The organism is Lysinibacillus sp. EB106-09-02-XG168 (genome assembly GCF_058791475.1).
Genome location: NZ_JBYTDN010000003.1, coordinates 346028 through 403698, shown reverse-complemented (window position 1 = coordinate 403698; position 57671 = coordinate 346028). Strand labels below are relative to the sequence as shown.

The 57671-nt window shown below is 38.9% G+C and carries 35 protein-coding genes, 3 rRNA genes and 1 riboswitch (2 of these 39 running past the window's edge); of the genes, 13 read left to right on the top strand and 25 right to left on the bottom strand.

Annotated elements, in window-relative coordinates; all coding sequences use genetic code 11:
• A protein-coding gene (gene helD / locus AC3WSO_RS03025) for an RNA polymerase recycling motor HelD (protein WP_492528612.1) crosses the window boundary here: on the top strand, positions 1-1603 show its 3' portion. 635 nt of this gene lie to the left of the window's left edge; only the last 1603 of its 2238 coding nucleotides appear in the window; the start codon falls outside the window, past its left edge; it ends in the stop codon at positions 1601-1603.
• A gap of 1258 nt (positions 1604-2861) precedes the next feature.
• Here helD and AC3WSO_RS03020 read toward each other — a convergent pair.
• From AC3WSO_RS03020 to AC3WSO_RS03010, 3 genes are all read right to left on the bottom strand, one after another.
• The gene (locus AC3WSO_RS03020) at positions 2862-3728 is read right to left on the bottom strand and encodes a GNAT family N-acetyltransferase (RefSeq protein WP_492528610.1); all 867 of its coding nucleotides are present in this window, start codon (positions 3726-3728) and stop codon (positions 2862-2864) included.
• Positions 3729-4194: 466 nt separating this feature from the next.
• Positions 4195-6027, bottom strand: a complete 1833-nt coding sequence (locus AC3WSO_RS03015; RefSeq protein WP_492528608.1) for an ABC transporter ATP-binding protein — start codon at positions 6025-6027, stop codon at positions 4195-4197.
• Positions 6027-7748, bottom strand: coding sequence for an ABC transporter ATP-binding protein (locus AC3WSO_RS03010; RefSeq protein ID WP_492528606.1), 1722 nt, complete (start codon positions 7746-7748; stop codon positions 6027-6029). The genes AC3WSO_RS03015 and AC3WSO_RS03010 overlap by 1 nt, the downstream gene beginning before the upstream one ends.
• An 837-nt stretch (positions 7749-8585) precedes the next feature.
• On the opposite strand from AC3WSO_RS03010, the gene AC3WSO_RS03005 reads away from it, so the two are divergent.
• Complete coding sequence (locus AC3WSO_RS03005; protein WP_492528604.1) at positions 8586-10607, top strand: EAL domain-containing protein; 2022 nt, start codon at positions 8586-8588, stop codon at positions 10605-10607.
• Between the two features lie 407 nt (positions 10608-11014).
• On the opposite strand, the gene AC3WSO_RS03000 is transcribed toward AC3WSO_RS03005, so the two are convergent.
• Together AC3WSO_RS03000 and AC3WSO_RS02995 are read right to left on the bottom strand one after the other, a co-directional pair.
• Complete coding sequence (locus AC3WSO_RS03000) at positions 11015-11482, bottom strand: threonine/serine exporter family protein (RefSeq protein WP_492528602.1); 468 nt, start codon at positions 11480-11482, stop codon at positions 11015-11017.
• A 12-nt stretch (positions 11483-11494) separates the two neighbouring features.
• The gene (locus AC3WSO_RS02995; protein ID WP_492528600.1) at positions 11495-12247 is read right to left on the bottom strand and encodes a threonine/serine exporter family protein; all 753 of its coding nucleotides are present in this window, start codon (positions 12245-12247) and stop codon (positions 11495-11497) included.
• Positions 12248-12700: 453 nt separating this feature from the next.
• Here AC3WSO_RS02995 and AC3WSO_RS02990 point away from each other — a divergent pair, with 453 nt between their 5' ends.
• Complete coding sequence (locus tag AC3WSO_RS02990) at positions 12701-14107, top strand: polysaccharide deacetylase family protein (RefSeq protein WP_492528598.1); 1407 nt, start codon at positions 12701-12703, stop codon at positions 14105-14107.
• A 1117-nt stretch (positions 14108-15224) separates the two neighbouring features.
• Here AC3WSO_RS02990 and AC3WSO_RS02985 read toward each other — a convergent pair.
• From AC3WSO_RS02985 to AC3WSO_RS02965, 5 genes are all read right to left on the bottom strand, one after another.
• Positions 15225-17318, bottom strand: a complete 2094-nt coding sequence (locus AC3WSO_RS02985; RefSeq protein ID WP_492528596.1) for a beta-propeller domain-containing protein — start codon at positions 17316-17318, stop codon at positions 15225-15227.
• 132 nt (positions 17319-17450) lie between these two features.
• Positions 17451-20681 carry a collagenase gene (locus AC3WSO_RS02980; RefSeq protein ID WP_492528594.1) on the bottom strand — a complete coding sequence of 1077 codons (3231 nt, stop codon included), beginning with the start codon at positions 20679-20681 and terminating at the stop codon, positions 17451-17453.
• Positions 20682-20950: 269 nt separating this feature from the next.
• Positions 20951-22144 carry an acyl-CoA dehydrogenase family protein gene (locus AC3WSO_RS02975; protein ID WP_492528592.1) on the bottom strand — a complete coding sequence of 398 codons (1194 nt, stop codon included), beginning with the start codon at positions 22142-22144 and terminating at the stop codon, positions 20951-20953.
• 10 nt (positions 22145-22154) lie between these two features.
• Positions 22155-23327, bottom strand: a complete 1173-nt coding sequence (locus AC3WSO_RS02970) for a saccharopine dehydrogenase family protein (RefSeq protein ID WP_492528590.1) — start codon at positions 23325-23327, stop codon at positions 22155-22157.
• A 26-nt stretch (positions 23328-23353) separates the two neighbouring features.
• Entirely contained in the window at positions 23354-24832 is a 1479-nt protein-coding gene (locus tag AC3WSO_RS02965) for an aldehyde dehydrogenase family protein (RefSeq protein ID WP_492528588.1), read from the bottom strand.
• 410 nt (positions 24833-25242) lie between these two features.
• Here AC3WSO_RS02965 and AC3WSO_RS02960 point away from each other — a divergent pair, with 410 nt between their 5' ends.
• Positions 25243-26043, top strand: coding sequence for a TIGR00266 family protein (locus tag AC3WSO_RS02960; protein WP_492528586.1), 801 nt, complete (start codon positions 25243-25245; stop codon positions 26041-26043).
• Between the two features lie 284 nt (positions 26044-26327).
• On the opposite strand, the gene AC3WSO_RS02955 is transcribed toward AC3WSO_RS02960, so the two are convergent.
• The 4 genes from AC3WSO_RS02955 to AC3WSO_RS02940 all read right to left on the bottom strand — a co-directional run bounded on the left by AC3WSO_RS02955 (position 26328) and on the right by AC3WSO_RS02940 (position 31470).
• Entirely contained in the window at positions 26328-27290 is a 963-nt protein-coding gene (locus AC3WSO_RS02955; RefSeq protein ID WP_492528584.1) for a 2-hydroxyacid dehydrogenase, read from the bottom strand.
• A gap of 633 nt (positions 27291-27923) precedes the next feature.
• Positions 27924-29216: a protoglobin domain-containing protein gene (locus tag AC3WSO_RS02950; RefSeq protein WP_492528582.1), complete on the bottom strand. Its 1293-nt coding sequence runs from the start codon at positions 29214-29216 to the stop codon at positions 27924-27926.
• A 236-nt stretch (positions 29217-29452) separates the two neighbouring features.
• On the bottom strand, positions 29453-30286 hold the full coding sequence (locus tag AC3WSO_RS02945) for an undecaprenyl-diphosphate phosphatase (RefSeq protein WP_492528580.1): 834 nt from the start codon (positions 30284-30286) through the stop codon (positions 29453-29455).
• A gap of 104 nt (positions 30287-30390) precedes the next feature.
• Positions 30391-31470 (bottom strand): metallophosphoesterase, encoded by a 1080-nt coding sequence (locus AC3WSO_RS02940; RefSeq protein ID WP_492528578.1) that lies wholly within the window; start codon positions 31468-31470, stop codon positions 30391-30393.
• A gap of 284 nt (positions 31471-31754) precedes the next feature.
• Between AC3WSO_RS02940 and AC3WSO_RS02935 the strand changes: the two genes are divergently transcribed.
• Positions 31755-32903, top strand: a complete 1149-nt coding sequence (locus tag AC3WSO_RS02935; protein WP_492528576.1) for an acyl-CoA dehydrogenase family protein — start codon at positions 31755-31757, stop codon at positions 32901-32903.
• A 547-nt stretch (positions 32904-33450) separates the two neighbouring features.
• Here AC3WSO_RS02935 and AC3WSO_RS02930 read toward each other — a convergent pair.
• From AC3WSO_RS02930 to AC3WSO_RS02920, 3 genes are read right to left on the bottom strand one after another with little or no spacing between them, the layout of a single operon-like run.
• Complete coding sequence (locus tag AC3WSO_RS02930) at positions 33451-35643, bottom strand: sensor histidine kinase (protein ID WP_492528574.1); 2193 nt, start codon at positions 35641-35643, stop codon at positions 33451-33453.
• 15 nt (positions 35644-35658) lie between these two features.
• Positions 35659-35814, bottom strand: coding sequence for a hypothetical protein (locus AC3WSO_RS02925; RefSeq protein WP_166672129.1), 156 nt, complete (start codon positions 35812-35814; stop codon positions 35659-35661).
• Positions 35792-36484 (bottom strand): response regulator transcription factor, encoded by a 693-nt coding sequence (locus AC3WSO_RS02920; protein WP_386831020.1) that lies wholly within the window; start codon positions 36482-36484, stop codon positions 35792-35794. Before AC3WSO_RS02920 ends, AC3WSO_RS02925 begins: the two co-directional genes overlap by 23 nt.
• A gap of 381 nt (positions 36485-36865) precedes the next feature.
• On the opposite strand from AC3WSO_RS02920, the gene AC3WSO_RS02915 reads away from it, so the two are divergent.
• Positions 36866-37096, top strand: a complete 231-nt coding sequence (locus AC3WSO_RS02915) for a MerR family transcriptional regulator (RefSeq protein ID WP_197142845.1) — start codon at positions 36866-36868, stop codon at positions 37094-37096.
• A 51-nt stretch (positions 37097-37147) separates the two neighbouring features.
• Here the strand turns inward: AC3WSO_RS02915 and AC3WSO_RS02910 are convergent, their stop codons facing one another.
• From AC3WSO_RS02910 to AC3WSO_RS02900, 3 genes are all read right to left on the bottom strand, one after another.
• Entirely contained in the window at positions 37148-38134 is a 987-nt protein-coding gene (locus tag AC3WSO_RS02910; protein ID WP_492528571.1) for a homoserine dehydrogenase, read from the bottom strand.
• Between the two features lie 574 nt (positions 38135-38708).
• The gene (locus AC3WSO_RS02905) at positions 38709-39095 is read right to left on the bottom strand and encodes a hypothetical protein (RefSeq protein ID WP_492528569.1); all 387 of its coding nucleotides are present in this window, start codon (positions 39093-39095) and stop codon (positions 38709-38711) included.
• A gap of 327 nt (positions 39096-39422) precedes the next feature.
• On the bottom strand, positions 39423-40724 hold the full coding sequence (locus AC3WSO_RS02900; protein ID WP_492528567.1) for an O-acetylhomoserine aminocarboxypropyltransferase/cysteine synthase family protein: 1302 nt from the start codon (positions 40722-40724) through the stop codon (positions 39423-39425).
• A gap of 116 nt (positions 40725-40840) precedes the next feature.
• A riboswitch (SAM riboswitch) is annotated at positions 40841-40954 on the bottom strand.
• A 427-nt stretch (positions 40955-41381) separates the two neighbouring features.
• On the opposite strand from AC3WSO_RS02900, the gene AC3WSO_RS02895 reads away from it, so the two are divergent.
• Together AC3WSO_RS02895 and AC3WSO_RS02890 are read left to right on the top strand one after the other, a co-directional pair.
• Positions 41382-42014 carry a glycerol-3-phosphate acyltransferase gene (locus AC3WSO_RS02895; protein WP_492528565.1) on the top strand — a complete coding sequence of 211 codons (633 nt, stop codon included), beginning with the start codon at positions 41382-41384 and terminating at the stop codon, positions 42012-42014.
• A gap of 183 nt (positions 42015-42197) precedes the next feature.
• On the top strand, positions 42198-43679 hold the full coding sequence (locus AC3WSO_RS02890; RefSeq protein WP_492528563.1) for a DASS family sodium-coupled anion symporter: 1482 nt from the start codon (positions 42198-42200) through the stop codon (positions 43677-43679).
• A 149-nt stretch (positions 43680-43828) separates the two neighbouring features.
• Here the strand turns inward: AC3WSO_RS02890 and scpC are convergent, their stop codons facing one another.
• The gene (gene scpC, locus AC3WSO_RS02885; protein WP_492528561.1) at positions 43829-45349 is read right to left on the bottom strand and encodes a succinyl-CoA:acetate CoA-transferase ScpC; all 1521 of its coding nucleotides are present in this window, start codon (positions 45347-45349) and stop codon (positions 43829-43831) included.
• Positions 45350-45632: 283 nt separating this feature from the next.
• Between scpC and chrR the strand changes: the two genes are divergently transcribed.
• From chrR to AC3WSO_RS02870, 3 genes are all read left to right on the top strand, one after another.
• A complete protein-coding gene (gene chrR, locus AC3WSO_RS02880) occupies positions 45633-46364 on the top strand; it encodes a class II chromate reductase ChrR (RefSeq protein WP_492528559.1) in 732 nt (243 codons plus the stop codon).
• Between the two features lie 680 nt (positions 46365-47044).
• Positions 47045-47515, top strand: a complete 471-nt coding sequence (locus AC3WSO_RS02875; protein ID WP_492528557.1) for a peptide-methionine (S)-S-oxide reductase — start codon at positions 47045-47047, stop codon at positions 47513-47515.
• Between the two features lie 312 nt (positions 47516-47827).
• Positions 47828-48328, top strand: a complete 501-nt coding sequence (locus AC3WSO_RS02870) for an SMI1/KNR4 family protein (RefSeq protein ID WP_492528555.1) — start codon at positions 47828-47830, stop codon at positions 48326-48328.
• Positions 48329-49231: 903 nt separating this feature from the next.
• Here the strand turns inward: AC3WSO_RS02870 and rrf are convergent.
• The 3 genes from rrf to AC3WSO_RS02855 form a co-directional block, all read right to left on the bottom strand.
• Positions 49232-49347 (bottom strand): 5S ribosomal RNA (gene rrf / locus AC3WSO_RS02865).
• Between the two features lie 184 nt (positions 49348-49531).
• Positions 49532-52459: ribosomal RNA gene (locus AC3WSO_RS02860) — 23S ribosomal RNA — on the bottom strand.
• 181 nt (positions 52460-52640) lie between these two features.
• A 16S ribosomal RNA gene (locus AC3WSO_RS02855) occupies positions 52641-54192 on the bottom strand.
• The 16S, 23S and 5S rRNA genes sit together here, the layout of an rRNA operon.
• 565 nt (positions 54193-54757) lie before the next feature.
• Here AC3WSO_RS02855 and AC3WSO_RS02850 point away from each other — a divergent pair.
• A complete protein-coding gene (locus AC3WSO_RS02850; RefSeq protein WP_492528553.1) occupies positions 54758-55183 on the top strand; it encodes a hypothetical protein in 426 nt (141 codons plus the stop codon).
• Positions 55184-55518: 335 nt separating this feature from the next.
• Here AC3WSO_RS02850 and AC3WSO_RS02845 read toward each other — a convergent pair whose 3' ends face one another.
• Entirely contained in the window at positions 55519-57207 is a 1689-nt protein-coding gene (locus AC3WSO_RS02845; protein WP_492528551.1) for a hypothetical protein, read from the bottom strand.
• A gap of 164 nt (positions 57208-57371) precedes the next feature.
• Between AC3WSO_RS02845 and AC3WSO_RS02840 the strand changes: the two genes are divergently transcribed.
• Positions 57372-57671: the start of a lysoplasmalogenase gene (locus tag AC3WSO_RS02840; RefSeq protein ID WP_492528549.1), read on the top strand. Its footprint extends 351 nt past the window's final position; 300 of the gene's 651 nt are visible here — the first part of the coding sequence; the start codon lies at positions 57372-57374; its stop codon lies off the right edge, out of view.

Here is a 57671-nt window from a genome sequence, read left to right as displayed (position 1 = left end):
TATCGTACAAGGTGCTGCTGGAAGTGGAAAAACAACCATTGCCCTACACCGAATATCTTACTTCCTCTATACAATGGGCGAGCATTTTAACCCTGAGCAGCTCATGATTTTAGCACCGAATAAGTTATTTATCGATTATATTGGAGATGTTTTGCCAGAACTTGGTGTCGATAAAATTTGTCAAACCACCTTTACCGATTACGTTCTAGCTGCGACTAAACTTAAACTGAAACTCCAAAACCCTAATGAGCATTTAGAATCTCTTGTTGCAGGTAACCCCCAACAGGTAGCTTCTTGGATATCCGAAATGAAAGGCTCTCTTTATTACCGTGATGTCATCGAACGCTACGTTCAAAAAATCGAGCAGGAAATTGCTAACCAATTTGAAGATGTTTTCATAGAAAAATATTGCATTATGCGTGCCTCCCATTTAAAGAAGCTATTTTTATATGAATTTTCTTATATGCCGATTGAAAAACGACTGGCACATATTAAAAAAGTGCTAGCAAGCCATGCGCGTCAAAAAAAACAAGCTATTTTAAATACGCTCCATAAAAAATATGATGAAGCACTTGGCAGAGCACTCGATGGATTCCGTGATGATGAAAAACGTCGTCGGGTTGTCACGAAGTTTATTGATGAGCGTGATGAGCGTATTCCTGCCATTGAAAAAGAGGCAAAGTCAACAGCCACTGTTTATATGCGACGCTTTTCAAAATATAACATCAAAACTCTCTATCGTTCCCTTCTAACAAATGATGAGCTATTATCAGAGCTTGCACCTGAATGGCATTATCTTGAGCAACAGCAATTTTTACAGGCACATGCTAAAGAACAATGGGTGCTTGAAGATTTAGCTGCCCTTTATTATTTACAAGCTCGCTTCAAGGGCATTCCTGATGAATGGAAAATGAGAGTCGTCTTTATCGATGAAGTACAGGACTATAGTTTATTTCAGCTTGCTGCTTTAAAAACAGGACTGGAAACGGATATGTTTACGATGGTCGGTGATTTAGCGCAAGGAATTCACAGTTATCGTTCCCTTACTGCCTGGGAACCTGTCCAAGATCTATTTCCTAGAGCAAGCTTTAGAACACTTCAAAAAAGCTATCGAACGACCATTGAAATTATGGAAGTAGCGAACAAGGTTTTAGCACAAATGGATGAACAGCTTCCATTAGTAGAGCCGGTAGTTCGTCATGGCAATGTCCCTACCTATATAGAGGCTCCATCATTTGATGCCCTGCAAATACAAGAAATTTTTGAGGACATTCGAGGCAATGGACATCATTCCGTTGCTTTAATTTGTAAAACGACTGCAGAGGCAAAAACAATGCAGCAAGCATTAAAAGATAAAAAAATTGCTTCTCAGCTTTTAACTGAAAACGAGTCTATTAATCAGGATTTACTACTCGTTGTTCCGAGTCATTTAGCAAAGGGTCTTGAATTTGATGCTGTGATCGTAGCCGCCTTCGATACACCTTTCTACGATACAAAGGTTGATCGAAAGCTACTGTATGTGGCACTCACTCGAGCAATGCATGAGCTGTATTTAATTGGTCCAACCAAAAATACTTTTCTATTAGAAAATGAACAGATGTAAATCAATTTCGCCTTGGCGTAATTGCGTCAAGGATTTTGAATTGTGTTTGCAAAATTCATTCCTTTGAAAATCCGTGACATCCGCCGGAGGCTTTAGGCAAAGTGATGTTGGTCACTCAGTCGTTGCCACAGGACGTGGCGTTCTTAGACTAAGTTCCTCTATTTAAGTAGGTGTTTGGACACCCACTAAAAAAGAAACACATCTACATTCATCTCGACACCGTCAGAGGTGGAAGTCTTCTACTGAATAAAGATAAAAAAGTCGCCTTCATAGCGACTTTTTTTTGCATCGAACATTCAATACCCATTTATCAATTCCGAGGTGGTAAACGGTAAAACCTCCCTCTGGATAAGTACGCTTTTACAACTTTCCACCATGACCTTGGTGCTTCCCTTGGAGGAGACTTCTTTTTAGGTAGTGCCGGCATGCGCATGATAACGACTCCTTTCATAGGCTTCCTAATACTATATGAAGATAGTTACAAATTTATGAATACCTTCCCCAATATGGATGGACACTTTCATGACCTAACGCTTACCAGCGACCTAAGAACCAAAATAAAAAGAGCAGACACGCATTTTGTCTACTCTTTTTATAGGATACCCTTGAACTTAAAAACAGATAAAAAACTAGTTTTCTAAAGTGGATTTTCTCATCCTCTTAAATAAGTCGCTTAACTTTCGTTTGATATATCGCAACAATTAATAAGCCAGCAGGTATAGGGGTTAAGGAACTAAAACTGAAATAAAAAAGCCATCATCATTGTATTATTCTAAGAAATGAAGTTGTGCTAAATAGGAACAACACTAGACATTTATAAATTCATATCTTTTCATTACAATTCACCTCATATTAACGATAGTCATTTGTTTTGCTTATGCTACACGGTCTTCGATTGTTGGCTTAGAATTTTTAAGCTAACTGCTATATTTGATATCCATTTTTACTTTTCATCTCCTACAGTCACACACTATATCGCGATTTACAAAAGGATGAAAATCAACTTTTGTTCACTTTTGAACAAACTTTGATAAACTTCTTATTTGGATCAGGTATGAGATCATTTTCAACCTTATATTATGGGGATGAATGATGTTTTCTTGAAATTTACTTTGAAAGAAAGACTTCCTCACCCTTTTAAGCAGTTCGTCTATCTCCATCTGAAAAATCCCCACTTCCGTATCTCTGGTGTCAAGACTTCATTGCTGAACACAAAAAAGTGAGGAGTGATGCATAAAGCACACTCCTCACTCTTCACTTATTGTTTTACAAAATAGTCTATTTGCTGAGCCTTCATAAAACCGGCCTTTTCATAAACAGAAAGCGCCTTTCTATTGTCAATCTCTACATCCAGCATGACGCATTTCGCACCAATTTTGCTCGCATAATCTTTAGAAAATGAAAGCATAGCAGTACCTATCCCTTGCCCCTCACAAGTTGGATGCACTGCCAATGCTGTTACCCATTGAATTTCATTTTCTTGGGCAGTTGTCACTGTTCCAACAACTTTTCCTTCTTTACGCGCTACCCACAGTTTTCTTCCAGTCGTTGACGTATTAAAAGCGATTAGATCTTCAGACTCTTCAGGTAGATCTCCAAACGCTGCACTATAAATAGCAATCAGCTCTGCCTGTTCATCTGTATAAGGAATAATTTCGATATCATCCTTTAATTCTACTGCCTCTGCTTTTGTTTCTAAAGTGGCTTCTGAAAAGCTATACGTAAAGCCCTTCGTTTCAATAAACGTATGTCCAAAAGGTGAGCCATCTATCACTACCGCTAATTGACCATCTGCCCCACGCTCTTTGAGGCCTACTTGTAAAACATCTACTAAAGCAGTTCCAATTCCCTTTTGACGGTACGTAGGCGCTACAACTAAAGACCATTCATATGTATGAAGCCCCATTAAATCTATGGCACTAGCTGCACCCACTAAAACATCTTTGTCATCTTCATATGCAAGTACCATAAAGCCCTTCGTTTCAAAGGAACTCGCCATAGGCAATCCCATAGCCGTTTCATAGACGCGATAGTCATTTGTAGTCGCTTCTTCACACAATAATTTTAATTCATTTAATGTTTCCCCATCTAACGGAAAAGACACTGTCATCACTGAAATATTCATCATTTACTCCGTTCTTGTATCAAACTATCGCCCTATTGTAGCAAGAAAGAAAATAATCTTGCAACAAAATAAATTTGACACTTCTAATTATTAACAATTTTACTCCAAGTATAGTGAAATTAAAAGTTTTATATGATTATTGACGGTTATAATGACTGAAAGTTACTAGAATTAGGTATGTATTTTTATACACGCCCAGTTATCTGAAAATCCGATTTCTACTGCGAATGAACGTCAAGTCGCTCCTCACCTAAGCAAAATATCATCCATAAATCTTCTATCGGTGAATAATTAACCTCAATTTTTCATTTTATTATTATCCATAATTATACTATTCTTCTAAATAAATTACATTTAAAATTTGAACTGAAATACAATATTCAAAAAAGAGCAATCCCAAAAATTCCGGAATTACTCTTACTTATGTTTGAGGAATGAAATTTATACCTACATCGTTTCGTTCACCCTACTCATCAAGATGATGGGACGAAGATTGTAGCATCTGCGCATAAATGCCACCGGATTCCATTAATTCCTGTTGAGAGCCCACTTCGACTAACTCACCTTTGTGTAGAACAAGCACAATATCGGCATTGTGCACAGTATTCAAACGGTGGGCTATCACAAAGCTTGTGCGTCCCTGCATCAACAGATCAAGAGCTTCTTGAATCGCCAGCTCCGTAACGGTATCAATACTACTTGTCGCCTCATCCAATAATAAAACTTTCGGGTCTGCAATTAAGGCTCGTGCAATGGACAATAACTGCTTTTGGCCTTGCGAAATGCCACTGCCATCCGCGGCAAGCATTGTGTCATAACCATCCTTTAGCGACATGATAAAGTCATGTGCATTTGCACGCTTTGCAGCTTCCTCTATCTCCTCATCGCTAGCATCCAATCGACCATAACGAATATTTTCACGTACAGTTGCCTCAAACAAAAACGGATCCTGTAACACAAAGGCCATTTGTGAGCGCAATGCTTGTCGTTCGATTTGCTGAACGTTGACACCATCAAATAAAACCTCACCCTTTGATACTTCATAAAATCTTGCAATCAGCTGCAAAATAGTTGTTTTGCCTGCTCCGGTAGCCCCGACTAGAGCGACCGTTTGTCCAGGCTCCACATTAAAATGGATGTCCTTCAACGTGTAAGCTTCCTCTTTTTGCTCATATTTAAAGTACACATGCTGAAAGCTTACCTGTCCTAATAGCTTACGCTTTTGCGCTGAAGCTGCCTCCTCTTCAGGCATTTCATCTAGTAGCGCAAATACACGCTCTGCACCAGCAATCGCTGACAGTACGGTATTAAATTGATTGGCTAAATCATTTAACGGTCGTGTAAATTGCCTTGCGTATTCTGTAAAAATAACAATGACGCCAATGGACACATGCCCGTAAAGAGCAAGTACACCGCCAATACCAGCCACAATTGTAAAACTCATATTGTTTAAAAAGTTCATGACCTTCGGAATATAGCCAGAGTATGTCTGCGCCCAAAAGCCTGTTCTTTTTAATCGTACACTTTTTTCACGAAACTCCTCTTTCATTCGTTCTTCTTGTGAGAAAGCTTTCACAATTCTCTGGCCCGAAATCGTTTCTTCAATCATACCATTCAAAGCTCCAATAGCTGTCTGCTGTTCCTTAAATAATGGAGCGGTTCTCCGTGTGATCCAACGCATCGCCAAAAACATAACTGGTATAATCGTCATCGTTAATACCGTTAGTAATGGGCTTAAACTTAGCATGATGATGACTGTTCCCGTCAGTGTTAATACACTCGAAAACACTTGGATAAAGGAGCTATTTAATGTGGAGCTAACAGCTTCAATATCATTCGTCATCCGACTCATTAATTCTCCATGCTGACGACGATCGAAAAAGGCAATCGGCAGTTTTTGAAAATGCTCAAATACACTCGTTCGTAACCTATAAATGGTTTGTTGGGCAATACCAATCATCCAATAGTTTTGCAAAAATAACGATACGGCTAATAAAGCATAAATGCCGATTAACAGCATAATACCCTTCTCTAGTCCTGCAGGCTCTCCATGCGTTACGTACATATCAATCATTTTACCGATTACATACGGCCCAAGAAGAGCCAACATGGAACTCACAAAAACAAGTAACAGTACGATCATTAGTAGTACACGTTGTTCATCAACTATTTTCCATAAACGTAGCAGTGTACTTTTCCAATTTGTCGCACGAGGTCCCTTCTTTTTCTTAACCGTTTGCTTCACATCATCCTTCGTCAAAATCGGCTCATAGCCAAAAGGTTTTTGGAAAAATCCCATTATTCCTCTACCTCCTGTTGAGAGATTGCGATTTTTTTATAGAGCGCTGACGTCTGCAGAAGCTCTTTATGCGTCCCGTATGCGACTACTTTTCCTGCATCGATGAGTAAAATACGATGTGCACCTTTCGCTGTGCGAATTTTTTGAGTGACGACTAACATTGTTGCTTGTTCTTCACTTAACGCCTCCCATAATGCCTGCTCCGTTTTCACATCAAGCGCACTTGTACTATCATCAAGCATCAATATATGCCCTTTTCTTAATAACGCTCTTGCAATCGATAATCTTTGTTTTTGTCCACCCGAAAGATTGACACCCTTCTGACCGACCCTTGTCTCGTAGCCATTCGGGAAATCTTCCACAGAAGCATGGATTTGTGCTTGCATGGTCGCGTGTAGCACTGCATCCATGTCAGCCTCTGCATCGCCCCAACGAACATTATCAGCTATGCTTCCTGTAAATAATAAAGACTGTTGCGGCACATAGCCGATGATTTCACGTAGCTCTTGTAAATCCCATTGCTGTACATCTTTCCCCTCTACTACGATTTTGCCTTCTGTCGCATCATAGAAACGTGGGATAAGCTGTAATAGCGTTGATTTCCCTGCACCGGTTGCCCCCATAATGGCCAGCTTTTCTCCCGATTTCACTCGGAAGCTTACATCGGAAAGGACAGGTGCGTCTCCTCCAGGATACGTAAAGCTCACATGCTCAAACGCTAATTCTCCAACATTCAAATCATTCGATGCTTTCTCTGAAGTTGATGGTAATTCAATCTCATTTTCAGTCGAAAGGACTTCTGCCATACGCTCTGCTGAAGCTTTTGCACGCGCATAAAAAATAATAATAAAGGCAAACATCGAAAACGAGCCTGTCATACGCATTGCATAATTGACAACGGCCACTACATCTCCAAGTGGTGTTGTACCGGAAGCGATTTGTTTTGTCCCAAACCATAGCACCGCGAGTAAGCTCATATTCATAATGAATAACAATACAGGCATAATATATTCCATTGTGCGTAGAGCTTTTACAGTATCTATTTTTAAGCGTGAGGCAACTTCATCAAAACGTGAGGCTTCATAGGCACCACGTAAATAAGCTTTCACCAATCGAATAGCCTGTAAATTTTCCTGTAGTACTCGATTCAAACGATCTACTCTCTTTTGCACACGTCCAAAATAAGAAACACCTTTTGCCACCATAACAATAAGAAAAATGAAGATAATCGGTGCGCCAATAACTAGAAACAACGCTAGTTTAACGTTTACAACAAAAGCCATAATAATGCTGCCAATAACGGCAAGTGGGGCACGTAGCATAATACGTAAACTCATAAATAGCACTGTTTGAACTTGCGTAACGTCATTCGTTAACCTTGTTATAAGGGACGCCGTTGAGAATTTTTGATAAGTAGCTAATGTAAAGGATTGTATTTTTTCAAACAATGCATTTCGTAAATCATAGGAAAAACTCTGTGCTGTATGCGATGAAAAATATGAATTTACGACACCGGCTATAAGGGCTATGAAAGATAAGGCCAGTAACACCAGTCCCCATTGCCAAATCATCCCTTGATTTTGAGCCCGCACGCCATCATCTATAATTTTCGCCATGATCAGTGGCTGCGCGAGCTCCACAAACAATTCCAGCAGCATTAAACTAAATGCGATGAATGCTGTCCATTTATAAGGCTTTACATAGGAAAAAACTTCTTTCATATTCTTCCCCCTTTTTCTTTAATAAGTAAGTTCCATAAATCAGCAAGGAACTACCATACTGTATTTTTTGCTTTCCATTCACCTATTTGAAAGTATGCTTGCCCCAACTAAAGCATATTAAAGCGATCATTAAGCATGTAACCTTAAAATCTGCGAAACCAAGCCACAGATTTGATTTGCCTGCCAAATTCGGCTAATAAAGCCTTATGCCAGTCCTCCTAAAAGCATTCCCCTGCTGACAACAAGTAGAAACGCCTAGGAACAATATGTAGAAGGAAAACATGAGAACAACCACTACTCCAATAAGACTTTGCTACTAACTATTAAAGCATCAATTGAAGCGTTCATTAGTAGGATGAACATACCTACCCCTATATCCATAATCCCTATTACTTGATATTTTGGTGGCCATTTCTTTAAACTAAGAGAGACATAAGCAATATAAGTACCAAAAATTGTAACACTGTAGCGAATACAGCAATACTTCCGTTGATTGCTAGCAAATTCCGGAATATCTTTTTTAGTAAACAATCAATATGTAAATAATATAATACTTGCATCTGATACACGAATTGTTCACATAAAAAAGGGCGTTACTCCCTATATCATCGCACCTGGGACAATAAATACTATTCCTTTAAAACGTCATACACGCTTCTTGCTCCCTATATATATACTAAAAAATGTTATTTTCCTTCAAATCTTTTCATGTTTTTCGTTAAAAAAGTCCTTACTTTTTTTATTATCAAATATTTACAATCATATTCATAATGACTAATTCCTGATAATTAACTATAATAATAGTATATATAGATTACTCAAGGAGATCGAATAATCATGAGTCATATGCATAAATCATTTACCATTGATGAACATTATTTAAATTCACTTCCTTTTCCTACAATTGTCATGAATCAAGATGGACAAATTATACATTTGGGAAAGCTTGCTGAACAGCTATTTGGTTTTTCAGCTACTACTATTAAAGAACATACCGCATCATTCATTCACGAAAATTTATTACGTCAGCTTTCATTAGATAAATTTAAAACCATTTTACAAAATGATGACAGTACGTATATCAATCAAATCCAACTGAAAACGTATACAAACGAAGAATTTAACTCAGCGCTGTTAGCTAAACCATTTACTGAACAAGGAGAGCGTTTTATCCTTATGATGTTTATGCTTCCAGAATTAATGATCAATTCTGTCTCAAACTGCGGAACTCTCGCTAAATTAAAACAAGGTTTGGACTCGACATTTATGACCGTAACACTGGATCATGATGGTTTCATTTTAGAATGTAATGCTGAATTTCTAAAAACGAGTCAATGGACACCAAAACGTGTGATTGGTAAAACGTTTTGGCAGCTATTCCCTGATAATAAAGAAAGCGAAAAGATTACAAACACCATTTGGCGTAATTTAAACAATGGCCAAACGTGGCAAGGCGAAATCGAAAAAGTTACAAAAACAGGTCAATCTTATTGGGTACTACTAACGGCTATCCCAACATTTGATATCGAAACAAATGAGCAACAATTTTTATTGATCGAAAAGGATATTACGAAGTCTAAGTCCATACAACATCAGCTTGAAAAAATCGCTTATATCGATACAGAAACAGGTCTTATGAATGCACATCGTCTCGAAAAAGTGATTTCTAACATGATTGATGATGAAAGAAACTTCTCTTTCGTCTATTTAAGTATTGATAAATTTTATACATTAAAAGAGTTACATGATCAGCAAATTGATCAAAGTCTTATTGTAGAGTTTACAAATCGTATAAAAATGTACTTCCAAGATAGCACAATGGCACGTATTAACGAAAATGATTTTGTCGTGATTACACCATTAAGTGAATGGTTCATTCAAGGCTTCCTGTCTTACTTACAACAACATCCAATTTATAACAGTAATATAGCTGTCCCTATTTCTATTAGTGGCGGAATTACACGTTATCCAGAGGATCAAACTACATTCTCCCAACTAATGAAGGCATCTATTGCTACTATTACAACTGTCCGTGAAGCCGGTGGAGATAAAATCGTCTCCCTATCCAAAGCAACACATAAGGCATTAAATCGTAAAGCTTTAATTGAAAAACGTTTACTTCAGGCTCTTGACCAAAAAAATCTAAAAGTCCTTTATCAGCCGCAAATTGATGTTACTTCAGGTAAAATCACAGCTGCAGAAGCACTAGTTCGTTGGGAAGATGAAGTAATAGGTGTTGTCTCACCAGATGAGCTCATTCCAATTGCGGAGGAAACAGGTCTTATTAATAATATCGGTTCCTTTATGCTAGAAAAAGCTTGTGAACAGGCACTAATCTGGAAAAAAGCTGGCCTTGATTTAAAAGTATCTATTAACTCTTCTGTACGTGAATTCCGTGATAAAAACATGGCACAGTCCATTCTTGAAACGTTAGCGAAAACTGGCTGTCCTGCAAATCTTATTCAAATCGAAATTACCGAAAAATTTGCCCTAGAAGCAGAGGCCGCTACCTTTATTACGAAGCAAATGCGAAAGCTTGAAAATGAAGGGATCGCCTTTATACTAGATGATTTCGGTACCGGATATGGCTCATTTAGGTATATGCAAATTTTACCAATAGATACATTGAAAATCGATAAAACATTTACAAGTTCTCTATTAAAATCTGAGAAAACCCAAAAACTTATGAACGGTATGGTGCAACTCGGAAAATCTATGGAACTTAAAGTTGTCGCTGAAGGTGTCGAAACAGCTGAACAAGCAGATCTTTTGATTTCTTATGGCTGTGATGCGATTCAAGGCTACTATATTAGTAAGCCAATTCATGCTGAGGAAATTGAAGCACTGTTAGTTAAATAGTTAATGTGAGGAAGGAGGTTACGTTCTTAAACGTAACCTCCTTCTTATTGTTAATGAAAGTCTAAATAAAGTATGGCCATACACAAAGCGAGGAGGCTAATTTCCGTTCCGGCTGGGCGCTTTGTTGCTGACGCTTTGCTTTCGCACAGTTAAAACATTTGTTGTTGCTGACGCTTTGCTTTCGCACAGTTAAAACATTTGTTGTTGCTGACGCTTCGCTTTCGCACAGTTAAAACATTTGTTGTTGCTGACACTTCGCTTTCGCACAGAGCAAAGCTTCCTGGGGGCGTTCGATGAGTCGCTTCGCTGCAGGGTCTCTTCATAGTACTCTGAAAGAAAGTGCCATCTCTTTTTATGTTCAATCTGTTGCTTTAGCTTTTCCATCCGCCTATATTTGATGTAAAACCTTATTTCTTATAAACCTTTTTGAATGTCGCCTTACTGTTACGTATAGAACGGAAAATAAGCTGTATTAGTACCTCTGCAAATACAAGTCCTATAACGATGGCACCTGTAATTAAAAATGCCTTTAACCCGTATTGTAGCCCTTGTATATAATCATCCTCTACAACATTTCTCATTGCATTGTAAGCCATGCCTCCCGGAACTAACGGGATAATCCCACCGACAATAAAAATAATCATCGGCATTTTGAAGCGTCGAGCATACAAATGGGAAACGATCGCAATGACGAAAGCGCTAAAGAATGAGGCATTTACTACATCCATTCCATGCTCTGTTAGGATGAAATAAATCATCCAGCCTACTACCCCAACAAAACCACAATAAATGAGGTTTTTCCTAGGTACATTAAAAATAACTCCGATACCCGCCGTCGCAAAAAAGCTAAGAATCAACTGTATGATATAGTCCATGTCGTCCGCCTCCTAAAATGATAGAGTGACGGCAATAGCTGCACCGATTGCAAAAGCTGTTAAAAAGGCCTCTACGCCCTTCGCCATCCCTGACATAAAATGACCTGCTATTAAATCCCGAACTGCATTCGTAATCAAAATACCTGGTACTAGTGGCATAACGGAACTAATAACAATTTTATCTATTTCCGTACCGTGGCCATATTTCACTGAAAAGACAGCAATTGTTCCTACTACTAATGATGCTGTAAATTCTGCGAAAAATTTTACTTTTGTTAAGTCATTTATCAATAAAAGCACTAGGAAGCCTAACCCTCCTGCCAAACAGGCAAAAAGGAAATCAGACCATCCCCCCTTAAACATTATAAGGAAACAACCACTCGCAAGAGCCGCTGATATGACTTGAATATATGTGGGTAAAAAATAATTTGTTTTTTGTATCGACTTTAGCTCGTCATAAGCTTCTTCTAATGTTATCATGTGAGAAGTGAGTCTCCGAGATACTGAATTTACCAAGGCTATTTTTTGTAAATCTGTTACCCTGTTGGAAATCGATGTAATTCTCGTTGGCTGTGTCTTGCCTAACGAAAAAATGATCCCTGTGGGTGTGGTATAACATTGCGCATCCAGCATATTTTGAGAATGTGCCATACGTAGCATTGTATCCTCTACACGATATGTTTCTGCACCACTTTCAATCATAATTCGCCCCGCAAGCAATAAGCAGTCAATCGTAATTTCATTATCCACTTCATGTAAAACCATTACAGTTAACTACCTCCCTCAATTATGCCTCGGCATAATTGCGTCCGGAATCGGTTTTGTGCTTAGGCCTGCACGATGCAGGTCCGTTAGCTATTATCGCATGGATGCGATGATTTTAGGCTAACATCCCCTAAGAACTTCTTTCCGATTACGTGACATCCGCCGGAGGCTTTAACTTCTTTCAATGGGTGTTTGGCACCCGCTGAAAGAAGTTAAGGTTCCTTGCCAATAGTATCGAACTGCAAATAAAAACTCAACTAAAAATTTCAACTTTTAACACAAAAGTATTTTAGCTTTCATATGATGAAAACGATAAGCAAATGAGTCATTTATTCATGAGGATTGTTTACCAAAAATTTATAGCAAAACTTCGTAGATTCGTATAACTTTTTCAATGACTAACACGTCTGATTGTATAGAAAAATAAATACGGAAAGGAGCGTCTCCCTCAAAATGCCGGAACGCAGAAAAAAACGCGGGCCAATGATTGATTTCCTATTAATCGGCCTCATCATTTCATTAACAACTATTATTTTAGTCATTATCCTATCAAAGGATGACTTTAAGTTTCAAAAAATCAGTGCCTCAAAAGAGACAGATTCAAATTCAATAACTAGTAACCTATCCACTGAAAGCTCTGCGTTTCCAGGTATACGTATTGTAACCGATGTTTCTAATGATAAGCGAACACCTTTTGCTATTCACTATCCAGAAACAGATAATAAAGCTTTTAACGATGCTGTACTACAGTACATAACGGATTCAAAAGAAAACTATCTGTCATCTATGAAAAAAAATAAAGATAAAGAGGCAATGGGTGAGCTGAATATTAGCTTGGAAACTTTCCCATACCAGAAGCACTACTATTCCTTTGTGCTAACAAAAACGTTGTATACAGGTGGAGCCAATCCCGAGATCTCAACTAAAACATTCTTTATCAATCATGAAACTGGTAAATTAATTCCCATTGAAACATTGTTAAATAACGACGAAAACAACTTATCGGCATTAGCTACTTATGTACGTAAGGACTTACAACAAAATCCTAAGTTAAAGGAAGAGCTTTTCAAGGATGATGTAATCAAGTCAACTGAACCGAAATGGTCTAACTTCCATCGCTTTGCTATCGTTAATAATTCGTTACAATTCTATTTTGATGAGTATGAGATTGCTAGCGGAGCAGCTGGTCCACAAACTGTGAAGCTTCCCCTTTCGCTTATCAATCCGTTGTTAGCCTCTGAATTCCAGATTGCTATGCAAAAACCGACGAAGCCAGTTAACGTAGGTGATCCAAACAAAAAACGTATTGCCTTAACTTTTGATGATGGTCCACATCCAAAGGTTACCGAACAGATTTTAAATACGCTCGATAAATATAACGCAAAAGCTACTTTCTTTATGCTTGGTAGTCGCGTACAATATTACCCTGATATCGCAAAAGATGTACTTGCAAGAGGACATGAAATCGGTAATCATTCATGGGACCATCCTGTATTAACAAAACTGTCACTAGAGCAGGCAGTGAATCAATACACTTCTACATTTGCAGAGATTGAAAAGGCCATTAATCACAAGCCGACTGTATTTAGACCACCGTATGGCGCAACAAATGATACGATTAACGCTCAAATTCCAATTCCTGTTGTTTTATGGTCAATCGATACATTAGACTGGAAGCATCGCAATGCGCAACAGCTCCTACCACATGTTAAAAATAATTTACACAATAACGCCATTGTCTTAATGCATGATATTCATCAATCGACTGCCGACGGTCTTGATGCTGTACTTGCTTATTTACAAGGGCAAGGCTATGAATTCGTGACAGTATCGGAAATTCTCCCATATCGTCAAAAATAATTAAAGAAAAAGTCCAATGAACTCAAGGTTTATTGGACTTTCTTGTATTGAAAAACTTTATTTCAAAAAAAGTAAGGCTCTTCTGCAAAATGAAGGGTTGATTCCGTTCCAGGCTACTCGCTTTGCCGCTGACGCTTCGCTTTCGCGCAGAGCAGAGCTTCCTGTGGGCGAGCGGCGAGCCGCTTGCGCTCCGTGCAGGATCTCGCCTGTCTCGCTTTCCCACGGGAGTCGAGTAGCCTTCCACTCCAATCAATGCTAACGTAAAACATTTATAAGTTTTATGCATTTCAAATTGAACGTTTTGACAGCTCACCATAATAGAATAGAATAAATTTACATAATGACGCGATTGTGTTTGTTTTAATGCCACCATGTTTTCGCTATAAAAACATCTGTTGCTGACGCTGCGTTAGCACTGCGCTTTCGCACAAAAAATATCTGTTGCTGACGCTGCGTTAGCACTGCGCTTTCGCACAAAAAATATCTGTTGCTGACGCTGCGTTAGCACTGCGCTTTCGCACAAAAAATATCTGTTGCTGACGCTGCGTTAGCACTGCGCTTTCGCACAAAAAATATCTGTTGCTGACGCTGCGTTAGCACTGCGCTTTCGCACAAAAAATATCTGTTGCTGACGCTGCGTTAGCACTGCGCTTTCGCACAAAAAATATCTGTTGCTGACGCTGCGTTAGCACTGCGCTTTCGCACAAAAAATATCTGTTGCTGACGCTGCGTTAGCACTGCGCTTTCGCACAAAAAATATCTGTTGCTGACGCTGCGTTAGCACTGCGCTTTCGCACAAAAAATATCTGTTGCTGAAAGTTTCATTTTATCACTATAAATTAGAGCTATATGCCAGTAGATACACACTATGTGAAGTGGTTGATTGGAGTGGAGACTGGGCGACTCCTCTGGGATCAGCGTCACAGATGAGACCCTACAGCGCAGCGAAGCGGCTCATCGGACGCCCCCAGGAAAGCGCCCAGTCGGAACGGAAATCAATCCCTCGCTTTGCAGAAGAGCCTTATTTAATAAGACACCTGAATTTCATTGACATAATAGTTTTTCAACAATATAAAAAGTCCAATAACCTCAAGATTGAGTTTATTGGACTTCCATTTTATTTTATAGTTAATGTATCCAGTGGTTTAAAGTCTTTTAGTTGATAACTCTTTACTTCATTGCGAGCTACTGTGTAAAGAGCGTCATCTATATAGACTACTCGCTGTACAAGCTGCTCCCAGTTTTCATACTGATCGCCCTTACTTTTATTAATGATATTTCCTTTTAGTACGATGCCTTTATCTGCAGTGATTTCATAGATTTGTGCGCCTTGACCTTTGTAGACAATTTCATCGCCTTTTCCTGCATCATATAGGACAACCGGGAAACCAAAGTAATGGTATTCCTTGTTGCGGAATAACGCTTTAGGGTTGTATTGAACATCGGAGTATGAGCCTTTGCCACCGATTTTCACGGTTGATTGTTCCTTTGGATGTTTGAAATCTGACACATCAAATAATGACATTTTCATATTTGTTGTCACCGTAAAATTACGTTTCGTATAGGCATCATAGCGTTGCTCTGTATCATAGCCAATGCCGATTAAATGGTTATCGTCTAATGGATGTAAATAGTTACTAAAGCCTGGAATCTTTAGCTCTCCTAGTACCGTTGGCTTTTTCGGGTTTGCTACATCAATTACAAACAGTGGATCCACTTGCTTGAATGTTACTACATACGCTTTTTCGCCCATGAAGCGTGCAGAATACACTTTCTCACCAGGAGCTAAATCTTTTACAGCACCGAGCTGCTGTAATTTATTATCTAAAATAAATAGGTGATTTTTTGATATTTGTTGTTCATCCCATGCATTTCCTTCCGTTGTAACGATACGGAAATTACCTTTATATTCATCCATCGAGTATTGATTTAACACGGATCCTTTTACTTCCGTAGTACCTACAAAATTCATGTCAGTTCTATCAACATTCCATTTAAAAACTTGTGTATTCGTTGTTCTTGGCATCCAGATTCTATCCATAATGATGCCAGCAGAAGGCTCTAGATTTCCGTCATAAATAGGTGTTGTTAAATAAAGTGCATTCTCCGACATATAAAGTCCACTACTACCACCTAAGTATCCTTTCGTATTCGCCGTTTTCTGAGCACCATTTTTTAAGTCCACCGCTGTCATTAAGCTATATGTTCCATCCATTGTATTTGGTAAAATAGAAATTTTCTCTAGAGGTAAACTTTTATATTCTCTTCCTTCTACACTATCATATGTTTTCGGTTTTAAATCTGGCGCTTTTTTCTCTCTAAGCATCCAATAATTCGGATGCATATTACCAATTAAATACAATGTGTCATTTGTAATTCGAATATCTTGTAAATACCCCTCTTGCCCCACTTCACGTATTAGCTTTGGATTTTTTGGATTTGAAATATCATATAAAGAAGCTTTCGTCATGCTTGTTCCTATTTTTTCTAAATATTCATCACTAATCGCTATTAATATATGGTCGTATACTGCTAGCTTCGAAATATATTGGGTTCCCTTCATCTTAATCGTTGTTGCTAGCTTTAAATTTTTCGGATCTTTAGCATCCACTACAGTAATGTTCTGATCTTTTACAGCGTAAATATAGCCATCTTTGACAACGACTATATCACCCTCCTCCACGCCTTCTACTTGATTATTCGTTGTCGAGGAGTCGTTCGCATTAGATTTTTCATCTTTGGCCGCAACTTCAGTAGTCACTTCATATTCCCGCTCTTTTTTTGAATTTGCTAAAAGTGTTTCAAAATATTGTTGTAGCTCTTTTTCTGATTTGACGGCTTCCAGCTTTTCAATGATGCTGAACGCTATTTCTTGCGATGTTGTTTTAGGACCACCTAGTACAAACGCTTCTTCCTTCACATGTAATTTATAGCTACCAGGTGTTAAATTGCTAATGAGAATTGTCTTGTTTTCCTCTGCTAATGCGACAGTTGCTGTTACCTTTTGATTTTTACTATTTGTTACGTAAACATTGTCTTCCGTTATTTTGCTGGCCTTTAGCGCCTTCGTAAAGGATACTTGCCAGCTATGAGTCGTTTTACTCTCATTTTTAGTCTGTGCCTCCACTTTTGGGGTCGACAAGAGCGTAAAAATTCCTGGCAATATAGCTAGTACGATGATGATTAGAAAAGCTAGCCACTTATTTTTCATTATTTTTCCTACCTTTCATAAAGTTGTTTATTATTTAGACTACTTAAGAGTTAAAAAGTTACATTATTCTGAAATTTTTCTCGATAAAAAACGAGAGGACGTGAATCCCTCTCGTTTTCAAATCAGCTTCTACTATTGTACGTTTACTGTATATGCCCCATTTTCGTTATCATATTTATAAATGTATAAATAATACTTTCCTGGTTTCGCATCATATTTACCTTTTATACTATTTCCATCTTCCTGTCCATATGCTACGTAATTTCGCATATCAGACTCATGACAAAGCACCCATGTCATGCCAATTTGGTTTTCATTTAAAACAGAAATATCGATTTCTTTTGGCGACGTAACATCGAAAGTGTATATATCTGTATGATCATCATCCATCAAGCTACCTTTTAGTGCCTTATTAAATGGAATTATGTTCGCTTCTTCTTGAATATTATTTGGTTCTAGCTCTGTTTGTGCTCCATTTTGTACATTTACTGTATATGTCCCGTTTTCATTATCAAATTTATAAATATATAGATAATACTTACCTGGTTCTGCTGTTAGTTTATCTTTTATACTATTTCCATCTTCCTGTCCATATGCTACATAATTTTGCTTATCAGACTCATGATAAAGCACCCACGTCATGCCAATTTGATTTTCATTTAAGACAGAAATATCGATTTCTTCTGGAGACGTAATATCGAATGTGTATACATCCGTATCATCATCACCAACCAAATCACCTTTTAAAGGCGTATTAAATGGAATGAGCTTCGCTTCTTCTGGATGAGGATTCTCTGTTTGTGCGCCCTTCCGTACAGTTACAATTGAATGATCTTTACTTTCTATTCCCTTATCATTTTTCACTGTTAATGTCACATTATATGTGCCTTCTTTTTCGTATATATGAGTAGGGTTTGCCTCGTCACTTGTTTTGCCATCACCAAAATCCCAAAGGTAAGAAACGATTTCTCCATCCTTATCTTTTGAACCATCGCTCTTGAACTGGATTTCTTCATTTTCGATTCCAGCATAAGGACCATTGATATTTACAATAGGCGCTTGGTAATCTCCTTCATCCGTTGCAACGCCGTGGAAAACAATATCATATTCAAACTGGTTTGCTGCATTCACACGGTAGTTTACAAAATACGCCGTCACTGTTTTATAGCCGCTCCACTCTTTTTGCGACAGTTCCTCTAGTACTTGGTTCACTTGCTTACTCATCGTTTTCCAATCCTCAGATTCACCTTTTGTTTCACTACCTACATACGTACCTTCGAGTGTAAATGTATTAAAGAATTGAGACTTATGTTTTGTCATTTTTACATCTTTAACGTTAGCAACATCGACAATTTCTTGCTCCACTTCGTTTAGCGCTTTTGGTTTATGTTGCACTAAATAATCTTCTGATACTTGTGGCACCTCGTATTTTTCTTGATTATCAATCAATTGCTGCATATACGCTTGGTAGTCCGCATTCAGTTGTGGATCATTACTTAAAGAGTCACGATACGCATCATAATTTTTTACATCGTTCTCACGGATTAAATCTTGAATTTTATCAAATGTATCAAATTGATGAGTATACATATAAGACTGTAGTGCAAATGAATAGTTATAAAAATCCCATGATCCATATTTAGCAAACAATGTCTGTTTAGCTGTAAAGCGTTGTGATGGGTCATTTGATAATCCACTAATTATACTCTTACGTGGAACAACATCATTTGTTCGCGTTGATCCTGCAAAGAATTCTGCATTTCCTTCCTGGAACCATGTTAGTCGCTCATTTTGGTACATATCTCCTCTTCCAAATAAACCAGGAACCTCGAATCTTGCTTGTAAATAATGAGTAAATTCATGGCGGAACAACTCTTCTAAACTATAAATACTTTGCTCTGGCGTACGTTCATATGTAAAGAACGTTCCAGTCTCTTCAATATAAATACCACCATTATTTGTTTCATATCCGTACAATTGACGGTTTAATGAATATTGATCTGGAGAGTTATAAATGACAACTGTTAATACATCGTCAGGGTTGCCTGGTTCTAATGCCTTATCATTTCCAATTACACGGTGATATTGTGCTTTTACTTCTTTTGCAGCCCAGTATAATCTTTGAATTTTATCTTCTGTTACTTGATCTCCCGTCTTAAATACAATTGATCCATTATCAAATGTATATGTTTTCGGTAAATACTCCTTCTTCCCTTCTTCACGTACCTTTTGTAAATCTACTGTATTTCCATTATTGTCTTTTCCACCATAATTTGTATCAATTTGTTCCACTGCTACAAAATAAGCATCACTTAAATATGGATACATATGCATCGCTTGTGTAACAACTTCTAAACCTTTATTCGGATTACTATGGAATTTTCCTAAACGCCCTGCATAATAAATGCCATTATTGATTAACCAACCATTGTCATCTGTCACATTATGTAAAAGTGCAATTTTATTCACTTCATTTATGAAACTATCAATCTTTCCATACCATATCGACGTATTAGCTTCTTTACGTTCATCATGCAAATACGACTGCAAGTCAAAATCTATCCCATGCATTAAATCATAGATAGCTTGTCCTTTTGAATACTCGCGTTCATATGTAGAAAGATTTTCATTATACTGTTTTAAAATCTTCGTAGCATTTTGAACTGTTTCCGCATCACTAGAAGCATTACCTATTAATTTACCATAGGCGGATACTACTTTATCTTGCTCATCGGTACCAAGTTTAAAGTTCGGATTATTAGCTATTTCTTTTAATGCTGGAAGACACTTATCGTGGAAACTTCTTTCGTTTAAATACGCTAGTTCGTTATTATAAAATCCTACATAAAATGCAGAACGCAATAGCTCCACAAAAGTGTCAATACCCTTTGAATCATCTTTCGTAAAAGAACTTCCCCTTTTCCCTAATTCATCAATAATAACTTGCATACGTTCTTTATTTTGATAAAAAGCTTTTGAATCCTCATTGAATTGGAATAAGTCGGTAATTTGATCCCAGCGAATATTTCCTAGCGTATCAATTAACTCACTATCACTCATTTTATTAAGCTCTGCCATCGAGTACTGTTCCTGCAATTGCTTCGTTTCAGCAAGCTTTATAGTTGGAGCTGGTTGTTCCGAAAAATCGCCCATTTCCAAACGTTTTTCAAATGACAATGTTTCATCAGCCGTTGTAGAATGTGTAACTTCATCATTCGAAGTCACTATGCCGGCAGGTTTCATTTGTAATACATTATAAGGCGTTTTTTCTGCTGCTGATGCTTCTGCTTGTAACGCTCCGAACGACAGTGCCATTGTACTTACTCCAAGCAACAATTGATTTAGTTTTAATTTTTTCTTCATAATAAGTCCTCCTATTATACTATATTTATAAATCGATAATACGTTGATTATTTAGAACTATATCACCCTTTTTAAAATACCATATTATGAGAGTAAAGCAATATAAAATGTTATTTTATAACAGAATTTTCTTGTATAATTTGAACGTTAGGACACAATTAGAACATAAAAATCGGTTTAATTGTAACAAAACGGTATATTTCACTGAAACATAAAAAAAGAACCCGGAATTCGGATTCTTTTTTTATGTTTCAATTTTGATAAAACGCTTATTCTTCAAATGGCCATTTTGGTAGCATTTTTGCCAATGACTTATCTTGACGTGTTCCTAATACATAGTCAGCCTGCATAATTGTATGAATTTCACGTGTACCCTCATAGATAACCGGTGCTTTCGAGTTACGTAAATAACGAGCGACTGGATATTCATCTGAATAACCATATGCTCCATAAATTTGCACAGTATCATCCGCAGCTTTATTAGCAAAATCACAAGCCTGCCATTTTGCTAATGATGTCTCACGCGTATTACGTACACCTTTGTTTTTTAATTCTCCAACACGATAGACAAGCAAGCGGCTCATTTGATAGCCCGCCTCCATTTTGGCAACCATTTGCCCTACTAGCTGGTGCTCACCAATAGGCTTTCCAAATGTTTCGCGTTCATGACAGTATTTCACACTCGCCTCGAGACAAGCTTGAATGAGACCAACAGCGCCAGCAGCTACGGTAAAACGACCATTATCTAACGCGGACATTGCAATTTTAAAGCCTTCTCCTTCTTCTCCTAGACGATTCTCTACAGGTATACGTAGATTTTCAAAAAAGAGCTCACCAGTGTTACCAGCACGAATACCGTATTTACCTTTAATCGCCTTCGACGTAAAGCCCGCCATAGAACGCTCTACGATAAATGCACTAATGCCATGATGCTTCTTCGATTTATCCGTGTAGGCAAAAACGATAAAATGGTCAGCTATATCACATAAGGAAATCCATGTTTTCTGCCCATTTAATACGTAAAAGTCTCCATCCCTTATAGCGGTCGTAGACATAGCAGATACATCTGACCCCGCTCCAGGCTCTGTTAAACCGAACGCTCCAATCCGAACACCTTTCGCCTGCGGAATAAGATATCGCTGTTTTTGAACCTCTGTTCCCCATTGCATTAAGGTCATACTATTCAAGCCTGTATGAACGGAAACAGCTGTACGAAATGCTGTATCTCCACGTTCAAGTTCTTCACAAACGATGGCGAGTGCATTGTAATCCATACCACTACCACCGTATTGTTCTGGGACACAAACGCCCATTAAGCCAAGCTCAGCTAGTCTTGACCAAATCTTCGGATCGAAGCCACCTTCAGCATCCCACTTCGCAATATGTGGAAGTATTTCATCATCCACAAACTTCCGTACTGTTTTACGTAACATTTCCTGCTCAGTCGTAAATTCGAAATTCATGACCGAGCACCTACCATTTCACGATCATTGCAGATGTATGAGACGTTTCCTTAATAACTACACCACGTTTAGCCATTTCTTCAATATAAATGTCGCCCGGTACAATTGATTCAGGTGCAAATACACCGTGCTCTGTAATTTTATTTTCTCCAATCATTTGAGCAACGACAGAAATTGTATTGGCTGTTGAGCGAGCCATAGCTGTTTCATTAATTGTCATATCTTTAGTTACAACCATTTCGTACTCATACGTCACTTGTTGCTGTGCCTTTTCACCCGCTACAATAACACGCAATAGCACGGCATCTGGTTTTGTACCAAGCTCAAGTTTCTTTTTAAGTGCCTCACGAACAACTGGACGTACAGAAACCTCCTGATTTTCTACCTCTACTTTATTGCTAGCATCAAGGAATCCTAAATCTGCTAATAGTTTAAATTTCTCTGCATGGCCTTTATAACGAATTGTTTTATATTCTAATGTTTGGACATTTGGGAATGTCTTATCCAACGTCGATATACCGCCAGATGTATAAAATGCCTCAAGCACACCAAAATCTTTGAAATAAATAGGTTCAACGCCTGATAACGACGGAACTTCTTGAAGTTTACCTTTTAAAATCACTTTTGATGGTTCTGTATAATGATCAAAGACACCATCTAAAGAAAATACGCGTGTATAGTGAAGAGGTGGCTTCGGCTCTGTAGGAATACCACCTACAAATAGTTTAATAGATTCTACCTCATCTAATTTTGAAGCACCATAACCCGCTAAAATGTTGACCATACCCGGAGCAACACCCAAATCCGGAATAATAGTTACACCTTTTGCTTTTGCCTCTTCGTCAAGATTTAATATTTTTTCTGTTACACCGCCAATATGACCACCTAAATCCACAGAATGAACACCCGCCGCGATAGCTGCTCTTGCTACACGCTCATTAAAGGCATAAAATAATGCATTAACAACTACATCACCTTTTGAAATAACCTCCATTAACGAGTCATCGCGCTCAGCATGAAGCTCTACAACCTGAATTTTATCTGTGTTTAACGAGTCTACAAAGTCCTGCGCTATTTTTACGTCAATATCTCCTAAAAATACACACTCCACTTTGCTATTTTTTATTAAATCGCGAGCTACCTCTTTACCCATTAAACCTGCACCTAATACAACAACTTTCATCAAGAACATCCCCTTTCATTGATCTGTTATTCTGTATCGATTTGTGCTCTTTGTAATTTCCCGCTATAGTCTACATAAATACTTTTCCACTCTGTATAGACATCCAAGGCAGCTACACCCGAGTCACGGTGACCATTCCCCGTACCCTTTGTCCCACCAAATGGTAAATGGATTTCAGCACCTGTTGTGCCAGCATTCACATAAACAATACCTGTATCTAAATCTCGTTGTGCGCGGAAAATCGTATTCACATCTTGTGAAAAAATTGAACTGGATAAGCCAAATTTCACGCCATTGTTTACTTCGATTGCTTCATCCAAACTTGCTACTTCAATAAGAGAAACGACCGGGCCAAAGATTTCTTCCTGTGCAATAATCATGTCAGGCTTCACATTGGTAAATAGTGTAGGCTCATAATAAAACCCTTTGTCATAAGGAGGCTCAGATAAAATTCTACCTCCAGCTAACAACGTTGCCCCTTCCTGTTTACCTATTTGCACATAGTGATTAATCTTTTCCAATGCAGCTTTGTTAATGACAGGTCCGATTTTCACACTTTCATCTAGACCGTCACCAATTGTTAGCTTATGCATTTCGTCTAATAGGCGTTTTTCTAATTCCTCTCTTACATCTTTATGCACGATCACGCGACTACATGCTGTACATCTTTGACCAGCAGTTCCAAATGCACTCCATAGGATTCCTTCAGTCGCTAGCTGTAGATCGGCATCATCCATCACGATGACCGCATTTTTCCCGCCCATCTCTAATGAAATCTTCTTCAGGTGTTTACCACCTAGCTCCGCTACTTTACTTCCTGTTGTTGTAGAGCCAGTAAACGAAATGACCTTAACGTCTGGATGTTCAATTAATGCTGTTCCAACTGTTGGCCCTGTACCAAAGACAATATTTGCTACTCCATCTGGTAGGCCGACCTCTTCAAAGATTTTACCCATTTCATACGCCATCAACGGTGTTTCATTCGACGGCTTCCAAATGAACGTATTGCCAGCAACAATCGCTGGGAACGACTTCCATGTAGCAATCGCTACAGGGAAATTCCACGGAGTTATTAAAGCTACAACACCAATAGGTGCCCGTACACTCATGGCAAATTTATTAGCTAGCTCGGACGGTGTTGTCTCCCCAAATAACCGTCGCCCTTCACCAGCCATATAATAAGCCATATCAATCCCTTCCTGTACTTCACCCCTAGCTTCTTCAATAACCTTTCCCATCTCTTTTGTTAAAACGGTCGCCAAATGCTCCTTCTTCTCCTTCATTTTTTGACCGATGGCATATAAATAGTCAGCACGTTTAGGCGCAGGTACTAATGCCCAGCTTTTTTGTGCCTGTTTTGCAACCGCTACCGCTTCATCTACCTCACTTGCCGTAGAACGCGGAATCGTAGCAAGCTGCTCCCCATTTGCAGGGTTGGTCACTACTATACTTTGTAAATGGGAATATGTTGCCCATTTACCACCGATATAGTTTTTGATTTCCACTACAAACACCCCCTGAAGTATCTATGTTGCCTCTATATCATCGTTACAAGTCGCATTGCTTTTAGACAGCTGTCATCTATTAATCTCTATGCAGAATAAAATATGTCAAAATTCAGAATCTTTAATATATAACAATCTGTAAAGCATGCTTTTGGTACAATGATATTGGTGACAATCACCAGAGATTTTATTTCCTTTTAGCTAATTTACAGATGAAAATCTTTTGTGATCATTGAAAAAATAATCACAAATTTTTAGCTAAACGAAAATAAAAAATACTCATACTAGTTTTTTATATTCGACATTTTCTATCTTATTCCTTTTTTTTCTTAAATAATTAATTATTCATTGAAACTTACATAACATATAATCGTATATAATACTAAATTGAATTTTGGAGGAATCCCATTATGAATAATCACGAAATTGACTACAAATTACATGGTGACGATATGCAATACGTGCAAGTCGAGCTTGATCCGCAAGAAACAGTAGTAGCTGAAGCTGGTGCTTTAATGATGATGGATGATGCTATCCATATGGAAACGATCTTTGGCGATGGTTCAAAAGGAAGCCAAGATAGTGGTCTTATGGGTAAATTATTTGGAGCTGGAAAACGGCTAATTACTGGTGAAAGTTTATTTATGACGACATTTACAAACGTTGGTTCAGGTAAACGTCACGTCTATTTTGCTTCTCCATACCCAGGTAAGATTATTCCAATGGATTTAAGTCAATTAAATGGGAAAATTATTTGTCAAAAAGACGCTTTTTTAGCTGCTGCAAAAGGAGTTTCAGTTGGCGTTGAATTCCAAAAGAAAATCGGCGTTGGCTTCTTCGGCGGTGAAGGCTTCATTATGCAAAAACTCGAAGGAGACGGCATGGCTTTTGTACACGCTGGTGGCGCTATTCACGAAAAGGTGTTACAGCCTGGCGAAGTATTACGAGTAGATACAGGCTGTTTAGTAGCCATGACAGCTGATGTACAATACGATATCGAGATGGTTGGGGGCGTAAAAACAGCTTTGTTTGGTGGTGAAGGTATCTTCTTCGCTACTTTAAAGGGGCCGGGTAAAGTATGGATTCAATCCTTACCATTTAGCCGATTAGCAAGTCGCGTCTTCGCTGCAGCGCCAATTTCACAAGGTGGTGGCGGTCAATCTAGAGGCGAAGGTGGCATCGGCGGTTTATTTGATATGTTTAATAAATAATGGACGCTATTTTAAAAAGGAGCACATCTACTTGCGATGTGCTCCTTTCATGTTGTTAAGTATAGTTCTTTGCAAAGCGAGGGGTTGATTTCCGTTCCGGCTGGGCGCTTTGTTGGTGGTGGTCACGAAGGCGTTATCACAGGACGTGATGGTTTTAGCCTTCGTTCCTCTATATCGCTGATCTCCAAGGAGTCACCCAGCCTTCTCTACATAAAATCCACAAAACTTCTACGCGAACGCTGATTGGGTCCTTCAATGTTACTTCTTCTATTATCTTCATTGCATTAATCTATTCGATTGGATGGAGTTTGGCCCTGCCCATAAGCAGTAAGTGCTTTGACGTTCAGCATCAGCATAGCCGTTCTAGTTTGAAGCGAGGCACTACCGATATGCGGGAGTGCTACAACATTAGGAAGCGTCAACAATGGATGATCCAACGCAATAGGCTCTTGCTCAAAAACATCTAGCCCTGCAGCCCACAGCTTACCACTTTTTAACGTGCCATAAAGTGCGTTCTCATCGATAATGCCACCACGTGACGCATTAATTAATACTGCGTCATCCTTCATTAAAGCAAGTTCCTCTGCCCCGATAAGTCCTACTGTATCATCGTTAAAAGGTGTCATAATCACGACAAAATCCGATTGTTTTAAAAGATCCTCTAACGATACATATTGAAAGCCGTACATTTCCTCTGCCTCATGGCGACGTCTACGATTGTTGTATAAAATTTTCATATCAAAACCTTTTGCGCGTCTTGCGACAGCTTGACCGATACGTCCCATCCCAATAATTCCTATAGTGGACCCTGAAACATCTTTACCTACTAATTGCATTGGATACCAGCTTTTCCATTTACCCTCACGCAAATATCGATCGCTCTCTGGAATTCTACGAGCCGTTGCAAGCAATAATCCCATTACAAAATCAGCCGTCGTATTTGTTAAAACTCCCGGCGTATTTGTCGCCATTATTCCGTGCTTACGCAAAGCTTTAATATCAATGTTATTAAATCCAACTGCTAAATTTGTCACAAGTTTTAAATGGGGTGCATGTTCTAATAGCTCTTCATCGACTAGATCAGCAAGCGTTACCCACAGTGCTTCACAATCTGCGACAGCCGCCAATAGTTTTTCACGCGGTATAACAATTTCTTCCTCCTCCCATTGTTTAATATCATAAAACTCTTTCAACGGTTCAACTATATGTGGCGGAAACTTACGAGTAATAAATAATTTCTTTTTCATATTTCGAACACCTCTCTACTCAATTCGCCTATAGCGTAACACTTAGAACGCTCATTTTCTAGGGATTTCTTATTTTTGCATTTATGACACTATTCCTTTTTTATCACTTCCCAAACTTCATCGGCCTATTTGGTGTTTTGTCCTTCAGAAAAGTGATTTTGTCCTAAGTTTTATGAAAAATAAAACTAGGCCAATCAGTTGAGGATGCATAGCGCCCAGTGAACGGAAATTCGCTATGATAATAGGCCATACAAGTGATTTCTAACGAATTGGTTAGAGATACCATTTTGTTAAACGTATGCCATGCAAATAAATTGATTGGTGTGGAGACCGGGCGACTCCTCGGGGATCAGAGATATAGAGGAACGAAGGCTAAAAGCATCACGTACTGTGATAACGCCTTCGTGACCAACATCGTGTTGGCCCGAACCCCTGCAGAGAAGCGGATGTTTTCTGTGCGAAAGTGTAGCGACAGCAACAAATTGTTTTAACTGTGCGAAAGCGAAGCGTCAGCAACAAATTGTTTTAACTGTGCGAAAGCGAAGCGTCAGCACAAAGCGCCCAGTCGGAACGGAAATCACCCCCCACTATGGTAATAATCAAAAAAACTATGCACAGCTTTATGCATAGTCATTAAAATTCTCTAATTGTTGTATCTAAACGATTGGCCACTTGTTTTAATTCCTCGGATGATTCTCCAATGGTTTCTATAATTTCTGCTAATTCTGTTATTTTCAGTCCGACGTTTTGGAAGTTTGAGATAGAACCGTTTACCGAACCAGATATGGCATCAAACGCTTTTAAAGAATCCGAGTTTTGCTCAATACTATCGTTCACCAGCTCTTGGATCTCATGAATAGCTTGAACAACATGTTTTGTAATGCCATTCGACATCGTGATAAGGTCACCAATTTCTTCAACCGAACTTTTCGTCTGGTCTGCAAGCTTACGAACTTCACTTGCCACGACAGCAAAGCCTTTTCCGTGCTCCCCTGCACGTGCAGCCTCAATAGATGAATTTAACGCAAGTAAATTTGTTTGATCAGAAATCCTTTTCACTATTTCAATAACAGCATTAATTTTAGAGGAAGAGCGATTTAATCGCTCGACCATAGCCGACATTTCAACTGTTTTATGATGAATCTCCCCTGTTTGCTCATTGATTCGGACTATTTTTGAATAACCTTCAGAAGATACCTTTTGCATTGTTTTTGCCTCGTCGATACTGTCCTTCAAGTATTCATTCAATCCCTTAGCGTTATCAACAAGTTCGGTCACTGTTTCATTCGTGCTATGAGATTGAGTATCTAGCTGCGTAGATATCCCACCTATAACTTCCTTCACATGTACTCGAACGCTATCCTGTTGCTGTTCCATTAATGTATTAGCATAATGATCATATTCCTCTAGGACAATCTGTTGTTCAAAGTTACATACTTTACTAATCGCCTCACAAAACTTTTCTTCTTCATCCCTTGTTAATTGAAGCGTATATACAATCTTTCTTAACAATTTTTCAAGGTTTTGAAAGGCTGCTAAATACCACTTCGGATACAAGTTAATCTTTACATGCATTTTTGCGACTCGTCTTCTCTTCTCCAAAAAAGCATCGTCTATACACCCTTCGAACATTTCTATAATATGAAGGCGTAATGTTTGGCGTAAACGCTCACTAGAACTGTACTTTTCAATAACTTCACGTAAGTCTGGCACACTTTCAATTGCCTGATAAAATGCAGCTACCACCTCTCCGACATTTCGTTCAACATATGGCTTTAAACTTCTAATTAATTGCAAATCTTCTTTCGTCAAATTTACTAGATTTAACTGTTGTAAACGTTCCTGATCTTGAATAATAACTCCTATACTTGATTCGTCATTAATCTCAATTGTATTTTTCTTAGGCTTACTTCCAATATGAAACAACTTCTACACCCCATCGCACCTATGTCTATTCTACTAAAAACAAATAATTCTAAAATTAATTATACTGTCTAGACAACTGAAATGACAATGAATAGGTAGAAAATATCTATTTTTGTAAAAAGAATTAATCTACCCACCTTACAAACAATACTTAATAACCATACCATTTTTCTTAGAACAGAATTAAATCGCTAAAAAAAGCCACTCCTTCTTTAATAGAAGAGTGACTTTATTCATTACATAAAGATAATAACAGCTAGTACAGCAGCTAATACTAAACGATAAATAGCAAATGGCATTAATTTCACTTTTGAAATAAGCGCTAAGAAGAATTTAATAGATAGTAACGCAAAGATAAATGAGCTAATGAAGCCCACTACATAGAACCCGATATAGTCCATAGATAGCGTATCCCAGTTTTTGAGTACAGATACTAGACTAGCACCAGCCATAATCGGTACTGCCATAATGAAAGTAAAGTCTGCAGCCACGCGGTGACTCATTCCAAATAGAACACCACCCGATATTGTTGCACCCGAACGAGAGAACCCTGGCCAAAGTGATAAACATTGTACTAACCCTACTTTAAATGCTAAACCATAAGAAATTTTATCTAGAGAATCAACGCTTGGTTTTTTCGTTGCAAATTTATCTGCAATAATCATTAAAATTGCCCCAGCTACTAAAGCATAAATAACATGCTCTACTTTAAATAAATGATCATCGATAAAATCTTTCGCCGCAAAGCCAATTATAGTTGCTGGCAACATACCCACAATAACATGTGCTAAATTGAAGTGACCTTTCACTGATTTCGATTGGCCTTCAATTTTGTAAAGTCCCACTAAATTTAACATTCGTTTCCACATAACAACAATAACGGCTAAAATAGAGCCTAGCTGTACAACGATTTTAAATGTATTGGCGGGATACATCCCTAAAAACTCCTCTGTCTTTAACCACATATCGTCCACAATAATCATATGACCTGTCGACGACACTGGTGCAAACTCTGTCATTCCCTCGACAAAGCCTAAAATAAGCGCCTTTAATAATTCAATGATATCCACATTGTCACCTTACCTTTTGTTAATTAAATACAAACATATTATAAAATACACTATAAGCTCATTACCCTAATGTGGGGTTGATTTCTGAGTGTCCAGTTCACCTTTTAACGAAAGTTTATATCCACAACCCATAGTTCAGATCGGCTGCCTAGTCGCATTGGAGGACCCCAAAAGCCAAAACCTGATGAAACAAGTGTATGCATTTTCTCCCTCAACTTATAACCATAATCAAGCTCAAATACACGAGCGGTAATATACTGATTGGGCCATAGTTGACCCTTATGTGTATGACCTGACATATGGAAATCTACGCCTAGTTTTGCAGGCGTACTTAAATCATTCGGGGTATGGTTCATGACAAACCAAGGTAAATCATCAGTTGTCTTCAATGCATCTAGTTGCTTTCTATCCTTGTTTGTAATATCTTCTTGACCCGTTAATACTAACACATTATCGATTCTAATAGTTTCATCACACAAAATTTTTACATTTGAGTTTTCCATCTCTTCAATAAACTCAGGTATTTTCTTGCCATAATACTCGTGATTGCCAAGTACACCAAACACCCCATATGTAGATGATAATTGCTTCATCACATCAGCCATTCCCTCTTTAACAAACCATTTAGGATCATCATCCACAATATCTCCTGCTAAAAAGACGATATCCGGCTTTACTTCATTCGATAAAGTAACGAAGCGCTGTAAATGACTTTTATTTGATAGAACTCCTAAATGAAAGTCTGATGCAACTACAACTCTCATCGATTTTAGTTCACTACTCTTTTTATCCATCGTTATGTCTAAATGACGGACAACAGGTGAATACGCTAAATAGGTGCCTACAACACCTAGTACAAACAACATAGCAATCGCTATACTACCAACTATCTTTACACTGTTAAAGGGACTTAACCAAATAATCAAGTGTGCTACTAAGCAAAGCAATAATCCGTATTCAAAAATAAACATCCAGTAATTACTGATGATTGAAAACATTCGTAAAGACTCATGCAATCTACTAATAATAATACTAAACGCAATGATATACAGCACTAACCAATATAAAATTGGATAGCGGAACCACCCCATTGCCACAAGCCACTGTTTTAATCCCCACCCTAAGTAAAAAGTTAAACCACTATATATACTTATTAAAAGAATTCCACCAATTACTTTAGGCATATTTTAGTTCCCTACTTTCATACAGTCTTAGTTGATTATAGCATTCTCTTCTAGAAAGTCAGGGTAAAAGGGCAACCAATCGGTTCACTATATCAAGTGTACATCTTCTATATAGTTTAATCGTTTGATTTACATGACAATCTAATTAGGAAAGTGACAATATTGTCATCTAGATAACCTAAAAACTATAAATATTACACTTTGATTTTTCTGAATATTCCAGTAACATCATAGTTGCAAGAGGAGTTTTTTTCATGTACGAGCAAAAAAGGGGTGTTGTTCATATGACAAAGTATAAATTCGAATCAACTGAGCATGAGTTATTCCGTAAAACTTTACGTAAGTTTTTAGCAGAGGAAGCCGAGCCACACTATCCACAATGGGAGAAAGAACATCTTATTCCACTTGAGTTTTGGCGTAAACTTGGGGAAATGGGCTATCTATGCCCTCAAGTAGAAGAGGAATATGGCGGTCTCGGGCTCGATTTTAGTTTTGGCGTTATTATTCAAGAAGAGTTAGAGCGTGTAGGTTCAAGCCTTATCGGCGTTAGTCTGCATAACGATATCGTCGTTCCCTATATCGAAGCATACGGCTCAAATGAGCAAAAATCACGATGGCTACCAAAATGCGTTACAGGTGAAAATATTACAGCCATTGCTATGACAGAGCCGGGTACAGGTTCAGATTTGGCAAACATCCAAACAACTGCCATCCGTGATGGCGATCACTATATCGTTAACGGACAAAAAACATTTATTACAAACGGTATTCATACAAGCTTAGCAGTCGTTGCTGTAAAAACAAATCCTCAGGCAGAAAAAAAACATCGTGGCATTAGCCTCCTTGTCATTGAGGACGGGACACCAGGCTTCACGAAAGGTCGCAAGCTCGAAAAAGTTGGCATGCACGCGCAAGACACAGCCGAGCTATATTTCGAGGATTGTCGCGTCCCTGTAGAAAACCTCCTTGGTGAAGAAGGTAAAGGCTTTATCTATATGATGGAAAAGCTACAGCAAGAGCGTTTAGCAGTTGCCATCGCCGCACAAACGGCCGCTGAAGACATGCTTGCTTTAACAATTGATTATGTAAAATCACGTGAAGCTTTCGGAAAATCAATTAGCGACTTCCAAAATACGCAATTCAAAATTGCCGAAATGGCAACAAAAATTGAACTCGGCAAATCATTTTTAGAATCTTTAATAGAAGAACATATCGCAGGAAATGACGTTGTAACTAAAGTTTCAATGGCAAAATACTGGATAACGGAAAATGCACGTGAGCTCGCTGTCCAATGTATGCAGTTACACGGCGGCTACGGTTACATGGAAGAATACAAGATTGCTAGAAGATATCGAGACATTCCCGTCATGTCCATCTATGCAGGTACCAACGAAGTTATGAAAGTAATTATTGCTAAGAATTTAGGGTTATAACTGTGAAATTGGTGTGGATGTGGCTCTTAGGCAGTGGGGTTGATTTTCGTTTAGACTGAGGCGTTCCTGGGGGCGTCCAGTGAGCCGCTTCGCTTTGATAATATAAAATTCCTGCACATGATGTGTAGGTTGAAAGTGTAGTGCTAGAGAATTGGTACAATTTGAAGCGAAGAGCTGAGGCGACGGATCGGAGCGTAACGACGGATGAATGTTCCGAAGCGACGGAACTAAGAGCCGAAGTGACGAATAGAACCGTCAAAGCGTGGATAGAACCGTCAATTTCGTGGTTAGAACACCCAAAGCGTGGATAGAACCGTCAATTTCGTGGTTAGAACACCCAAAACGTGGATAGAACCATCAATTTCGTGGTTAGAACACCCAAAACGTGGATAGAACCGTCAATTTTGTGGATAGCCCCTCAAAGTGACGGTATGATAGGCCTTAACGATGGATGTATCCGCCCCAGCGACGGAACTATGAGCCATATCGGCGGATAAAACCGTCATAACAAAAACAGCGGCAAAATGTGATTGCCGCTGTTTTTGGTTTATGCTGCTGGAATTCGAACGATTACCTTAAATAAATCTCCATCTACTTCTATACTCATACGAGCACCATGCAAATCTACAATGGATTGTGCAATGGCTAAGCCTAGCCCTGAGCCCTCTGTATGGCGTGATGCATCTGCTCGCTTAAAGCGTTCAAATAACTCATCAGCATTCTCGCTAATCTCATATTTCGCAACATTCTTCACCGTGAATTCAGCATCACCTTCTGCCGTACGTTTCAATGTTACATAAACACGTGTGCCTTCTAATGCATATTTCAATACATTAACAATTAAATTATCGATCAGTCTCCACCATTTTTGTCCATCCACATACGCGTAGATTGGCTCATGTGGTTTTGTCATGCGTAAATCTAAATTAGCCTGAACTAAATCTTCCTCATGCTCCCCTACTGCCTGCTGTACAAGCTGGGTTAAATCAACACGAGTACGATGAAGCTCCATATTACCACTCGCCATCTTAGACACTTCAAAAAGATCCTCAATTAGTAATTTTAGACGTTCTGATTTTTTATCAAGGATATGAATGTATTGCTTACGCTCTTCCTCTGTAATATCAGGATTTTTCAGTAAATCTGTATACGTAATAATAGATGTTAACGGAGTGCGTAAGTCGTGACTAACATTTGTAATAAGCTCTGTTTTTAAACGCTCACTTTTCGCCTGTTCATGCATAGACGTACGTACGCCTTCTCTTAAATGATTAAGATTTTCTGCATGTCCTGCGAGTGGTGATTTGCCCATTACTTTGACATCACGATTTAAACGCCCTTCTGCCATGGCTTTTGTATCCTTCATAATTCGGTTTAAATAGCCCATTCTAGAAAGGAAGAGAATCATGGCTGGTATACCAATCATTGCGCAGACGCCCAATACTAGAACGGGGAATCCCCCACCTCTTAACATTGAAGCTACAAGGCTTCCACCACCGAAAAACGCTGCCCCAATCATCACAAAGGAATGTAATGCAATGGAACGATTTATAAATAAATCCGTGATTGATTCGCCAAGTGACCATAAATAGCTAGCTTTTAAGTTCTCCTCTAATTTCTGTGCTGTATTCACCCGATTATACAACCAAATTAGCTGTACAAAGAACAGCATAGCAATAACAATCAAGGCACCTATTTTAAATAGCCAATCCATTGAATAACGTACATAATTACTATTTAAAACATCTACAATCGATCTATAGGCAGTATCAGATGCTACCATATACATGAATGCAGTTATTAATAATAATCCAATTTGGTAATCAATTTTCATTTTTTCAAGAGCTTCTTCGCCCTTTAAACTTTGAACCATCTGCAGTACTTCTTTACGCTCTTTCCATGCAAAAATAGCTGCCACAATACTCGTTAACCATATAAAGAAGAAGATGTATTGACTAGTTGTAAAATTGTTATATCCTCCCATAACGTCTACTGCTTGCGCTGATTTTTTTGAGATGGTTATAATGCCTGTGTAATCAAAAGTTTCCCTAAGTTCCTCTGCATCTAAAGAGGTATCACCTTGATAAAAAATATCGTTTAAATAACTACTAATATTTGAAGTCGTTAATGGATGTTGCTCAGTAAACTTAATTTTGAAAGCACTACTATCTGAAACATTACCCGAACTAAATGTTTTACCTGATTCAGTGTTCGTTAATTCGTAAGACCAGTGATTATTATTTTTCACAAAACTCTTTGCTTCTTCTTGCGCTCTCTTTATATACTTATCAACAAGCTCTTCCTTTTGAGTCTGAATTTTTTTACGGACATGCTCATCATCCCCAAAATTAGTTGTAATATCTTTAATTTTGGCATCTCGCTCTTTCTCGAGCTTTGTTTTTAACTCCGTTGCATTTACATTAGTAGCTTCTTGAATGCGCTCCGCATATTGAGCTTTAATATTATCTACCTGTTCTCCTAATGTACCATAGCGATTACGATGTTCTTCAATTTCACTTTGCGTCACCGCAATTTTACTTTTTAAATCCTCAGCCGTCGGTAAATTTAATACTAATGGTCCTAATTCTGACTGAAAATTATCTAGTTCGTGCTGGAAATTTTCAGATTGAAAATACGACTTCCCTATATATTGATACCCAACTTTTGAGAACGTAAAAATACCGAATATTACCCAGATTAAACATATAAGAGCGAGAAGAGGTTTCCATTTTTTTAACATACTTTTAACTCCTCTCTAAAAAATTTTCTCGAGTAATTGTAGCATCCCCAAAGAGCGTGCAGTTACTATTTGATACGCATATACACCGAAATAAATTAGTCCAATAACCCCTGCTACAAACCCTGCAATTGTAACATACTGCTCTACTTTATTTTTCCATTTTATAGCCAACGCCCCACACCACCTTTAAATAACGTGGATTTTTCGGATCCGCTTCGATTTTTTCACGTATTTTTCGAATGTGTACAGCCACAATATTTTCTGCATTGTAAGCTTCCTCATTCCACACACGCTCATAAATCTCTCTTATCGAAAATACACGCCCTGCATTTTTCATTAATAATTCCGTAATTTTATATTCGATTGGTGTTAATCGAACAGGCTCGCCTTCTAAATTGACTTCCTTTGCATCTTCATCCAATACAAGTCCGTCGATTTCCACCTTCGCTGCTCCTTCATTATACGTCCCAAGTTGTACATAACGTCGCAGCTGAGATTTCACACGTGCCAATAGCTCTAGCGGATGAAAAGGCTTTGTAACGTAATCATCTGCACCTACAGATAGACCATGAATTTTGTCACCATCCTCCGCCTTTGCACTAAGCATAATAATTGGAATATTGCGCTCTTCTCTAATTTTAAACGTCGCTGTAATTCCATCCATATTCGGCATCATAATATCTAAAATAATTAAATGTACTTCATTGTTTTCTAATTTTTCAATTGCCTCTAAGCCGTCAGCAGCTTTAATGACATTGTAGCCTTCATTTTTTAAATAGATTTCAATACCATCACGAATATCTTGATCATCATCTGTAACAAGAACTGTTAGTTTCGTCATGATATACACCTCGCTCTCAATTAATAGTGTACCTTTTAAATCTTAAAAACCAGTTATTATAAAAATGAAGAAATTCTTAAGATTTTAATGAATTTCATCACCAAATGTGTGAGTTGCTTTCTGTTCCGATTGGGGCGTTTGATTAGCCGCTTGGATCAACTAAGGTAATCCCCCAATAAAAAATAATAGTTGTACCTGTTAGACGAATTAATTGGAAAAAAAGACATTGTTAATAATAGTCCCCAAAGCCCATTAACATTAATAATACAGATTTATCAAAAAGTAAACAATTACCATTTTCCTTTTTCTTTCATTTATTAACCTACAGTAGGCTTTCTTTTAACGGGAGGTTATAATATAAACAACAAAAGGAGCGAAATTATGTATAAAACAATTGAAGAAACAGCCATCGACCTTGGTATGCCAGAGGATCAAATACTTCGCTTAGTTTACGAGGGCCGTATTCGTTCAGTATACGATGGGGACCAAATACTGATTAATAGCGGGCAGTTTAGTACTTATTTTGAGCAGCTAGATCGTATTAAAGAGGAAATTGAAATTTGGCGGAATACTCCTATTCCAGAGGATATTGATGTTAAAGATGAGGATTAAAAAATGCCTATCATTCAAACAATTAGGACATTGTTGAATGATAGGCATCTATTATATTGTTACGACAAACCCGGCTCTTTTACCGATAATTTCGGCATAATCTTCTACCATTACACTAGCTGTTGGATACATACCTGCTCCAGGTCCAACTAGCGTTAAAGTGCCAATATAATTTGTATCTAATGCCACAGCATTATTGACGTCATCAACGGGGTAAAGTGGATGTTCTTTATCTACTAATTGCGGGCCAACCTTTGCGACCACTTTACCATCTGCTAGTTTCTCAACCTCTGCAACGTGGCGGTAACGCAAGCCTTTTTCGCATGCTTCTTTTACTTCCTCTGCCGAAATACTATCAATACCTATTACTTCAACGTCAGCCCAGTCTGGTTGTTCACCAAATGCTAAAGCACTTAAAATCATTAATTTTTTAAAGGCGTCCTGCCCAGAAATATCATTATATGGATCTGCCTCTGCATAGCCTAAATTTTGCGCCTCTTTTAAAGCAGTTTCGAACGACCAGCCTTGTGAACGCATTTTCGTTAAAATATAGTTGGATGTCCCATTTAAAACACCCTGAATACGACTAACATCATTGACAAGCAAAATGTTTTTCATCGTTTTAATAACTGGAACACCACCAGCGGTTGTTGCCTCAAAGCCCACAAATACACCATTTGCTTTTGCAAGGTCCTGTAGCTCTAAGCCTCGCTTTGCAAACATTACTTTATTTGCTGTGATAACATGACATTTATGTTCAACAGCGCGCTTTAAGTAAGTAAATGCTGGCTCCTCATTCACGATTGCCTCAAAAACAACCTGCATACCTGGTTCAGCTAAAACTTCATCCATACTAGTTGTCATTAAATGTGCTGTCCCTGGTACGCGTTCACGGCTGGCGTCTGTAACTAAAATTTTTGCTACTTCTAGCTCAATGCCTAATTTATTTTTAAGCTCTTTACGCTTTTCGTTTAATATATGGTAAATTCCTTGACCTACCGTTCCAAATCCTAATATAGCTGCCTTTATAGTTGCCATTTCTGTTATTCCCTCCAACTTACATTCCGCAGTTTCATTCTATTTATTTCGTCTCAGCTTAATTCGTACAGATTTTGAATTGTTCGCTGACTTTACAAAGCAGGTCAGTTTGCCGTGTTTAACACTTCGTTTTCAAACAGATATTTAGCCATGGTGTTTCACTCTCACTACAAAAATATTCTGAATGAAGATACAGCCTGTGAAACACACAAATTCAAATAATTCAAAATTTAACTTATTGAAAATTGTATCGTAAATACATACATTGCACAAGAAAAATCTTTCTAGGATGGACATTTGTTTCCCCTAGAAGTGCAAAGGAAATCGTTTTCATTCCTTTTATTATATGATTTTTCACATGATCTATAAAATAATTGAACAAATATTGAAGATTCATATTAAAAAAATAAAAACCTTTCTTCTATTATATATGTATGTAAATACACTCCTAAAAATTGTTCTTTTGAAATATATTAATAAAAAATTTTTCAAGTATGTTAGTATATCTTTCAACATCTAATTAAAAAGCTCATTCCCTGTAGCAGCAGGGAATGAGCATAATTATATGAGGGATTTAACTAGCTTTTGCTAGTAATTTATAACGATATTGTGTTAACGCTTGTTGCACCAGTCTTATTTCCTCTAGTGTAAAATTTGGTATTGCATACGTACGTTCAACTAATTGGAACGTGCCGTATTTTAAGTAATACTCTGTCGCAGGTAGAGGAATATGACTTGCTCCATAGCCTTCATAGGCTTCAAAAACTTCTTTTACTGTATAGCCTTCTTCTTTGACATAAACAATTTCCTTAAAAGCTGAATGTCCAAAGTTCTCTTGCCATTTACTCTCAACTGATGCAAGTATGTTTTGAATGGACATGTTGTTCACAAAAAAATGACCTTCATTTAACTCATAAATAAGATAAGATGCAATGTTTTGCGCACTATACATATTTCCCATTTAAAACACTCCTTTATCATCAGTATTGGTAGATAAGAGTAGTTACTGACTGACTTAGTAACTACTCCGCTTCATATATTTCAAAAGTGGGGGAGCACTTATGAAAACTAAATGTCGAACGCTTTTCTTATTTCCTAGTATAAAACAAGGATTTAAACAAGTCAACAATACTTATCAAATTACTTGGTATTATTTTTAAAGAATCTCAATTACCTTTACCAAATGAGGCAAGCGGATGATGTAGCAACGTTTTACGCATTACCAAATGAGGCCTATCGAATGGGAAAATACGTAAACGCTACAACATTAGCCAATGTCTTTTATTTATTAGGCTTTTACTTGTTGTTGTGAAGCTGTTACTTGTTCAATAGCTTGTTCTAAATCTGCAATAATGTCCTCTACCGCCTCTAAACCGATAGATAAGCGAATGAGCGACTCGGTTACGCCAGTTTGGATTAGCTCCTCAGCTGATAGTTGTTGATGTGTAGTAGATGCTGGATGGATAATTAATGATTTCGCATCCCCTACGTTTGCTACGTGCGAGAATAATTTCACACTATCGATTAATTTACGCCCTGCTTCACGACCACCTTTAATACCAAATGTAAGTACCGATCCAAAGCCATTTCTCAAATATTTTTTAGCTAACTCATGGGTAGGGAAATCTTCTAAGCCATTGTAATTTACATATTCCACAGATGGGTGGTTTCGTAAATATTCAGCTACCACTAATGCATTTTCATTGTGTTTAGGAATACGCAAATGAAGCGTTTCTAAACCTTGTAAAAAATTAAAAGCTGCATCTGCACTTAATGTTGGTCCAAAGTCGCGCAGTAATTGCACTCGCAGTTTTGTGGCAAATGCAGCCGCTGCTGTGTCAATACCATAACGTAAACCGTGATAAGAAGCATCTGGCTCTGTAAAGCCTGGGAAGCGTCCACGGGTCCAATCAAACTTCCCTGCATCTACTACAACGCCACCTAAAGTTGTACCATGGCCGCCAATCCATTTTGTTGCGGAATGAACAACAATATCTGCACCGAAATCAATTGGTGTCGAGCCATATGGTGAAGCAAATGTGCTATCAATAATTAATGGTAAACCGTTTTCATGTGCTACATTCGCTACTGCTTCGATGTCTAGCACTTTTAAACTTGGGTTACCGTAAATTTCAGCGAACACTGCTTTTGTTTTATCTGTAATAGCTGCTCGGAAATTTTCTGGATTTGTTTCGTCTACAAAAATTGTTTTAATACCGTAGTTTGGTAGTGTGTTGGCGAATAAATTATAAGTACCTCCGTACAAAGAGCTACCTGCAACAATTTCATCACCTGCCCCTGCTAGATTCAAAATTGAAAATGCAATAGCTGCTGCACCAGATGAAAGTGCTACCGCTGCTGTACCGCCTTCTAATAAAGCGACGCGTTTTTCAAAAACATCTACAGTTGGGTTTGTAATTCGTGTGTAAATATTGCCAGCTTCCTCTAAGGCAAAAAGACGTTGCGCATGAGCAGTGTCTTTAAAAACGAACGCCGTTGAGCGATATACGGGTACTGTACGAGATCCTGTTACCGGGTCAGGCTCTTGGCCACCGTGTAACAGCAATGTTTCTGGTTTAAAATTTGTCATTGTATACCTCCATATGGTTATTTTTTTACGATGGCACCGGAGATGAGGAGGATTTTTAAGTAGAAAACAAAAACCCTCTTCAGCTAAGAAGAGGGTTGCGGTTGCAAGTTTTCCTCCCCTTATCTGCCAGATCCAAGTAAGAATCTGTAGGAATTAGCACCTTAGCAAGCTCGTCACTTACTGGTTGCCGGGCATCATAGGGCCTATCCCTCCGCCGCTCTTGATAAGAGTATGTGATTCAATTTCCATCGTTGTTACAAAGTATAAACATAGACATTTTCTCTGTCAACACTAAAATTTTATTTTTTCCGAAACTTCTGTCTGCTTATTTACGTATTACGAACGCATACATTATTTTAGTGTTACATGATTTATCATCAAAACGTGGGGTTGATTTCCGTTCCGACTGGGCGCTTTGTTGTTACTGTCGCTTCGCTTTCGCACAGAAAACACCCGCTGCGCTGCAGGGTCTCGGGCCAACACGATGTTGAAGGCGTTATCACAGGACGTGATGCTTTTAGCCTTCGTTCCTCTATATCGCTGATCCCTATGGAGTCACCCAGTGGGAACGAAAATCAACTTATATACAAGGGCACGTTTTAAAATGGCATCCCTAGCTTTTATTTATGAGCCTATTATTTAGAAAGGAGGATTTTTATGTTAAAAGCCGTTATCATTTTTCTTCTTGTTGGTTATTTGATTGGCTGTATTCATGGCTCTAAAGTTGCTCAGTTTTTATCTGGGGTAGATTTAAAAAAGACTGGTTTTGGCAATGCAGGCGCCTCTAATGCCACGCTTTCCCTTGGATGGAAATACGGCATATTAGTCGGACTTATCGATATCGGTAAAGGTGTTGCAGCTATAATCGGTGCACATGTCTATCTTGCTGATATAACACAATTAACTGAAGTACAAGTTTGGCTCTGTATCTATATCGTAGCAGCCGGTGTCATTCTAGGTCATAATTTCCCATTTTATATGGGCTTTAAAGGCGGCAAAGGAACTGCTTCAATTATCGGGATATTACTTGCGATTGATTGGAAAGTTGGCTTATTTGCACTCATTTTATTTGTTATTTTTTCTTTCGTGACGAGCTTTTTAATTGTCGGTGTACTTGAATTTTATCTCGTTTTTTGTACAGCCACATATTTATGGATTCCTGGGGTCGGCCCATCGATTATAGCCTTATTTCTTTTTGGTATAGCCATCATTTTGCATATCGAAAATATTAAACGATTGATGCTAGGTACTGAGCCTAAAGTTACCTCAGCATTCAAGAAGAAAAACTAATATCTTTTTTGGATATTTTTGTCTTTTCTATGACCGCGTATTTTCTCGTAACTGCCCATTATCGCTATAACTAGAGAGCATTTGAATACACTAGCTTTTTTTACAATAAATAGACAATTTACTTTCTTAATAAAGCATTTTACTAGTCGATGTTATAGAAAATGCTAGAAAGGATGAGAAAGTATGTCTACTTCTGAACAAGCAAAACCGAAACGAAATTTAAAGCCACTCTGGATTGCATTAGCGTTCGCATCCCTAATCATCATAACTTTTTTACCGAACAACGGCGATTTACCTGTAGCTGGACAACGGGCTTTGGCTATTTTAGCTTTCGCGGTCATCCTATGGGTTACAGAAGCAGTATCCTATCCCGTTAGCTCTGCCATGATTATTGCTCTAGTTACAGTTTTACTAGGATTAGCTCCGTCAATGGAAGATCCAACGAGAGAGCTAGGAACATCAGATGCATTAAAATTAGCTTTAAGCGGATTTAGTAATTCAGCAGTTGCACTAGTAGCCGCAGCTCTTTTCCTAGCGGCAGCCATGCAAATTACCAATTTACATAAACGTCTTGCACTATGGATTCTTTCACTAGTAGGGACAAAAACGAAAGCCATTGTCTTCGGTGCTATTTTAGTATCTATTGCACTCGCATTCTTCGTCCCTTCTGCTACTGCACGTGCAGGCGCAGTTGTACCAATTCTACTCGGAATGGTAGCGGCATTTGGTTTACCACGTGATAGTCGACTTGCTGCTTTACTTGTCATTACCTCTGTCCAAGCTGTCTCCATTTGGAATATCGGTATTAAAACTGCAGCTGCTCAAAATATGGTCGCTTTAAATTTCATTAAAGAACAATTTGGTGTGGATATTTCATGGGGTGCTTGGTTGCTTTACGCTGCCCCCTTTTCCATCATCATGTCAGTGGCTCTATTTTTTATTATGATTACACTAATTAAGCCTGAAACAAGTAATATCGAAGGCGGCCGAGATGTAATCAAAAAACAACTTGCGGAACTTGGCCCACTAAAAGCTCCCGAAATTCGATTAATCGTAACATCCGTCGTTTTACTATTTTTCTGGGCTGCTGAGGGCAAACTCCACCCATTCGATACGACAACGGTCACAATCGTTGCAATCGCCATTTTATTAATGCCCAAAATCGGGGTCTATACGTGGAAGCAAGTTGAACCGCATATTCCTTGGGGTACAATTATCGTCTTTGCAGTAGGAATTATGTTAGGAACAGTCTTGCTTAATACTAAAGGTGCATCTTGGTTATCAGATAAAGTATTCGGTTCACTCGGTTTGGATTCTATGCCAATTCTTGCAACCATTGCCCTTGTCACTTTATTCAATATTCTCATTCACTTAGGCTTTGCGAGCGCAACAAGCTTAGCATCTGCGCTTATACCAGTATTTATCGTTTTAGCTTCAACATTAACAGCTAATGTTGATCAGGTAGGTTTCGTTATCGTGCAACAATTTGTTATTAGCTTCGGCTTCCTTTTACCTATTAGTGCACCGCAAAATATGCTTGCCTATGGGACAGGAGCCTTTACAACAAAGGATTTCTTAAAATCTGGTATTCCATTAACGATCATCGGATACATTCTAGTTCTTCTATTCTCTGCAACGTATTGGAAATGGATTGGGTTATTGTAAGAAGCAGCTAGGGTTTTCTTTGGACACCTGATCACTTACCGGGCTTACCCGATCACTTCGTAGAGCTACCTAAGCTTTCGGGACAACATTAATAACAATGAAAAGCCTTGAAGGAACAAATAAACTGTCCTTCAAGGCTTTTTGATTTGTTATTTCGATAAAGCTGGGTTCTTCATCGTGCCATTTTTTGCGTAATTCACATGCCATGAGAGCGCTTTTTCTAAAACATGTGGCGTATGATGTCCACCTGTTGCTTCATTGGCATCATTAAAATACTTCCATAGCTGCTCACGATATTCCGGGTGTGCGCAGTTATCGATAATGAGTCCAACCCTCTCTCTTGGAGCAAGCCCACGTAAGTCTGCTACTCCCTGCTCTGTTACGATGACGTCTACATCATGCTCTGTATGGTCTACATGCGACACCATTGGAACGATACTAGAAATATTTCCGCCCTTCGCATAAGATTTTGTGACAAAAATACCTAATCGGGCATTACGCGCAAAGTCTCCAGAACCACCGATTCCATTCATCATTTTTGTGCCAGAAACATGTGTAGAATTCACATTCCCGTAAATATCTACTTCTAATGCCGTATTAACAGAAATCAACCCGAGTCGGCGAATAATTTCTGGTTGGTTAGAAATCTCTTGCGGACGTAATACTAGTTTATCTGTATATTTTTCAAAATTACCATAAACTCTATTTCCAACTTCCTCGGAAAGTGTAATTGAAGTAGCAGATGCAAAGTTTACCTTTCCGGCATCAATTAATTCGAATACCGCGTCTTGCAATACTTCTGAATATACTTCTAAGTTCTCAAACTCAGAATCTTTAAAACCTAATAAAACGGCATTTGCTACTGAGCCTACACCCGATTGAATAGGCCTTAAGCTTGTTGTTAAACGCCCTACTTTAATTTCTTCACGTAGGAAATTTAATAAATGATTAGCCATAATATCTGTCTCTTCATCCGCAGGGACAATCGTTGATGGCGCATCTAAAATATCTGAAATTACAATGCCTTTTACTTTATTTAAATCTAGTGGTATACCAATAGTGCCAAGCCGATCGCATACATTTTGCAATGGAATTGGATCACGTTGCCCCTGTAATCCTGGTACAAAAATATCATGGACACCTTCTAATTCATCAAGCTGAGCTACGTTCAACTCAATAATTATTTGGTCTGCCTCTTGCACAAAAATCGGAGAGTTACCAACTGAAGTTGTAGGAATTAGTAAGCCGTCTTCTGTAATAGCAGCTGCTTCAATAATCGCAAAGTCAATGGGACCGATAATACCTTGACGTACTAGCTCCGCATTATGTGATAGATGCGCATCAACGAATGTGATGTCACCACTGTTGATTTTGTTACGAATGCCGGCATCTGCTTGGAAAGGTCCACGTTTACGAATAACGCCAGCTTCTGCTAAGTATTGATCGACTTCTGGGCCTAGTGATGCACCTGTATATACATCTACCTTGAAGCTCTCCTTTTTAGCTTTTTCCACAAGCGCAAGTGGTACCACTTTAACGTCACCAGCACGAGTAAATCCACTCATCCCAAGTACCATACCATCCTTAATCCAAGACGCTGCTTCATCTGCTGTTACTACCTTGCTCCGTAGTTGTTCATTACGAAGCTTTTTCGCCAACTTTTCTTCCATCCCCTATTCCTCCATCCGACTTTATTTTGTTTAACTAGATTATCCGGCTCACTCATTTTGGTATAGTCATCCATTTAATATAAATCCAACCAAACGAACCTCCCACACATAATTTTAAACTATTTAGAATTTTTAATCTATAACTAACAAAATATTTTATTTTACGAGAAATTTTATGCATCTGCAAATTATTTAAAAATAATTTCAACATCGAAAAAATTCGATTTTGACGAAAAAGCGTGATATGCTCTTGATATATAAAAGGGAAAAGGGGATTTTTTTGATGGTTAAAGAATTATTACGCAACCACTCTTCGGTTCGTATTTATGATGGAAATCCGATTTCGAAGAAAATTATTGAAGAATTAATTGCTACTGCACAAATGGCTGCTACATCACATTTTGTACAAGCTTATAGTGTTATTTGGGTCACTGATGAGGCGAAAAAAGAAAAACTAGGGTTACTCTCTGGTAATCCTCGTCAATACGAAACTTCAGGCGGTGCCTTTGTCTTTTGTGTAGATTTCAAACGTCTTCAATCAGCAGGCAAATTAGAAGGTGTAGACATCGTCGCTGATTCCGCAGAAAATGTACTTGTTGGAGTGGCCGATGTATCATTATTCGCGCAAAACTTCGTTGTTGCTGCAGAATCTATGGGATATGGAATTTGTTACATCGGAGGAGTGCGTAATAAGCTAGAGGAAATAAGCGATTTATTCAATCTACCTGACTATGTTTTCCCACTATTCGGCTTAACAATTGGGGTTCCTGCACGTCGCAATGAAGTAAAACCTCGGTTACCTGTCGCAGCAGTCTTACATGAAAATGAATACAATACAGAAAAATATGAGGAGCTTTTACCAGCGTACAACGACACAATGGAAGCATACTATAATAATCGCTCATCCAATCGAAAAATTGATAACTGGACAAAGCAAATGGCTGATTTCTTAATCGAACAGCGCCGTCCTCATATTAAAGATTTCTTAGCGAAAAAGGGTTTTAATTGGAAATAATCTCATCAACAAACTATGTGGAGTTACTATCGCATGATAGTAACTCCACTTTTTTCATACAGTTTCCTTTGGCTTCTAAAAGCTACGATAACTCAAAGGGATTAAATCGATGAATCTATTATTATGATTAGGTATCTCCTTGCAGCTATGCTAAAGGTAATTCTTTATTTGGTATTTAAATTTATATCACTCTAAAGATTGTGAAGAAATACGGAGCAGGATAGTTCAACAAAGTATATGTTATGATTAAAGAGATGAACTAACAAGGAAGCTTTCGAGGTATACAGTAATTTGTCGCATCCGTATGAACAATTTGAGGGAACACCACTATGGGACGCAATTAATAAAGGAATAGATGACCTTTCAGAGAATAACGATATTGAAGAAACGACAAGCAGAGAATACATAGTTGGCTATCTTTGCAAATTAATAAACGCGTCAGTAGCGAGATAAGTGAATGTGCTTGTTGAATTAACGTGTGCTTAATTAAATATCATTGAGTTGCATATGCAGCTCTTTTTTTCTTTATTGAACTACTGGCGCAGTTTAGTTCAACAATCGAGCCATAATGCAGAATAATAAAATTTGTCATTATTTTAATATGTAGACTCAGTTACTACATTTCCCCCCTATTTACTTTGAACGAATTTTTTTATTTTTAAATAAAGAGGAGAGTCAATATGGAAATAGTATATTTTGCAGGTGGATGTTTATGGGGAGTACAAGCTTTTATAAAAACTTTACCTGGAGTTAAGTTTACGGAAGCAGGAAGGGCTAATGGAACAAGTCATACACTTGAGGGTGATTATGATGGGTACGCCGAATGTGTAAAAACAGAATTTGATCCGACAGTTGTAACAATCAGGGAGTTAATGGGGCATTTTTTTGAAATCATTGACCCATACAGTTTGAATAAACAAGGACAGGATGTTGGCGAGAAATACAGAACAGGAATATATAGCGAAAATCCTGAACACTTAAAAGAGGCGAAGGCGTTTCTTAGTGAGAGAAATGATTACAACCTTATAGTTGTTGAAGTATTACCTCTTACAAACTATATGAGAAGTGCAGAAGAACATCAAGATAGGTTAGCTAGATGTCCAGATGATTATTGTCATATTCCCGAAGAAATATTAAATAGGTATAAGTAAGGGAGATTATTAAAAGATAGGTTATAGTTTATGGGATTTAATCATTTTCAACGATTGGGCGTGATTGTTTAATAAGCGTCACTGTTCTTCTTAAATTAACGGTGGCTTTACTTAAAGATGGGATTCTATAGAGATTCCATCTTTTTCTTCTTCAACTAAAGGTGCAGGATAGTTGAATATGGAAAACATTACATATATAAAATAAGGCGATACATTGTTAAGATTGCATAGGTCAAGTTCCATGGGAAGAAATTAAAAACGGGACGTTATTAAAGATGAAGTAAATATTTCTAATTGTATGGAGGAGTTACGTTGGTTAATGAAGTAATTACAAATGCTAAAAATATGATTCAAAGGTCTGGAACATCCACTAGGATAGCGACAGTTGGGGAAATAAATGACCTAAAAGAAAAACTAGATTCTAAACTTCCAGAATGGTTGATCGATTTAATGACTACGGTAGAAGTGTGTAATAGTGAATTGGTGGTTCCTTTTGATGCGGAAGATGAAGAAGATGAAGAAAATCCCCAATTACGAATCGAATTCTTGAATCCAAAGTGTATTATTGATGAATGTTTAGATGCTGTTCCTGGATGTGCAGTATTTGAGAGTGGTTATATTTGTATCGGAGTAGAAATAGCTATTGGTAATGCTTACGCAATAAATATACACGAAGGAAATAATCCTCCTGTCTATTTATTAGATCATGAATATGGTGAAGAGACTGAGACGATAATTGAAAATAAACTAACTGTTGTAAAAAAATTATCCGACCTTTTCCAAGTTGCGAGAATAAAAAAAGTAAAATGTTGAATAGCCCTTTAAGACTTAATGTTTGTGAACGAATATACTTAAACTCCCATGGAAGAACGTAAGCATCTTTCATTTTCTGTGGTGTAGCGCTGGTTTTTACGCTACATGGATGGCTAACGGGGTACTTTTCTTGAAGAACATTGAGTTGCGTATGCAACTCTTTTTTCTTTTTTGAACTCCCATGAAAGAACTTAATCATCTTTCATTTTCTGTGGTGTAGCGCTGTTTTTTTCGCTACATGGATGGCTAACGGGCCAGTTTAGCTCAATAAGTAGTAAGAAATTTCGTAGGTTTCAAATGGTAAAATTAATTAAAATTGGAACCGATATTTATTTCGTTCGTTCTTATAGTAATTGCAGAAATTAAAGAGGAGGTGGTAAACATTGCTCAGTAAAAAAGGGATATTATCAACATTACTTTCAGTAGTAGGACTTATTTGTGTTGTATGTTTTTATTACTTTCAACTTAAAACTGCTTGGCTATTCTTCGTTGGAATTATTATGTTCGTCATAGGAATAATATTTAGTATTCAGAGCTTTAAAAAAAGGGAAAAAGGATTATTGTTTTTGGGATTTATGTCATTGGCGTTTCATTGTCAATCTTACTACTTGTGTTTATGGGCGAAAGTTGAACTACTCTCATGGAGTCTTCTGTCGGAAAATGATAAAAGATTATATTATTTTTAAAGTTTCCCTCTTAAACTAACGAGTGACTTGTAAAATTAATAAATAAACTTTTTTCAAAACCAACAGATCTTCAAGTCCTACACCTTTGTCAACTAGCGCTCAACTAAATTTTTCATTTTTCAACTTAATAGTTGGAAGAAATCAGTATTGTTAGGATGGTTAACAAACTAAAAAATCGCAAAAAAAGCCGAGGAATAAATCCTCGACTTTTCTAGGTGCCTAGCGACGTCCTACTCTCACAGGGGGAAGCCCCCAACTACCATCGGCGCTAAAGAGCTTAACTTCCGTGTTCGGTATGGGAACGGGTGTGACCTCTTTGCCATCATCACTAGACTATTGTCGACCTCCAATACACGGCGTATTACTTCGTCAGCTTCTCTCGCTCAATCGGTCACGTACAGAGGTACGCTCCCTCATTCACTCGTTTGCTTCCTTGTACTACTTGTGTCTTGAAGCTCTTTTAGAAAGTTTGTTCTTTCAAAACTGGATAAACGGTTCATTGAATGTTTCAAACATTTTGGTTAAGTCCTCGATCGATTAGTATTCGTCAGCTCCATGTGTCACCACACTTCCACCTCGAACCTATCTACCTCATCGTCTTTGAGGGATCTTACTTACTTGCGTAATGGGAAATCTCATCTTGAGGGGGGCTTCATGCTTAGATGCTTTCAGCACTTATCCCGTCCACACATAGCTACCCAGCGATGCCTTTGGCAAGACAACTGGTACACCAGCGGTGTGTCCATCCCGGTCCTCTCGTACTAAGGACAGCTCCTCTCAAATTTCCTACGCCCACGACGGATAGGGACCGAACTGTCTCACGACGTTCTGAACCCAGCTCGCGTACCGCTTTAATGGGCGAACAGCCCAACCCTTGGGACCGACTACAGCCCCAGGATGCGATGAGCCGACATCGAGGTGCCAAACCTCCCCGTCGATGTGGACTCTTGGGGGAGATAAGCCTGTTATCCCCGGGGTAGCTTTTATCCGTTGAGCGATGGCCCTTCCATGCGGAACCACCGGATCACTAAGCCCGTCTTTCGACCCTGCTCGACTTGTAGGTCTCGCAGTCAAGCTCCCTTGTGCCTTTACACTCTACGAATGATTTCCAACCATTCTGAGGGAACCTTTGGGCGCCTCCGTTACCTTTTAGGAGGCGACCGCCCCAGTCAAACTGTCCGCCTGACACTGTCTCCTGCCCCGCTAAGGGGCATGGGTTAGAATTTCAATACAACCAGGGTAGTATCCCACCGACGCCTCCTTCGAAGCTGGCGCTCCGAGATCTCTGGCTCCTACCTATCCTGTACAAGTTGTACCAAAATTCAATATCAGGCTACAGTAAAGCTCCACGGGGTCTTTCCGTCCTGTCGCGGGTAACCTGCATCTTCACAGGTACTATAATTTCACCGAGTCTCTCGTTGAGACAGTGCCCAGATCGTTACGCCTTTCGTGCGGGTCGGAACTTACCCGACAAGGAATTTCGCTACCTTAGGACCGTTATAGTTACGGCCGCCGTTTACTGGGGCTTCAATTCGCAGCTTCGCTTGCGCTAACCACTCCTCTTAACCTTCCAGCACCGGGCAGGCGTCAGCCCCTATACGTCACCTTACGGTTTTGCAGAGACCTGTGTTTTTGCTAAACAGTCGCCTGGGCCTATTCACTGCGGCTCTCATGCGCTTGCACGCTCAAGAGCACCCCTTCTCCCGAAGTTACGGGGTCATTTTGCCGAGTTCCTTAACGAGAGTTCTCTCGCACACCTTAGGATTCTCTCCTCGACTACCTGTGTCGGTTTGCGGTACGGGCACCTCTCACCTCGATAGAGGCTTTTCTTGGCAGTGTGAAATCAGGAACTTCGTCCATACGGACTCGCCATCACAGCTCAACGTTACAGTGTGCGGATTTGCCTACACACACGCCTTACTGCTTGGACGCGCATATCCAACAGCGCGCTTACCCTATCCTACTGCGTCCCCCCATTTCTCAAACGGTGAGGAGGTGGTACAGGAATATCAACCTGTTGTCCATCGCCTACGCCTATCGGCCTCGGCTTAGGTCCCGACTAACCCTGAGCGGACGAGCCTTCCTCAGGAAACCTTAGTCATACGGTGGACGGGATTCTCACCCGTCTTTCGCTACTCATACCGGCATTCTCACTTCTAAGCGCTCCACCAGTCCTTCCGATCTGACTTCAACGCACTTAGAACGCTCTCCTACCACTGACATCGTAGATGTCAATCCACAGCTTCGGTGAATCGTTTAGCCCCGATACATTTTCGGCGCAGCGTCACTCGACCAGTGAGCTATTACGCACTCTTTAAATGATGGCTGCTTCTAAGCCAACATCCTGGTTGTCTGTGCAACGCCACATCCTTTTCCACTTAACGATTACTTTGGGACCTTAGCTGGTGGTCTGGGCTGTTTCCCTTTTGACTACGGATCTTATCACTCGCAGTCTGACTCCCGTGTATAAATATCTGGCATTCGGAGTTTGTCTGAATTCGGTAAACCGGGATGGCCCCCTAGTCCAAACAGTGCTCTACCTCCAGTATTCTCATCACGAGGCTAGCCCTAAAGCTATTTCGGAGAGAACCAGCTATCTCCAAGTTCGATTGGAATTTCTCCGCTACCCACACCTCATCCCCGCACTTTTCAACGTGCGTGGGTTCGGGCCTCCAGTAAGTGTTACCTCACCTTCACCCTGGACATGGGTAGATCACCTGGTTTCGGGTCTACGACCACGTACTATTTCGCCCTATTCAGACTCGCTTTCGCTGCGGCTCCGCCTTCTAAAGCTTAACCTCGCACGTAATCGTAACTCGCCGGTTCATTCTACAAAAGGCACGCTATCACCCATTAACGGGCTCTAACTACTTGTAGGCACACGGTTTCAGGATCTCTTTCACTCCCCTTCCGGGGTGCTTTTCACCTTTCCCTCACGGTACTGGTTCACTATCGGTCACTAGGTAGTATTTAGCCTTGGGAGATGGTCCTCCCGGATTCCGACGGAATTTCACGTGTTCCGCCGTACTCAGGATCCACTCAGGAGAGAACGAACTTTCGACTACAGGGCTTTTACCTGCTCTGGCGGACCTTTCCAAGTCGCTTCATCTAACTCGCTCTTTTGTAACTCCGTATAGAGTGTCCTACAACCCCAAGAGGCAAGCCTCTTGGTTTGGGCTCTTCCCGTTTCGCTCGCCGCTACTCAGGGAATCGATTTTTCTTTCTCTTCCTCCAGGTACTTAGATGTTTCAGTTCCCTGGGTCTGCCTTCAAGACGCTATGTATTCACGTCAAGATACTACGCGATTAAACGTAGTGGGTTCCCCCATTCGGAAATCTCCGGATCAAAGCTCACTTACAGCTCCCCGAAGCATATCGGTGTTAGTGCCGTCCTTCATCGGCTCCTAGTGCCAAGGCATTCGCCGTGCGCCCTTAATAACTTAACCAAGTTATTAAGCCTATAAAAAAACTTAAAAAATAAATGTGTTTGTTACAATTTCAATGTCGTTTTATCCAGTTTTCAAAGAACAAGTTTTGAAGTATTTCATTCAGAAGAATGAACCTTCAAAACTGAACGCAAAACGTAATCTTACAAACCCTAGGTTTGTATTCCGAAAATATCCTTAGAAAGGAGGTGATCCAGCCGCACCTTCCGATACGGCTACCTTGTTACGACTTCACCCCAATCATCTATCCCACCTTCGGCGGCTGGCTCCAAAAGGTTACCCCACCGACTTCGGGTGTTACAAACTCTCGTGGTGTGACGGGCGGTGTGTACAAGGCCCGGGAACGTATTCACCGCGGCATGCTGATCCGCGATTACTAGCGATTCCGGCTTCATGTAGGCGAGTTGCAGCCTACAATCCGAACTGAGAACGACTTTATCGGATTAGCTCCCTCTCGCGAGTTGGCAACCGTTTGTATCGTCCATTGTAGCACGTGTGTAGCCCAGGTCATAAGGGGCATGATGATTTGACGTCATCCCCACCTTCCTCCGGTTTGTCACCGGCAGTCACCTTAGAGTGCCCAACTAAATGATGGCAACTAAGATCAAGGGTTGCGCTCGTTGCGGGACTTAACCCAACATCTCACGACACGAGCTGACGACAACCATGCACCACCTGTCACCGTTGTCCCCGAAGGGAAAACCATATCTCTACAGTGGTCAACGGGATGTCAAGACCTGGTAAGGTTCTTCGCGTTGCTTCGAATTAAACCACATGCTCCACCGCTTGTGCGGGCCCCCGTCAATTCCTTTGAGTTTCAGTCTTGCGACCGTACTCCCCAGGCGGAGTGCTTAATGCGTTAGCTGCAGCACTAAGGGGCGGAAACCCCCTAACACTTAGCACTCATCGTTTACGGCGTGGACTACCAGGGTATCTAATCCTGTTTGCTCCCCACGCTTTCGCGCCTCAGCGTCAGTTACAGACCAGAAAGTCGCCTTCGCCACTGGTGTTCCTCCAAATCTCTACGCATTTCACCGCTACACTTGGAATTCCACTTTCCTCTTCTGCACTCAAGTCCCCCAGTTTCCAATGACCCTCCACGGTTGAGCCGTGGGCTTTCACATCAGACTTAAAGGACCGCCTGCGCGCGCTTTACGCCCAATAATTCCGGACAACGCTTGCCACCTACGTATTACCGCGGCTGCTGGCACGTAGTTAGCCGTGGCTTTCTAATAAGGTACCGTCAAGGTACAGCCAGTTACTACTGTACTTGTTCTTCCCTTACAACAGAGTTTTACGATCCGAAAACCTTCTTCACTCACGCGGCGTTGCTCCATCAGGCTTTCGCCCATTGTGGAAGATTCCCTACTGCTGCCTCCCGTAGGAGTCTGGGCCGTGTCTCAGTCCCAGTGTGGCCGATCACCCTCTCAGGTCGGCTACGCATCGTCGCCTTGGTGAGCCGTTACCTCACCAACTAGCTAATGCGCCGCGGGCCCATCTTATAGCGACAGCCGAGACCGTCTTTCAGTATTTCACCATGAAGTAAAATAGATTATTCGGTATTAGCCCCGGTTTCCCGGAGTTATCCCAAACTATAAGGTAGGTTGCCCACGTGTTACTCACCCGTCCGCCGCTAACGTCAAAGGAGCAAGCTCCTTCTCTGTTCGCTCGACTTGCATGTATTAGGCACGCCGCCAGCGTTCGTCCTGAGCCAGGATCAAACTCTCCATAAAAAGAAATTTGATTAGCTCAAATTGTTTTGCTGGCATCATGTTTGATGTCCAAAATTTTGTTTCGTTCACGAACTCAAGGTTAGCTACTAAAAACTTTATTGATTACGTTTTGCTTGTTCAGTTTTCAAGGTTCATTATGTTGCTGTTTTCTCAGCAGCAACTCTTATATAATATCATGTCGTAAACTCGATGTCAACAACTAATTTATTTAATGTAATTGTTGTTTTCAGTAGTTATCTTAACGACTTGTATAATATTACACCCATAATTCAAAAAGGTCAACACTTTTTCTGATAAAAATTTATACTTTTTCATTTCATTGAAAAGCTTCCTATATAATATTTGATTTAATTTCAGTTTAATTCTTTAGGGTCCCAACTAAACCATACTTATTGAAAGGTGATTAAATGAGAAATTACATTGTTTTTTTCACGTTTAGAAGTGAGCAACTCTTTTGAAAGAGAAGTTAAATGTAAGTATAAATTAAACAAAAAGACTCTTTCCTTTTGATATAATTCCATTAATACTAATAGATGACCACTATGCGGAAAGGAGCTATGTAAAAATGTCCTATATGAACAAAGATCTTGCTCGTACATTAGAACAACAACATAAGCGAAGTGTTAGAGGTTTATTTTTAAAAATCCAAGACTTAAATAATAATTGTACATTATTAAGAAAACGACTTGAACCACATATCGACTTAGCAGTTTATAAGCACGCTATTGATTATGTCAATCAATTCGTTTCCCATACGACCATCCTCAACTTAAAATTCATTACAAATACACAAAATTTAGAAGTCGTTGTGTTACATACACTTTTATTAACGTATATAGTAGAAAGCGAAGATTTGTATGCTTTTGAATATGAACATAAATTACTCCAAGGGTATATTCATGAAATATTTGCGTTAAACGATCATGCCAAAGCACTTTATACAAATCACCAGGAAAAGATGCTTCATTATATGGAATCTCAACCAACATAAAAAAGACGATCTTCGTAGCGCATTACTACTCGATCGTCTTTTTTATTCATTCAGTAGAAGAATCCCACTTTTAAAGGTGATGAGATAGATATGGATATGGTTCCTTTCAAATGGTGCAAAGACACCTACTGAAATAGAGGAACTCAGTCTAAGAGCGCCACGTCCTGTGGCAACGACTGAGTGACCAACATCATGTTGGCCCAAAGCCTCCGGCGGATGTCACGGATTTTGAAAGGAATGAATTGTGCAAGCACAATTCAAAATCCAGACGCATTGTTTATCTGTGCGAAAGCGAAGCGACAGCAACAATTACGCCAAGGCGAAATTGTTTTTCTTTATTTATTTTCGTCTATTAAACCTTTAATAATCATTGATCGAACTGGTAAGAACTGCTCTCCTGTATCACCATAAGTGAGAATGACATCATCACCTTCTTGTAAATAAATCGCAAGTGGTTCTGTTTCCGAACTTACCAAATAGTTTTTTCCATTATTAAGTAATAACGATACAACTGTATAGTCACCAAGACGTTCCTTGTATACGCGAAGCACCTTTCCACTTACATTTTTCTCTTCTGCCTGTGAACTTCCTTCTACTGTACTTCCTCCGCGACTTAAGGCTGTTTTATATAATTTCAAAGCCTCTTTAGGAGTTGGCGCATAAACGGAAATTTCAGGATTTGCCGCAGATACGATGAAATAGTTTTGCAAGAAACCATTTGAATCAAGCACCGCAGTTAGCCAGCTAGCTTCACCGTAAAAGTTATACAACACTGGCATTTCTCCAGACCATTTCTTCTCTATAAATTTCTTCTCAATTATTTGCAAGTTACCTTGTGAATCCATATAAGAAGCGTCTAAATTTCCAGTGTAATAAGTTGCTTGACCTGTTCGGGCATTTGTTAATGAATAGCCAAGCATTGAATCGACACCTTCTTTAGGGCTCGTAAAGTCTGTGAAATAATACATATCGCCCTTCTCATCAAAAATCGGGCTAACATTTGCCTCTGTTCCCTCATCTGAAGGTAGTTTTACATCTTTCTTACCAAACTTACTATTCCAAAATCCATGTACATAGTTACCGAAATAACTATTTTGTAAACTCACAGTCTCTGGAGAAACCGCTCCATCAATAAATTCTGGGACATCCTCCAGCTTGATCACTTCCGACTTTCCTGATAGCGCATCTACAAGCACGATCCCTTTTACATCAAAGCCATTTCGTGCTGAAATAAATTCACCATATGAACGGATATAATATGGCTTACCTTCATCATCTATTTCAAGTTGAACATCTCCGCTAAAAATAAGGAATGGATGTTGTAAACGTATATGACGCTCTAAATTTGAGTTTAAATAAGCAGACGGTACATACTTCATTTCCTGCTCAACAAATTTAGGATTATCCGCTGAATCCGTTGCACTCATTATAAAGTAACCAGGAGTCGTTCCTCCATTGAACCATTTAAAGAAACCAGAAAACTCAACTGGAGCTATATAAACATACTCGCCATTCACTTTTTGAATTTGTAAGCGCCCTAACTCGTAATAACTCGTATTCGGTACTTGCCCGAACGCTTTTTTCATCTTATTACGTGCAAATTTAGGAGGCACACTAGCTGGGGTTTGTGTTTCATCGAATGGTTTTATTTCAACCTTTTCCTTCATTTCAGCTGATTCAAATTTTTCATTCGCGTTCCATAAAGGTGCTGATAATACAAACACCGCAACAACTAAACTAGCTAAAAATAAAACACCCTTTATTTTTCTTTCGATACCACTTGCAAGAAGCGCCCCGCCTAATGTTAATAAAATAATAGCAGGCCAAAAAGCAAGCCAGTTTACATCCATTTTTGTCACATAGACTGTTATGCTAGTAGCTAAAAATCCTAGTACAAATACACCTATAAAGAAGTATCCAATTACCTTTTTAGATCCGTCTTCTCGCTTTTTCGTTATAAGCGGTGTTAATAAAACACTCGCGATTAATCCAATGACTGCCGAAGCTATTAATAGCTTGGTCATTTCGTTCACCCTCTCTTATCTACTGTCCACTTATTTACGGCTACATACTAAAAAAGTTTCATTCATACGATGAGTATAGAAACCCTTTTGTAGATTTCCTTTACAAAAGAATAAAGGAAATTCTGACATAGATAAAGAATTTCAAAGAAAAGGAGATGAGAAATTTGTCTAAAAAAATTTTATTAACATGCATTATTTTGTTTGGTCTTTATTATATTTTTTTCTTTTCCCATATTACAGAAAGCTTGTTACTTATCTTTAAAGTCATACCAATGCTGTTAATCATTATTTTAGCCGCTTTACCAAAAAATTTAGGTGTTAAAAAGTATCAATTACTGATTATTATTGGACTTGTATTTTGTATGATAGGTGATTATACGCTACAGTGGTTTCTAATTGGGCTAACAAGCTTCTTAATCGGGCATATTTTTTATATTTTCGCCTTCTTTTCTACTAATGAACGA

Coding starts and splice junctions, on each gene's coding strand:
- AC3WSO_RS02920 (WP_386831020.1), bottom strand. CDS start 36,484: ATGACGAAACTAACAGTTCTTGTTACAGATGATGATCAAGATATTCGT.
- AC3WSO_RS02935 (WP_492528576.1), top strand. CDS start 31,755: ATGACAAAGTATAAATTCGAATCAACTGAGCATGAGTTATTCCGTAAA.
- AC3WSO_RS02905 (WP_492528569.1), bottom strand. CDS start 39,095: ATGGGAAATATGTATAGTGCGCAAAACATTGCATCTTATCTTATTTAT.
- AC3WSO_RS02940 (WP_492528578.1), bottom strand. CDS start 31,470: ATGCCTAAAGTAATTGGTGGAATTCTTTTAATAAGTATATATAGTGGT.
- AC3WSO_RS02900 (WP_492528567.1), bottom strand. CDS start 40,724: ATGACAAATTTTAAACCAGAAACATTGCTGTTACACGGTGGCCAAGAG.
- scpC (WP_492528561.1), bottom strand. CDS start 45,349: ATGGAAGAAAAGTTGGCGAAAAAGCTTCGTAATGAACAACTACGGAGC.
- AC3WSO_RS03020 (WP_492528610.1), bottom strand. CDS start 3,728: ATGAATATTTCAGTGATGACAGTGTCTTTTCCGTTAGATGGGGAAACA.
- AC3WSO_RS03010 (WP_492528606.1), bottom strand. CDS start 7,748: ATGAAAGAAGTTTTTTCCTATGTAAAGCCTTATAAATGGACAGCATTC.
- AC3WSO_RS03005 (WP_492528604.1), top strand. CDS start 8,586: ATGAGTCATATGCATAAATCATTTACCATTGATGAACATTATTTAAAT.
- AC3WSO_RS02960 (WP_492528586.1), top strand. CDS start 25,243: ATGAATAATCACGAAATTGACTACAAATTACATGGTGACGATATGCAA.
- AC3WSO_RS03000 (WP_492528602.1), bottom strand. CDS start 11,482: ATGGACTATATCATACAGTTGATTCTTAGCTTTTTTGCGACGGCGGGT.
- AC3WSO_RS02955 (WP_492528584.1), bottom strand. CDS start 27,290: ATGAAAAAGAAATTATTTATTACTCGTAAGTTTCCGCCACATATAGTT.
- AC3WSO_RS02985 (WP_492528596.1), bottom strand. CDS start 17,318: ATGAAAAATAAGTGGCTAGCTTTTCTAATCATCATCGTACTAGCTATA.
- AC3WSO_RS02980 (WP_492528594.1), bottom strand. CDS start 20,681: ATGAAGAAAAAATTAAAACTAAATCAATTGTTGCTTGGAGTAAGTACA.
- AC3WSO_RS02910 (WP_492528571.1), bottom strand. CDS start 38,134: ATGGCAACTATAAAGGCAGCTATATTAGGATTTGGAACGGTAGGTCAA.
- AC3WSO_RS02975 (WP_492528592.1), bottom strand. CDS start 22,144: ATGAATTTCGAATTTACGACTGAGCAGGAAATGTTACGTAAAACAGTA.
- AC3WSO_RS03015 (WP_492528608.1), bottom strand. CDS start 6,027: ATGGGATTTTTCCAAAAACCTTTTGGCTATGAGCCGATTTTGACGAAG.
- AC3WSO_RS02995 (WP_492528600.1), bottom strand. CDS start 12,247: ATGGTTTTACATGAAGTGGATAATGAAATTACGATTGACTGCTTATTG.
- AC3WSO_RS02850 (WP_492528553.1), top strand. CDS start 54,758: ATGTCCTATATGAACAAAGATCTTGCTCGTACATTAGAACAACAACAT.
- chrR (WP_492528559.1), top strand. CDS start 45,633: ATGGTTAAAGAATTATTACGCAACCACTCTTCGGTTCGTATTTATGAT.
- AC3WSO_RS02915 (WP_197142845.1), top strand. CDS start 36,866: ATGTATAAAACAATTGAAGAAACAGCCATCGACCTTGGTATGCCAGAG.
- AC3WSO_RS02970 (WP_492528590.1), bottom strand. CDS start 23,327: ATGAAAGTTGTTGTATTAGGTGCAGGTTTAATGGGTAAAGAGGTAGCT.
- AC3WSO_RS02990 (WP_492528598.1), top strand. CDS start 12,701: ATGCCGGAACGCAGAAAAAAACGCGGGCCAATGATTGATTTCCTATTA.
- AC3WSO_RS02890 (WP_492528563.1), top strand. CDS start 42,198: ATGTCTACTTCTGAACAAGCAAAACCGAAACGAAATTTAAAGCCACTC.
- AC3WSO_RS02845 (WP_492528551.1), bottom strand. CDS start 57,207: ATGACCAAGCTATTAATAGCTTCGGCAGTCATTGGATTAATCGCGAGT.
- AC3WSO_RS02930 (WP_492528574.1), bottom strand. CDS start 35,643: ATGTTAAAAAAATGGAAACCTCTTCTCGCTCTTATATGTTTAATCTGG.
- AC3WSO_RS02875 (WP_492528557.1), top strand. CDS start 47,045: ATGGAAATAGTATATTTTGCAGGTGGATGTTTATGGGGAGTACAAGCT.
- AC3WSO_RS02895 (WP_492528565.1), top strand. CDS start 41,382: ATGTTAAAAGCCGTTATCATTTTTCTTCTTGTTGGTTATTTGATTGGC.